Origin of the sequence: Streptomyces sp. NPDC006552, from assembly GCF_040611655.1 — a bacterium.
In the GTDB taxonomy this organism is placed as follows: Bacteria; Actinomycetota; Actinomycetes; order Streptomycetales; family Streptomycetaceae; genus Streptomyces.
On sequence record NZ_JBEXOS010000001.1, the window covers coordinates 227500 to 279371 of the forward strand.

50 protein-coding genes and 1 pseudogene (1 of these 51 running past the window's edge) are annotated in these 51872 nt (G+C 71.6%); 30 read left to right on the forward strand and 21 right to left on the reverse strand.

Going from position 1 to position 51872, the window contains the following annotated elements; genetic code table 11:
- Both ABZY33_RS00985 and ABZY33_RS00990 read right to left on the reverse strand, forming a co-directional pair.
- Positions 1-144 carry the beginning of a DHA2 family efflux MFS transporter permease subunit gene (locus ABZY33_RS00985; protein ID WP_356489282.1) on the reverse strand. Its footprint begins 1422 nt before the window's first position, so the window shows 144 of its 1566 coding nt (coding positions 1-144); it begins with the start codon at positions 142-144; its stop codon lies beyond the left edge, outside the window.
- A 123-nt stretch (positions 145-267) separates the two neighbouring features.
- Positions 268-960, reverse strand: a complete 693-nt coding sequence (locus ABZY33_RS00990; RefSeq protein WP_356489283.1) for a hemolysin III family protein — start codon at positions 958-960, stop codon at positions 268-270.
- Between the two features lie 290 nt (positions 961-1250).
- Here ABZY33_RS00990 and ABZY33_RS00995 point away from each other — a divergent pair, with 290 nt between their 5' ends.
- Positions 1251-3137, forward strand: a complete 1887-nt coding sequence (locus tag ABZY33_RS00995) for a phosphoenolpyruvate carboxykinase (GTP) (RefSeq protein ID WP_356489284.1) — start codon at positions 1251-1253, stop codon at positions 3135-3137.
- 75 nt (positions 3138-3212) lie between these two features.
- Here ABZY33_RS00995 and ABZY33_RS01000 read toward each other — a convergent pair whose 3' ends face one another.
- The gene (locus ABZY33_RS01000; RefSeq protein WP_356489285.1) at positions 3213-3617 is read right to left on the reverse strand and encodes a hypothetical protein; all 405 of its coding nucleotides are present in this window, start codon (positions 3615-3617) and stop codon (positions 3213-3215) included.
- 89 nt (positions 3618-3706) lie between these two features.
- Positions 3707-4918 (reverse strand): pyridoxal phosphate-dependent aminotransferase, encoded by a 1212-nt coding sequence (locus tag ABZY33_RS01005; RefSeq protein ID WP_356489286.1) that lies wholly within the window; start codon positions 4916-4918, stop codon positions 3707-3709.
- Between the two features lie 111 nt (positions 4919-5029).
- Between ABZY33_RS01005 and ABZY33_RS01010 the strand changes: the two genes are divergently transcribed.
- On the forward strand, positions 5030-5659 hold the full coding sequence (locus ABZY33_RS01010; protein WP_356489350.1) for an alpha-ketoglutarate-dependent dioxygenase AlkB: 630 nt from the start codon (positions 5030-5032) through the stop codon (positions 5657-5659).
- 3 nt (positions 5660-5662) lie between these two features.
- Here the strand turns inward: ABZY33_RS01010 and ABZY33_RS01015 are convergent, their stop codons facing one another.
- Both ABZY33_RS01015 and ABZY33_RS01020 read right to left on the reverse strand, forming a co-directional pair.
- Positions 5663-7267, reverse strand: a complete 1605-nt coding sequence (locus ABZY33_RS01015) for a D-aminoacylase (RefSeq protein ID WP_356489287.1) — start codon at positions 7265-7267, stop codon at positions 5663-5665.
- Positions 7268-7555: 288 nt separating this feature from the next.
- Positions 7556-8866, reverse strand: a complete 1311-nt coding sequence (locus tag ABZY33_RS01020) for an amino acid deaminase (protein ID WP_356489288.1) — start codon at positions 8864-8866, stop codon at positions 7556-7558.
- A gap of 133 nt (positions 8867-8999) precedes the next feature.
- Here ABZY33_RS01020 and ABZY33_RS01025 point away from each other — a divergent pair, with 133 nt between their 5' ends.
- The 4 genes from ABZY33_RS01025 to ABZY33_RS01040 all read left to right on the forward strand — a co-directional run bounded on the left by ABZY33_RS01025 (position 9000) and on the right by ABZY33_RS01040 (position 12893).
- On the forward strand, positions 9000-10064 hold the full coding sequence (locus ABZY33_RS01025; RefSeq protein ID WP_356489289.1) for a sugar kinase: 1065 nt from the start codon (positions 9000-9002) through the stop codon (positions 10062-10064).
- Positions 10061-10867 carry an IclR family transcriptional regulator gene (locus tag ABZY33_RS01030; RefSeq protein ID WP_356489290.1) on the forward strand — a complete coding sequence of 269 codons (807 nt, stop codon included), beginning with the start codon at positions 10061-10063 and terminating at the stop codon, positions 10865-10867. Before ABZY33_RS01025 ends, ABZY33_RS01030 begins: the two co-directional genes overlap by 4 nt.
- On the forward strand, positions 10864-11274 hold the full coding sequence (locus tag ABZY33_RS01035) for a RidA family protein (protein WP_356489291.1): 411 nt from the start codon (positions 10864-10866) through the stop codon (positions 11272-11274). Before ABZY33_RS01030 ends, ABZY33_RS01035 begins: the two co-directional genes overlap by 4 nt.
- Positions 11275-11405: 131 nt before the next feature.
- Complete coding sequence (locus tag ABZY33_RS01040; protein ID WP_356489292.1) at positions 11406-12893, forward strand: gluconate:H+ symporter; 1488 nt, start codon at positions 11406-11408, stop codon at positions 12891-12893.
- A 60-nt stretch (positions 12894-12953) separates the two neighbouring features.
- Here the strand turns inward: ABZY33_RS01040 and ABZY33_RS01045 are convergent, their stop codons facing one another.
- Genes ABZY33_RS01045 through ABZY33_RS01055 form a run of 3 tightly spaced genes read right to left on the reverse strand, consistent with a single transcriptional unit; the run spans position 12954 to position 15040 of the window.
- Positions 12954-13325: a hypothetical protein gene (locus ABZY33_RS01045; protein WP_356489293.1), complete on the reverse strand. Its 372-nt coding sequence runs from the start codon at positions 13323-13325 to the stop codon at positions 12954-12956.
- A gap of 7 nt (positions 13326-13332) precedes the next feature.
- Positions 13333-14595 (reverse strand): amidase domain-containing protein, encoded by a 1263-nt coding sequence (locus tag ABZY33_RS01050; protein WP_356489294.1) that lies wholly within the window; start codon positions 14593-14595, stop codon positions 13333-13335.
- Position 14596: 1 nt separating this feature from the next.
- A complete protein-coding gene (locus tag ABZY33_RS01055; RefSeq protein WP_356489295.1) occupies positions 14597-15040 on the reverse strand; it encodes a hypothetical protein in 444 nt (147 codons plus the stop codon).
- A gap of 143 nt (positions 15041-15183) precedes the next feature.
- Here ABZY33_RS01055 and ABZY33_RS01060 point away from each other — a divergent pair, with 143 nt between their 5' ends.
- Both ABZY33_RS01060 and ABZY33_RS01065 read left to right on the forward strand, forming a co-directional pair.
- The gene (locus ABZY33_RS01060; protein WP_356489296.1) at positions 15184-15699 is read left to right on the forward strand and encodes a hypothetical protein; all 516 of its coding nucleotides are present in this window, start codon (positions 15184-15186) and stop codon (positions 15697-15699) included.
- A gap of 98 nt (positions 15700-15797) precedes the next feature.
- Positions 15798-17138 carry an Nramp family divalent metal transporter gene (locus ABZY33_RS01065; protein WP_356489297.1) on the forward strand — a complete coding sequence of 447 codons (1341 nt, stop codon included), beginning with the start codon at positions 15798-15800 and terminating at the stop codon, positions 17136-17138.
- Between the two features lie 15 nt (positions 17139-17153).
- Here the strand turns inward: ABZY33_RS01065 and ABZY33_RS01070 are convergent, their stop codons facing one another.
- Complete coding sequence (locus tag ABZY33_RS01070) at positions 17154-18416, reverse strand: DUF1266 domain-containing protein (RefSeq protein ID WP_356489298.1); 1263 nt, start codon at positions 18414-18416, stop codon at positions 17154-17156.
- 71 nt (positions 18417-18487) lie between these two features.
- Positions 18488-19498, reverse strand: a complete 1011-nt coding sequence (locus tag ABZY33_RS01075) for a chitinase (RefSeq protein WP_356489299.1) — start codon at positions 19496-19498, stop codon at positions 18488-18490.
- A 316-nt stretch (positions 19499-19814) separates the two neighbouring features.
- Between ABZY33_RS01075 and ABZY33_RS01080 the strand changes: the two genes are divergently transcribed.
- From ABZY33_RS01080 to ABZY33_RS01130, 11 genes are all read left to right on the forward strand, one after another.
- Positions 19815-20759 carry a hypothetical protein gene (locus ABZY33_RS01080; protein ID WP_356489300.1) on the forward strand — a complete coding sequence of 315 codons (945 nt, stop codon included), beginning with the start codon at positions 19815-19817 and terminating at the stop codon, positions 20757-20759.
- A gap of 51 nt (positions 20760-20810) precedes the next feature.
- On the forward strand, positions 20811-21530 hold the full coding sequence (gene cpaB, locus ABZY33_RS01085) for a Flp pilus assembly protein CpaB (protein WP_356489301.1): 720 nt from the start codon (positions 20811-20813) through the stop codon (positions 21528-21530).
- Positions 21531-21660: 130 nt separating this feature from the next.
- Positions 21661-23253, forward strand: a complete 1593-nt coding sequence (locus tag ABZY33_RS01090) for an AAA family ATPase (RefSeq protein ID WP_356489302.1) — start codon at positions 21661-21663, stop codon at positions 23251-23253.
- A 179-nt stretch (positions 23254-23432) separates the two neighbouring features.
- On the forward strand, positions 23433-23768 hold the full coding sequence (locus ABZY33_RS01095) for a TadE/TadG family type IV pilus assembly protein (RefSeq protein ID WP_356489303.1): 336 nt from the start codon (positions 23433-23435) through the stop codon (positions 23766-23768).
- A gap of 2 nt (positions 23769-23770) precedes the next feature.
- Positions 23771-25144, forward strand: coding sequence for a CpaF family protein (locus tag ABZY33_RS01100; protein WP_356489304.1), 1374 nt, complete (start codon positions 23771-23773; stop codon positions 25142-25144).
- A 25-nt stretch (positions 25145-25169) separates the two neighbouring features.
- Complete coding sequence (locus ABZY33_RS01105; RefSeq protein WP_356489305.1) at positions 25170-26117, forward strand: type II secretion system F family protein; 948 nt, start codon at positions 25170-25172, stop codon at positions 26115-26117.
- A 3-nt stretch (positions 26118-26120) separates the two neighbouring features.
- The gene (locus tag ABZY33_RS01110; protein ID WP_356489306.1) at positions 26121-27023 is read left to right on the forward strand and encodes a DUF5936 domain-containing protein; all 903 of its coding nucleotides are present in this window, start codon (positions 26121-26123) and stop codon (positions 27021-27023) included.
- A gap of 293 nt (positions 27024-27316) precedes the next feature.
- Positions 27317-27520, forward strand: coding sequence for a hypothetical protein (locus ABZY33_RS01115; protein WP_356489351.1), 204 nt, complete (start codon positions 27317-27319; stop codon positions 27518-27520).
- A 35-nt stretch (positions 27521-27555) separates the two neighbouring features.
- Positions 27556-28125 (forward strand): pilus assembly protein TadG-related protein, encoded by a 570-nt coding sequence (locus ABZY33_RS01120; RefSeq protein WP_356489352.1) that lies wholly within the window; start codon positions 27556-27558, stop codon positions 28123-28125.
- Positions 28126-28157: 32 nt separating this feature from the next.
- Positions 28158-28748 (forward strand): hypothetical protein, encoded by a 591-nt coding sequence (locus tag ABZY33_RS01125; protein ID WP_356489307.1) that lies wholly within the window; start codon positions 28158-28160, stop codon positions 28746-28748.
- 2 nt (positions 28749-28750) lie between these two features.
- Positions 28751-29374: an OmpA family protein gene (locus ABZY33_RS01130; RefSeq protein ID WP_356489308.1), complete on the forward strand. Its 624-nt coding sequence runs from the start codon at positions 28751-28753 to the stop codon at positions 29372-29374.
- Between the two features lie 68 nt (positions 29375-29442).
- Here the strand turns inward: ABZY33_RS01130 and ABZY33_RS01135 are convergent.
- Positions 29443-29607: pseudogene (locus tag ABZY33_RS01135) on the reverse strand (ATP-binding protein); the annotation flags it as partial.
- Positions 29608-29742: 135 nt separating this feature from the next.
- Here ABZY33_RS01135 and ABZY33_RS01140 point away from each other — a divergent pair.
- The 4 genes from ABZY33_RS01140 (at position 29743) to ABZY33_RS01155 (ending at position 32879) form a co-directional block, all read left to right on the forward strand.
- Positions 29743-30210: a hypothetical protein gene (locus ABZY33_RS01140; protein WP_356489309.1), complete on the forward strand. Its 468-nt coding sequence runs from the start codon at positions 29743-29745 to the stop codon at positions 30208-30210.
- A gap of 70 nt (positions 30211-30280) precedes the next feature.
- Positions 30281-31879: a WXG100 family type VII secretion target gene (locus ABZY33_RS01145; RefSeq protein ID WP_356489310.1), complete on the forward strand. Its 1599-nt coding sequence runs from the start codon at positions 30281-30283 to the stop codon at positions 31877-31879.
- A 5-nt stretch (positions 31880-31884) separates the two neighbouring features.
- Positions 31885-32442, forward strand: coding sequence for a protease inhibitor I42 family protein (locus ABZY33_RS01150; protein WP_356489311.1), 558 nt, complete (start codon positions 31885-31887; stop codon positions 32440-32442).
- 17 nt (positions 32443-32459) lie between these two features.
- On the forward strand, positions 32460-32879 hold the full coding sequence (locus ABZY33_RS01155; protein WP_356489312.1) for a hypothetical protein: 420 nt from the start codon (positions 32460-32462) through the stop codon (positions 32877-32879).
- On the opposite strand, the gene ABZY33_RS01160 is transcribed toward ABZY33_RS01155, so the two are convergent.
- Positions 32855-34177 carry a cytochrome P450 gene (locus ABZY33_RS01160; RefSeq protein ID WP_356489313.1) on the reverse strand — a complete coding sequence of 441 codons (1323 nt, stop codon included), beginning with the start codon at positions 34175-34177 and terminating at the stop codon, positions 32855-32857. The two genes, ABZY33_RS01155 and ABZY33_RS01160, sit on opposite strands and share 25 nt — an antisense overlap.
- Before the next feature lie 230 nt (positions 34178-34407).
- Here ABZY33_RS01160 and ABZY33_RS01165 point away from each other — a divergent pair, with 230 nt between their 5' ends.
- Positions 34408-35196, forward strand: a complete 789-nt coding sequence (locus tag ABZY33_RS01165; protein ID WP_356489314.1) for a class I SAM-dependent methyltransferase — start codon at positions 34408-34410, stop codon at positions 35194-35196.
- Positions 35197-35708: 512 nt separating this feature from the next.
- Here ABZY33_RS01165 and mgrA read toward each other — a convergent pair.
- Positions 35709-36746, reverse strand: a complete 1038-nt coding sequence (mgrA, locus tag ABZY33_RS01170) for an L-glyceraldehyde 3-phosphate reductase (protein ID WP_356489315.1) — start codon at positions 36744-36746, stop codon at positions 35709-35711.
- Between the two features lie 153 nt (positions 36747-36899).
- Here mgrA and ABZY33_RS01175 point away from each other — a divergent pair, with 153 nt between their 5' ends.
- The 4 genes from ABZY33_RS01175 to ABZY33_RS01190 all read left to right on the forward strand — a co-directional run bounded on the left by ABZY33_RS01175 (position 36900) and on the right by ABZY33_RS01190 (position 41954).
- A complete protein-coding gene (locus ABZY33_RS01175) occupies positions 36900-37673 on the forward strand; it encodes an isoprenyl transferase (protein ID WP_356489316.1) in 774 nt (257 codons plus the stop codon).
- A gap of 335 nt (positions 37674-38008) precedes the next feature.
- The gene (locus ABZY33_RS01180; protein WP_356489317.1) at positions 38009-39331 is read left to right on the forward strand and encodes a PhoH family protein; all 1323 of its coding nucleotides are present in this window, start codon (positions 38009-38011) and stop codon (positions 39329-39331) included.
- 389 nt (positions 39332-39720) lie between these two features.
- Positions 39721-40452 carry a lytic transglycosylase domain-containing protein gene (locus ABZY33_RS01185; RefSeq protein ID WP_356489318.1) on the forward strand — a complete coding sequence of 244 codons (732 nt, stop codon included), beginning with the start codon at positions 39721-39723 and terminating at the stop codon, positions 40450-40452.
- Positions 40453-40583: 131 nt separating this feature from the next.
- Positions 40584-41954, forward strand: a complete 1371-nt coding sequence (locus tag ABZY33_RS01190; RefSeq protein ID WP_356489319.1) for an AI-2E family transporter — start codon at positions 40584-40586, stop codon at positions 41952-41954.
- Between the two features lie 116 nt (positions 41955-42070).
- Here ABZY33_RS01190 and ABZY33_RS01195 read toward each other — a convergent pair whose 3' ends face one another.
- Positions 42071-42601, reverse strand: coding sequence for an alkyl hydroperoxide reductase (locus ABZY33_RS01195; RefSeq protein WP_356489320.1), 531 nt, complete (start codon positions 42599-42601; stop codon positions 42071-42073).
- 22 nt (positions 42602-42623) lie between these two features.
- Positions 42624-43178 (reverse strand): peroxiredoxin, encoded by a 555-nt coding sequence (locus tag ABZY33_RS01200; RefSeq protein WP_356489321.1) that lies wholly within the window; start codon positions 43176-43178, stop codon positions 42624-42626.
- Positions 43179-43310: 132 nt separating this feature from the next.
- Between ABZY33_RS01200 and ABZY33_RS01205 the strand changes: the two genes are divergently transcribed.
- Complete coding sequence (locus tag ABZY33_RS01205; RefSeq protein WP_356489322.1) at positions 43311-44285, forward strand: hydrogen peroxide-inducible genes activator; 975 nt, start codon at positions 43311-43313, stop codon at positions 44283-44285.
- Positions 44286-44422: 137 nt separating this feature from the next.
- On the opposite strand, the gene ABZY33_RS01210 is transcribed toward ABZY33_RS01205, so the two are convergent.
- The 5 genes from ABZY33_RS01210 to ABZY33_RS01230 all read right to left on the reverse strand — a co-directional run bounded on the left by ABZY33_RS01210 (position 44423) and on the right by ABZY33_RS01230 (position 49253).
- Positions 44423-46807 carry an FtsX-like permease family protein gene (locus ABZY33_RS01210; RefSeq protein ID WP_356489323.1) on the reverse strand — a complete coding sequence of 795 codons (2385 nt, stop codon included), beginning with the start codon at positions 46805-46807 and terminating at the stop codon, positions 44423-44425.
- The gene (locus tag ABZY33_RS01215) at positions 46804-47490 is read right to left on the reverse strand and encodes an ABC transporter ATP-binding protein (RefSeq protein WP_356489324.1); all 687 of its coding nucleotides are present in this window, start codon (positions 47488-47490) and stop codon (positions 46804-46806) included. Before ABZY33_RS01215 ends, ABZY33_RS01210 begins: the two co-directional genes overlap by 4 nt.
- Entirely contained in the window at positions 47487-48014 is a 528-nt protein-coding gene (locus ABZY33_RS01220) for a PadR family transcriptional regulator (RefSeq protein WP_356489325.1), read from the reverse strand. The genes ABZY33_RS01215 and ABZY33_RS01220 overlap by 4 nt, the downstream gene beginning before the upstream one ends.
- A gap of 64 nt (positions 48015-48078) precedes the next feature.
- Positions 48079-48321: a hypothetical protein gene (locus ABZY33_RS01225; RefSeq protein ID WP_356489326.1), complete on the reverse strand. Its 243-nt coding sequence runs from the start codon at positions 48319-48321 to the stop codon at positions 48079-48081.
- Positions 48318-49253, reverse strand: coding sequence for an SPFH domain-containing protein (locus tag ABZY33_RS01230; protein WP_356489327.1), 936 nt, complete (start codon positions 49251-49253; stop codon positions 48318-48320). Before ABZY33_RS01230 ends, ABZY33_RS01225 begins: the two co-directional genes overlap by 4 nt.
- Positions 49254-49522: 269 nt before the next feature.
- Between ABZY33_RS01230 and ABZY33_RS01235 the strand changes: the two genes are divergently transcribed.
- A complete protein-coding gene (locus tag ABZY33_RS01235) occupies positions 49523-51763 on the forward strand; it encodes a transglycosylase domain-containing protein (protein WP_356489328.1) in 2241 nt (746 codons plus the stop codon).
- Positions 51764-51872: the final 109 nt, after the last annotated feature.

Below are 51872 nucleotides of genomic sequence, written 5' to 3' on the forward strand. Positions count from 1 at the left end.
CAGCTGTCCGGTGATCGTCGGGAGCGCCACGTTCAGGATCGTCATGTCGAAACCGAGGACGAGCATGCTCGCGACCAGGGCGCCGAGGGCCCACCAGCGCCGGGGGTCGAGGCGCGGTTCCACTTGCTGAGTGACAGTAGCCATGAAATGAGAGTAGCTGTCAGTTGGTGGTTCGTGTCAATCCACATCTCCTGTCAGGTTGGGGAAACGCAGAACTGGCCGCGGCTCCGGGAGCCGCGGCCAGTGATGGGGGAGAGGAGGAGGGTGTCAGCCGTGCTGGTAGGCCACCAGCGAGATGGCGATGTAGTGCGCGATGAACGCCGCGAGGGTGAGCGAGTGGAAGACCTCGTGGAAGCCGAAGTAGCGGGGGGAGGGGTTCGGCTTCTTGATGCCGTAGATGATCCCGCCCGCGCTGTAGAGCAATCCGCCGACGACGACCAGGACGAGCACGGCGACGCCGCCCGCGCGCATGAAGTCGGGCAGGAAGAAGACCGCCGCCCAGCCCATCGCGATGTAGCAGGGGGTGTAGAGCCAGCGTGGGGCGCCGACCCAGAAGACGCGGAACGCGATGCCCGCCGCCGCCGCCACCCAGATGCCCCACAGCAGCGTCTCGCCCGTGGACGCGGGCAGCAGCAGCATCGCCAGCGGCGTGTATGTACCCGCGATGATCAGGAAGATGTTGGCGTGGTCGAGGCGGCGCAGGACGCCGTCCGCGCGCGGCCCCCAGGTGCCGCGGTGGTACAGCGCGCTCACGCCGAACAGCAGGCAGGCCGTCAGGACGAAGACGCCGCAGGCGATGCGGCCTCGCGAGGAGTCGGCCAGCGCTGTCAGGAAGATGCCGGCGATCAGTACCGCGGGGAACATGCCCGCGTGCAGCCAGCCGCGCAGTCGTGGCTTCAGCGAAGAAGGCTCTGTGAGGGGGACTCCGTGCTGTTCTGCGGCGACGCTCATGGCCTTCATCGTACCTACGCGACCGTAGGCGGTGGAGAGGGAGCGCGTCGGATCCCGCCGGGGTGGCCCGAAGTCGTGATCCATAAGCCCGCGGGACCGAGTGGCAATGCTCACGTCGCTCAAGTGTGAGGCCCCCTGGACAGATGGGCGAAACGGTCGGATGATCAAATGAGTGCGGTCGGCACCGGATGAGCGCTCACCGGCTCCAGTCCCCTGGAGCCCGGTGGAACGGGAGGCGCAGCGTCCGGGTCGCAGCCCCCACGGGGCACCCAACACAACACCCTCATTTAGGAGCGATCGTGGCGCGCGACATCGCGGCTCCCCTCTCCCGGACCGACACGGCCCCCGTCCCCACCCTTTCGACCCTTTCGACCCTTCCGGCCCTTCCGACCGAGCACAAGGAACTGATCTCGTGGGTCAACGAGATCGCCGAACTGACCCAGCCGGACAGCGTCGTGTGGTGCGACGGCTCCGAGGCCGAGTACGAGCGGCTGGCCGAGGAACTGGTCGCCAAGGGGACGTTCAGGAAGCTCGACCCGGTCAAGCGCCCCAACTCCTACTACGCCGCCTCCGACCCCACCGATGTCGCGCGGGTCGAGGACCGGACGTTCATCTGCTCCGAGAAGGAAGCGGACGCGGGCCCGACCAACCACTGGAAGGCCCCCGCCGAGATGCGGGAGATCTTCCGGGGCAACGAGGGCAACGGCGGGCTCTTCCGCGGCAGCATGAAGGGCCGGACGATGTACGTCGTCCCCTTCTGCATGGGCCCGCTGGGCTCGCCGCTCTCCGCGATCGGCGTCGAGATCACCGATTCGGCCTACGTCGCCGTCTCCATGCGCACCATGACCCGGATGGGGCAGCCGGTCCTGGACGAGCTCGGCACCGACGGCTTCTTCGTCAAGGCCGTCCACACCCTCGGCGCGCCCCTGGAGCCGGGCGAGGCGGACGTGCCGTGGCCGTGCAACTCCACGAAGTACATCTCGCACTTCCCCGAGGACCGCGAGATCTGGTCCTACGGCTCCGGCTACGGCGGCAACGCCCTGCTGGGCAAGAAGTGCTACGCGCTGCGTATCGCCTCGGTGATGGCGCGCGACGAGGGCTGGCTCGCCGAGCACATGCTCGTCCTCAAGCTGACCCCGCCGCGCGGGGAGTCGAAATACGTCGCCGCCGCGTTCCCGTCCGCGTGCGGCAAGACCAACCTCGCCATGCTGGAGCCCACGATCCCCGGCTGGACGGTCGAGACGATCGGCGACGACATCGCCTGGATGCGGTTCGGCGAGGACGGCCGGCTCTACGCGATCAACCCGGAAGCCGGGTTCTTCGGGGTGGCGCCCGGCACCGGTGAGCACACCAACGCCAACGCGATGAAGACGCTGTGGGGCAACTCCGTCTTCACCAACGTCGCGCTGACCGACGACAACGACGTCTGGTGGGAGGGGATGACGGAGGAGACCCCGGCCCACCTCACCGACTGGAAGGGCAACGACTGGACGCCCGAGTCCGGCGTCCCGGCCGCGCACCCCAACGCCCGCTTCACCACCCCGGCCGCGCAGTGCCCGATCATCGCGCCCGAGTGGGAGGACCCCAAGGGCGTGCCGATCTCGGCGATCCTCTTCGGCGGCCGCCGCGCGAGCGCGGTGCCGCTGGTGACGGAGTCCTTCGACTGGAACCACGGCGTCTTCCTCGGCGCCAACGTGGCCTCGGAGAAGACCGCCGCCGCCGAGGGCAAGGTCGGTGAGCTGCGCCGCGACCCGTTCGCCATGCTGCCGTTCTGCGGCTACAACATGGGCGACTACATGGCCCACTGGGTGAAGGTCGCGCAGGACAAGGACGCCGCCAAGCTCCCGAAGATCTACTACGTCAACTGGTTCCGCAAGGACGCGGACGGGCGCTTCGTGTGGCCCGGCTTCGGTGAGAACAGCCGTGTCCTGAAGTGGATCGTGGACCGCCTCGACGGCCGGGCGGAAGGTGTCGAGACCCCGATCGGCATCCTTCCGGCCAAGGGCTCCCTGGACACGGACGGCCTCGATCTGGCCGACGCGGACCTGGAGTTCCTGCTCACCGTCGACAAGGAGGTCTGGCGCGAGGAGGCTGCGCTGATTCCGGAGCACCTCAACACCTTCGGCGATCACACGCCGGCGGAGTTGTGGGACGAGTACCGGAAGCTGGTACAGCGCCTCGGCTAGGCCGGACCTGACTGAGCCCCCGCACAACGACGTGCGGGGGCTCAGTCACGCCCCGCCCGCGGCCCCAGGCCCGGTTCAGGCGGCTACCAAGCGGCCGGCGCTCGCGTGGTACTCCATGCGCTGCGCGGCCAGAATCGCCGCACTGGTGTCGGCCCGGGACGCCGCGACCACCAGCGCCCGCCCGGCAAGGGCATGCGCCCGCTGGTGCAGAGCGGCGACATGCGGCTCGTGCACGGCGGCGGCGACGGAGGAACGGGCCGGCTGCCCGCCCCGGAGCCGCTCGACCTGCGCGGCCAGCGCACGCGCGGCGGCGTCCAGCTCCGCGTCCCCGGCGGCGAGCCGGATCTCGTCGGTCAGGGCGAGCAGCGCGGACAGATGCCCGGCGAGCTGGATGTCCAGCTCCTCCTCGCGGGTGCGGTGCGGGAAGTCGCTGTCGGCCACCATCGTGTGGACCGACTTGGTGCGGATCGGCTCGTACATGGGAGGCCTCCAGGCAGCCGTGCAGGCGGTTACTTGGTCTCCATCGTACCTTAGAACGTGTCTAAGTTAGAATCTGTCCAAAGTTGGCCTCACGCCTGCGCGTACCCGTCCAGGAAGTTCCCGATCCTGGTCATCGCCTCGGTCAGCTGCCGGGTCGAGGGCAGGGTCACCACGCGGAAGTGGTCGGGCTCGGGCCAGTTGAACCCGGTGCCCTGCACCACCATGATCTTCTCGGCGCGCAGCAGGTCGAGCACCATCTGCCGGTCGTCCTTGATCTTGAAGACCTTGGGGTCGAGGCGGGGGAAGAGGTAGAGCGCGCCCTTGGGCCGCACGCAGGTGACGCCCGGGATCCGCGTGAGCAGGTCGTAGGCGACGTCGCTCTGTTCCTTCAGGCGCCCGCCGGGCAGCACCAGGTCCTTGATCGTCTGGCGGCCGCTGAGCGCCGCGACGACCCCGTGCTGGCCCGGCATGTTCGCGCACAGGCGCATGTTGGCGAGGATCGTCAGCCCCTCGATGTACGACGCCGCGTGCGCGCGCGGGCCGGAGATCGCCATCCAGCCGACGCGGTAGCCGGCCACCCGGTACGCCTTCGACATGCCGTTGAAGGTGAGGGTGAGCAGGTCCGGGGCGACGGCGGCCGTCGGGGTGTGCGTCGCGTCGTCGTAGAGGATCTTGTCGTAGATCTCGTCGGAGCAGACGAGGAGGTTGTGGCGGCGGGCGATGTCGGTGAGGCCGCGCAGCATCTCGTCGGTGTAGACGGCGCCCGTCGGGTTGTTCGGGTTGATGATGACGATCGCCTTGGTGCGGTCGGTCACCTTGCGCTCGATGTCGGCGAGGTCCGGCATCCAGTCGGCCTGCTCGTCGCAGCGGTAGTGCACGGCGGTGCCGCCGGAGAGCGAGACGGCGGCGGTCCACAGCGGGTAGTCGGGGGCGGGGACAAGCACCTCGTCGCCGTCGTCGAGCAGCCCCTGCATCGCCATCACGATCAGCTCGGAGACGCCGTTGCCGATGTAGACGTGCTCGACGTCGGTCTCCACGCCCAGCGTCTGGTAGTGCATCATCACCGCGCGGCGGGCGGCGAGCAGCCCCTTGGCGTCGCCGTAGCCGTGCGCGTCGCCGAGGTTGCGGAGGATGTCCTCCAGGATCTCCGGCGGGCACTCGAAGCCGAACGCCGCCGGGTTGCCCGTGTTCAGCTTCAGGATCCGGTGGCCCGCCGCTTCCAGCCGCATCGCCTCCTCGAGCACCGGACCCCGGATCTCGTAGCAGACGTTGGCGAGCTTGGTCGACTGGATGAGCTGCATGGTCCGACTTTACGGCCGTGCTCCCGGGCGGCGCGGCCCGCGCGGGTGAGATGAGCCACTCCGTACCGTCGGCCTGTTGTGTTCGAGCGTTTGTTCTATTCGTTGGGTACGCTGGGGAGCATGCTTCAGGGATCGCTCTTCGACCAGGCCGAGGAGACCGCGCTCGGCGCCCTCGCCGGGGTGCGGCGCACCGTGCTCGGGGCCGGGGCCTGGATCGACGTCCTGCCGGGCTGGCTGAGCGGCGCCGACACCCTGTTCGAACACCTCGCCGCGACCGTCCCCTGGAAGGCGGAGCGGCGGCAGATGTACGAGCGGGTCGTCGACGTGCCGCGCCTGCTGAAGTTCTACGGCGCCGCCGCCGAACTGCCGCACCCCGTGCTCGGCGCCGCCCGCACCGCGCTGTCCGCCCACTACGCCGAGGAGCTGGGGGAGCCCTTCACCACGGCGGGGCTCTGCTTCTACCGGGACGGGCGGGACAGCGTCGCCTGGCACGGGGACCGGATCGGGCGCGGCGACCGCGAGGACACCATGGTCGCCATCCTGTCCGTCGGAGCGCCGCGCGATCTGCTGCTGCGGCCCCTCGGCGGCGGGGCCCCGGCCGTGCGCAGGCCGCTCGGCCACGGCGACCTCATCGTGATGGGCGGCTCCTGCCAGCGGACCTGGGAGCACGCGATCCCCAAGTCCGCGCGGGCGACCGGACCCCGGATCAGCGTCCAGTTCCGGCCGCACGGCGTGCGCTGAGCCTCAGGCCGTCCGGCGGACCGACCGGCCCGCGAGGACGTCCGTGCGGCGCCCGTCCTCGATCACGAAACGGCCGTCGATCAGGACGTGCGGAATGCCCACGGGCAGCGTCCGCGGCGCCTCGAACGACGAACCCGCCGCCACCGTCTGCGGGTCGAACAGGGCCAGGTCGGCCCGGTAGCCCTCGCGGACCAGGCCGCGGTCGGGCAGCCGCAGCCGCGCGGCCGGGCGGGACGTGAGGTGCGCGACGGTCTCCTCCAGGGACATGACGCCCAGGTCGCGGGCGTAGTGCCCGAGGTAGTGCGGGAACGTGCCGTACGCCCGCGGGTGCGGCTTGGCGCCCTGGAGGATGCCGTCGCTGCCGCCGGTGTGCACCGGGTGCTGCATGATCGCCCGCACGTTCTCCTCGTGCCCGACGTGCTGGAGGATCGTGGTCCCCATCTTGTCCTCGATCAGCAGGCGGCGGGCGGTGACCCAGGCGGCCTCGCCGCGCTCGGCGGCGGCCGCCGCGACGGTCCGGCCGACGTAGCCGCCGAGCGCCGGGTCGGCGACGCCCGAGATCTCGATGGTGTCCCACTCCATCGGCACGCCGTGGCAGCCGTCCGAGCCGGTCTCCTCCACGTGGTGGCGGATGCGCTCCGCGGTCGCGTCGTCGAGCAGCCGCGCGAGAGTGGCGTCGGGCCCGCCCTCGTTGGCCCAGCTGGGCAGCATCGCCACGAGCGTGGTCGCGCCCGGGGTGTACGGGTAGGTGTCGAGGCTGATGTCCGCGCCGCCCGCGATCGCGTCGTCGAGCAGGGAGAGCAGGTCGACGCCCTTGCCCTTGTTCACGCCGAAGTTCATCGTGGCGTGCGCGAGGTGCAGCGCGCAGCCGGCGGTACGCGTCAGGTCGACCATCTCCCGGTACGCGTCCAGGGCGCCGGCCCCGTAACTGCGGTGGTGGGGGCAGTAGTAGCCGTCGTAGCCGGCCACCACCCGGCACAGTTCGGTGAGTTCGGCGTCCTTGGCGTACATGCCGGGCGTGTACGTGAGCCCGGACGACATGCCGACGGCGCCCTGCTCCATGCCCTCGGCGACGAGCTGCTTCATCCGCTCCAGCTCGGCGGGGGTGGCGTCGCGGTCCTCCCAGCCGACCGCGTACATCCGGACCGTGCCCTGGGGGACGAGGTAGGCGGCGTTGACCGCGATGCCCCCATCGAGGCGGTCCAGGTACTCGCCGACGGTGCGCCAGTCGAAGTCGACGGAGGTGTCCCCGGGCGCCCCGCCGTTCCAGCCGGTGATGGCGCGGCGGACCTCGGTGAGCGTGCGGTCGTCGACGGGGGCGTAGGACAGGCCGTCCTGGCCGAGGACCTCCAGGGTGACGCCCTGGGCGGCCTTCGCGCTGTGGTCGGGGTCGCGCAGCAGGGCGAGGTCGCTGTGTGCGTGCATGTCGATGAAGCCGGGGGCCAGCGCCAGGCTTGATCCGTCCAGGGTGCGGGCCCCCGTGGGGCGCGGGCCCTGCCCCTCGCGCCTGATCTCCGCGATCCGGCCGTTGTCGATCGCCACGTCGGCGCGGTACGAGGCACCTCCGGTGCCGTCGATGACTCGGGTGTCCTTGATGACCAGGTCCATGGGGGCCTCTCCTGTGCCAGGTGCTGATGCGTTACCGGGTGCCGGTCTCGTCGTGGCTGCTCACGCAGTTCCCCGCGCCCCTGAGGCATGCGGCTCCGCCGCAGCCCCGAGGGGAGATGGCGCACGCAGTGCGCATCTCGGGGGGCGCGGGGAACTGCGCGAGAAGCCCCACCGGGCCCGCAGACGAACAAGGCGCACGCAGTGCGCTTTTCGGGGGCGCGGGGAACTGCGCGACCAGCCCCCACCGGCCCGCGGTGAGCAGCGAACCGGGGGAGCCACGGCGCGTGCCTAGAAGAACGTGCGGACGTAGTCCACGACCGTGCCGTCCGCCTCCACCACCGGGATCAGCTGCCACTTGTCGAAGGAGGTGCAGGGGTGGGAGAGCCCCATCCCGAGCCAGTCACCGACCTGAAGCTCCACCCCCGCATCCAGGCGGAGCCACCCGTGCTGGTCGGACAGGCCCGTCACCGAGACCCCGGCGGCGTCGCGGATCTCACCCGTACGGGCGTCCCGCACGACCTGGGCCTCGGGCAGGTCCAGGTCGTAGGCCGCGTCCCGCTTGCCCGCGTTGGTGAAGGCCTGGCCGGGCGCCGGGTGCGACACGATCTGCGCCCACAGCCGGAACGCGGGGTGCAGCGCCCCCTCCTCCGGGACCCGGTTGAAGGGGGTGAGGTGGCGGTAGTGGCCGTCGTCGTGCGAGACGTACGCGCCGGAGCGCAGCAACTTCAGTACGGGGGAGGAGAGTTCGGGCACCTCCGCGAACACGTCCGCCACCGCGTCGAACCAGGCGGAGCCACCCGCGCTCACCACGATCTCGTCCAGCCCCGCGAAGCGGCCGTCCGCGTCGAAACCGCCGGCCAGCGCCACCAGGCGGCGCAGCCAGGCGCGGACCCGCTCGCCGTCCGCCTCGGGGACCTCGCCCTCGTACCCGGCGACGCCCACGAGCCGCAGCGTCGAGGCGGCGGCCACCGCGTCGGCGACCGCCGCGCACTCCGCCTCCGTACGGGCGCCCGTCCGCGCGCCCTCGCCCGCGCCCAGCTCCACGACCACGTCGACGGCGCGGGAGGCACCCGCCTCGCGCAGGGCCGCGTCCATCAGCTCGACCCCGCGCACGGAGTCCACGTAGCAGATGAACCGGAACTCCTCGTCGGCGTCCAGCTCGGCGGCGAGCCAGCGCAGCGCCGCCGCGTCGACCAGCTCGTTCGCCAGGAAGATCCGGTCGGTGCCGAACTCCCGGGCCACGCGCACCTGGTGGGGCACGGCGAGGGTGATGCCCCACGCGCCGTGCTCGATCTGGCGCCGGAAGAGCTGCGGGGCCATCGACGTCTTGCCGTGCGGCGCGAACGCGAGGCCGTGCCGGGTGGCGTACGTCTCCATCAGGGCGAGGTTGTGTTCCAGGCGCTCCGCGGAGAGGGCGAGGACCGGGGTGGTGAAACCGTCCGTGAAGAGGTTGAGCCGACGCTCCGCCAGCTCGGCGACCGTCAGCCCCCCGGCCTGGGGCGGCAGACCCTTGAAGCGGAAGTCCACGCGCTCCTGCGCGAGCTCCTTGAGACGCGCAAGACGGTCCTTGCGGCGCTCGACGGCGTTGTCGGCGGTCACGGTGCCTCCTCCGGGCGGGCGGTTGCAAAATATGCAACGGCCATTGCGTATGTCGCTTACTGCTGTCTAACATCCGAGCCAACGCCGGGTCAACGGAGCTGTTGGCCCCCACGCCGTGAGGAGACCGACCCCCGTGACCGTCACCGGACCCGCAGCCCCGCACAGCGCATCCGACGTCAGCGCGCCCGACGTCGTCGCGCTCGGCGAGTCCATGGTCACGTTCGTACCCTCCGTCCCGGGACGCCTCGCCGACGTGCCCTCCTTCGAGCGTGGCATCGGCGGCGCCGAGTCCAATCTCGCCTGCGTCCTGGCCGCCGGCGGCCACCGCGCGCGCTGGGTCAGCCGGGTCGGCGCCGACGGCTTCGGCGACCACCTGGTGGCGGCCATCGGCGCGTACGGCGTCGACGTCTCCGGGGTGCGCCGCGACCCGGCCCGCCCCACCGGCATCTACTTCCGCACCGCGGGCGACCGGGCCACCGACGCCCACGAGGTCGCCTACTACCGCGCCGGGTCCGCCGCCTCCGCCATGTCGCCCGCGACCATGGACCTGGACGCGCTGCGCGCCGGCCGCATCCTGCACCTGTCCGGCATCACCGCCGCCCTCTCCGAGGACTGCCTCACCCTTCTCCGTAGGCTCATGCCGGGCACCCCGGGCGGCCCCCTCGTCTCGTTCGACGTCAACCACCGCCCCGGCCTGTGGGCCGAGCCCGGCGCCGCCCGCGTCCTGCTCGACCTCGCCCGCCGCGCCGACCTCGTCTTCGTCGGCGAGGACGAGGCCGAGGACGCCTTCGGGATCACCGGCGGCCCCGACGCCGTCCGCGCCGCCCTGCCGGAGCCCGCCCTGCTCGTCGTGAAGCGGGGCGCCGACGGCGCCGTCGCCTACGACCGCGACGGCGGCCGGCACTTCGCACCCGCCCCGCGCGTCGACGTCGTCGCCGCCGTCGGCGCGGGCGACGCCTTCGCCGCCGGGTTCCTCTCCGCCACCCTGCGCGGCCTGCCCGCCGCCGCCCGGCTGCGCCACGGCCACCTGTGGGCCGCCGCCGCCCTCACCGTCCCCGGCGACCTCGCCGCGCCCCCGCACCGCGCCCACGCCGACCGGCTGGTCGCCCTGGACGGCGCCGCGTGGGGGAGACTGCACCTCGGCCCCGGGTGGACCTCCGCCGCACACGAGGCCGCCGAGGAGGTACGTACGCCATGAGCCAGACCGTCGACCGCGCGCTCAGCATCCTGCCGCTGCTCGCCGAGGGACCCGCCGACCTGGGGCAGGTCGCCGACCGGCTCGGCGTGCACAAGTCCACCGCGCTGCGCCTGCTGCGCACCCTGCACGAGCACGGCCTCGTCCACCGCCAGTCCGACCAGCGCTACCGGCTCGGCGCCCGCCTCTTCGCGCTCGCCCAGGAAGCCGTCGAGAACCTCGACGTCCGCGAGATCGCCCACCCCCACCTCGTCGGCCTCAACGAGAAGTGCGGGCACACCGTCCACCTCGCGGTCTACGAGGAGAGCGAGGTCCTCTACATCGACAAGGTGGAGAGCCGCTACCCCGTGCGCATGTACTCGCGCATCGGCAAGCCGGTCGCCATCACGGTCGCCGCCGTCGCCAAGCTGCTCCTCGCCGACCTCCCCGAGGCCGAGCGCCGCACCGTCGCCGAGCGGCTCGACTACCCCCTGTACACGTCCCGTTCGACCCCCAACGCCGCCGCGTTCCTGCGCGAGCTGGAGAAGGTGGGCGAACAGGGCTGGGCCACCGACCTCGGTGGCCACGAGGAATCCATCAACTGCGTCGGGGCCCCGGTCCGCGGCGCGGACGGCCGCGTCGTCGCCGCCATGTCGGTCTCCGCGCCGAACGTCGTCGTCACCGCCGAGGAACTCCTCACCCTGCTCCCGCTGGTGCGCCGCACGGCGGAAGCCATCAGCCGGGACTACTCGGGCACCGGGCCCGCGACCCCGGGCACCACCGGCACCACCGGTAACACCCCCCAGAAGGAAGCCAGTTCATCATGACCGAGAAGACCGCGCTCACCCCCGCGACGCACACCACCCCGCCCGCGAAGTTCTCGCACGGCGTCAAGAAGGGCAACATCCTCCAGGTCGCCGGGCAGGTCGGTTTCCTCCCCGCCGAGGAGGGCAAGGCCCCCACCCCCGCGGGCCCGACCCTCAGGGAGCAGACCCTCCAGACGTTCGCCAACGTCAAGGCGATCCTCGAAGAGGGCGGCGCCACCTGGGACGACGTCATGATGATGCGCGTCTACCTCACGGACGTCGACCACTTCGCCGAGATGAACAAGATCTACAACGAGTACTTCGAGGAGCAGGGCCTCACCGCCCCCGCCGCCGCGCGCACCACGGTCTACGTCGGTCTCCCGGCGGGCCTGCTCATCGAGATCGACGCGCTCGCCGTCCTCGGCTGAGCCGTACCTTCAGCCGCTGAGCTGAGCACCGTCTCCACCCCTGTACGTCGTCACGGTGCGGCGCATCGACGTGATGCGCCGCACCGCGATCCCCCCTGCCCAGAAACACACATGCCCTTACGAGGACCTCCATGCTCCCCATATCCGCCGCCGCCCCGCTCGCGGCCGCCACCGAGGCACCACCGCACACCGGCGGCATCCTCACGATCATCGACGGCACCGCGGGCCTGCTGACGATCGCCGCGCTCGGCATCGTGCTGCTCCTCTTCCTGATCATCAAGGCGAGACTCCAGCCCTTCGTGGCCCTCCTCGCGGTCTCCATCGCGGTCGGCCTCGGCGCGGGCCTGTCCGTCACCGAACTCTTCGGCACCGTCCAGAAGTCCGACGCGGTCTCCACCATCGAGTCCGGCATGGGCGGCACCCTCGGCCACGTCGCGATCATCATCGGCCTCGGCACCATGCTCGGCGCGGTCCTCGAAGTCTCCGGCGGCGCCGAGGTGCTCGCCTCCCGCCTCCTCAACCTCTTCGGCGAGAAGCGCGCCCCGCTCGCCATGGGCCTGACCGGCCTGATCTTCGGCATCCCCGTCTTCTTCGACGTCGGCATCTTCGTCCTCGCGCCGATCGTCTACGCGGCCGCCAAGCGCGGTGGCAAGTCGATCATCCTGTACTGCATGCCGCTCCTTGCCGGCCTGTCGATGACCCACGCCTTCCTGCCCCCGCACCCCGGCCCCGTCGCCGCTGCGGGCCTGCTCCACGTCGACCTCGGCTGGGTCATCCTCATGGGCATCGTCTGCGGCATCCCCGCCGTGCTCGCCGCCTGGGGCTGGGCCGCGTGGATCGGCAAGCGGATCTTCGTCCCCGTCCCGCAGGACATGGTCGAGGCCGCCGAGGAGGCCAAGGCCTCCCTCCAGGCCGAGCAGCGCGCCTCCGGCGTCACCCCGACCGAGAAGCCGGTCGCGCTCGGCGTCGTCTTCGCCATCATCGGCACCCCGCTGGTCCTGATCCTGCTGGCCACCTTCTCCTCGATCGCCTTCGACCCCTCCACGGGCCGCTCGGTCATCGAGTTCTTCGGCCACCCCTTCGTGGCGCTGACCATCGCGCTGCTCCTCGCCTACTACCTGCTCGGCATCCGGCGCGGCTGGTCCCGCAAGTCCCTGGAGACGGTCTCGACCGCCTCCCTGAAGCCGGTCGGCAACATCCTGCTGGTGGTCGGCGCGGGCGGGATCTTCGGCGCGGTCCTCAAGGCCAGCGGCATCGCGCAGGCCCTCGCCGACACCTTCAACGACGTCGGTCTGCCCGTCATCGTCCTCGCCTACCTGATCTCGCTGGTGCTGCGCGTCGCCCAGGGATCGGCGACCGTGGCCATCGTCACCACGGCCGGCATCGTGGCCCCGCTGCTCTCCGAGGGCGACTACTCGCAGGCGTTCACCGCCCTCGTCATCATGGCGATCTCCGCGGGCTCCATCTTCGCCTCGCACGTCAACGACGGCGGTTTCTGGATGGTCGCCAAGTACTTCGGCATCACCGAGCGCGACACCCTGCGCACCTGGACGATCCTGGAGTCGGTGCTCTCCGTCGCCGGATTCGTGGTCGCCGGCGTGGTCAGCCTCTTCGTCTAGCCGTCCACGGCTGTGTCCGGCCCGGTGCGGGGTGCCTACGGCGCCCCGCACCGGCGCGTCTCAGCGCGCGAGCGCCGCGAGCCCCGAACAGTCGGCGCCGCCGGCCGGGTCGGACCCGTACACCCAGTACAGCGCGGCGAGCTGGGCGAGCAGCAGCAGCGCCGCCACACACACGACCGCCGCCCGTCCCCCCGGCCTGCGCGGGCCGGACCTGGCGGCCAGCACCAGCGCGGCGACGCCGCACAGCGGACCCGCCCACGCGGTGACGTACATCCGCGTGGACGGGCCGAGGTACCGGCAGTTCTGGTAGGTGTCCCCGTCGAAGGAGAAGTGCGCGGCCAGCAGGCCCGCCGAGACCACGGTCAGGACGACGGCCGCGACGAGCGGACCGGTGCGGGCGGGGGTCGTGGTGGTGCGGTTCATCGTCTCCATCACTGCATCAGTACCAGTCGGGGTCGGGCCGGACGATCCGGAGGTTCTGCGCGCCCTCGTGCTTCTCGGTGGCGTTGATCCGCCCCTCCAGGCTGACGTTCTGGTACGAGTCGCTGTGCTGCGTGTACTTGATCTCGCCGTCCGGCATCACCGCGGTGACGATCGCCGCGTGGTGCGTGGTGCCCTGGCCGATCGAGTCGTTCGGGCCGGACTGCTCGTAGTAGATGATGTCGCCGGGCTGCACGTCGGGGCGGGCGATCTCGTGTCCGCCGTGGCGCAGCATGAAGTTCTGGTTGTTCTCGGCGGCCGCCCAGTTGTCGGAGTACGCGAGGCGCTTGTCGACCGCGTCCACGCCCGTCCGGTTGCCGATCATCCAGCCGTCGTCGTCCGTCGTGCCCCACCAGAACGACGTCTTCTCCTTCATCCCCGCCTCGTGCAGCGCGTTCGAGACGAAGTTGGTGCAGTTGTTGCCGAAGTCGGTGGGGTCGGCGGTGTTCCAGTGGTCCAGGGCGTACTGGACCAGCTTCACCCGGTCGTACTTGCCGTTGCCGCGCATCTGGGCGCGCACGTCGTCCGGGACGCCGTCGAGATTCGCGACGAGCACCGGTTCGGCGCGCATCAGGTCCGTGCGCTGCTGCGGCGTCAGCCCGTCCCACCACTGCCGTACGGTCACCGGGTCCTGGCCGACCGGGATGTCCGCGGCGAGCATCTGCATCTGGGCGTGCGAGGCGTCCGTCTGGAACTCGTTGAGCGCCTTGTCCGGGTCGGTGAGCCCGGTCTGCGCCGCGAGCCTGGCCAGCTGCGCCGCAGCCAGGCCGTCGGCGGTGGTCACCTGCGCCACCGCCTGGTCGATCAGGTCCTTCACCTGCGTGCGGTAGGGGCCCATCTCCTCGGCCTCCGTGCGGTTGTGCACGGGCGGGCCGGTGATCGTGCCGTCGGCGCCGATCGTCAGGCCGTAGTGACCGGCGAGTTCGCGGGCCTCGCGCAGGGTGCTCTGGGCGGTCTCGATGGCGGTCGTCACGCCGTCCGTGACCATGTCGACGGCGAGCAGGATGTCGTAGGCGACCTCGAACTGGTTCGCCAGCTTCTCGAACTTGCCCGCCGCGGCCTTGCCGACCTCGTCGGTCCAGTTCTCCGCGAGCGGCTTGACACCGTAGTCCCGCAGGTCCTTGGCGGCGTCCAAGGCGTACTTGGCGAGCGCGTGCCACTCGTCGGAAGCGGACTTCCACTTGGCGGGCGCGGCGCTGTCGACCCCGGCGTAGGAGACCATGTCACACCTGCCCGAGGTCCTGGACGGCCGCGCGCAGCCGGGCCTCGGCCTCCGCGTCCGCCTTGTCGTACCCGTGCGCCGAGTCCTTCAGCTGGGCGCTGAGGTCGCCCATCTGCCGGGCCAGGGAGACGAGTTGGCCTTCCCAGTTCGCGGCGCACAGCTTCAGCTGGGCGGGGCTCAGCCAGCCGTTCCCCGGGTGCGCCGTGGCCACCGCGTCGCTGGCGTCCAGCGAGTGGCTCAGCCGCTTCATGGCCTGGCGGGAGAGCGTCTCGGTGTCGTCCGCCGCCCCGTGCACGCCCTTGGTCCTGATGGCGATGTCCGGGGCGCCGCCCCCGCCGCCACTGGGCGCCAGCTGGTTCAGCCGGGTATGTACCGGTGTGCCCGTGCCGGTGCGCTGCCGTTCCGCCGCCGCGGCCTTGAGCTCTTCCCATTCGTCCCACGCCATGCGTACACCCCCGTGTCGCGTGCTTGTCCGTCGAAAGTAGCAGGGGTGAGTAAGGGGCACGTCAAGCCAATGATCCGAAATCGCAACAGGTCGCGGGGGCCCGGGGGAGGCGCCGCACAGCCTTGTCCGCCATACTTCCGCCCGTGGAGCAGCGTATGGAGAGTCAGAAGGTCACGCCCGTCACCGGTGCCGGTTTCGACCCGGCGTACGTTCCCGGCCTGACGTCTCCCGAGCCGGAGGCGGTCGCCGAGGACGCGGTCACGGATTCCGACGAGGTGGGGAAGGAGGGGACGCGGGACGAGGAGCCCGAGGCGGCGCAGGCCACGCAGGCGGCAGAGGATGCCGGGGCCGCCGACGTCGCGGAGGACGCCGAGGCTGTGGTGAAGGACGGGCCGGTCCTTGCGGCGAAGGACCGCCGCGGGTCCATCACCGTCGACGCCACCGGCGTCCGGTTCACCCTCGACGACCAGGAGGCGGAGTTCACCTGGGACGAGATCAGCGCGGTCGAGTACGGCACGTCCCGCAAGCGCCTCACGGTGACGGTCCACACGCCCAACAGCCGCTGGTACCCGAACGACGTCGAGGCCGCGGACAAGTCCCGCCTCACCGAGTGGACCGAGCAACTGGACAAGGCGCTGGACGCGTACTTCGAGGACTGAGCCGGGGCCGGGGCCCCGGACGTGCGAGCGGCCCGGCCGGGCGACCGTTCCGGCCGGCCCTCTTGCCGCCGGGGCCGCTTTGCGGTCCCTTGGTAGTCATGGCGGACACCACGGGCAGCACAGGCAGCACGGGCACCCCCACCCCCTCCTCCGGCACGGACACCGGCCCCCGGAAGTCCAGTTGGACCTATATCGGCCCCGGCATCGTCGTCGCCGCGACCGGCGTCGGCGCCGGCGACCTCGTCGCGACGCTCGTCGCGGGCAGCAACTTCGGCTACACCCTGCTGTGGGCCGCGGTCCTCGGCTGCCTCGTCAAGATCAGCCTGGCCGAGGCGGCGGGCCGCTGGCACCTGGCCACCGGCCGCACGCTCTTCGACGGCTGGGCGAGCCTGGGCCGCTGGACCACATGGTTCTTCGTCGTCTACGTGGTGATCTGGGGCTTCGTCTACGGCGCGGCGGCGATGTCGTCGAGCGCGCTCCCGCTCCAGGCACTCTTCCCGGACGTCTTCCCGGCGGACTGGTCGATCAAGCCGTGGGCGATCCTGTGCGGGCTGGTCGGCCTGGTCTTCGTCTGGTTCAACAAGTACGACGTCTTCGAGAAGGTCATGACGGTCCTGGTGGGCGTCATGTTCGTCATCACGGTCTACCTGGCCGTGCGCGTCACCCCGAACCTCGGCGACGCCGTCGCGGGCCTGCTCCCGGTCCTGCCCGACGAGAAGGACTCGGTCCTCAACACGCTGGGCCTGATCGGCGGCGTCGGCGGCACCATCACCCTTGCCGCGTACGGCTACTGGGTCAACGCGAAGGGCTGGACCACCACGTCCTGGATGAAGGTGATGCGGCTCGACAACCGGGTCGCCTACCTCACGACGGGCGTGTTCGTGGTGGCGATGCTCTTCGTCGGAGCGGAGCTCCTGCACGCCTCGCACACGGCGATCGCCGGCGGCGACAAGGGCCTGCTGGATCTGACGGAGATCCTGGAGGCGCAGTACGGGGTCGCGACGGCCAAGCTCTTCCTGATCGGCTTCTTCGCGACGTCCTTCACGTCCCTCATCGGCGTCTGGCACGGGGTGAGCCTGATGTTCGCGGACTTCGTGGAGCGCCACCGCTCGGCGCGCGTCACGGGCGAGGAGGTGGCGCGCGGCGACCGCGACCGCGGCTGGCCCTTCCGCATCTACCTGCTCTGGCTGACCTTCCCGCCCATCGTCCTCCTCTTCCAGGGCCAGCCCTTCCGCCTGGTCATCCTCTACGGAGTCCTCGGCGCGGCCTTCATGCCGTTCCTGGCCCTCACCCTGATCTGGCTCCTCAACACGGCCCGCACACCGGCGGACTGGCGCAACGGGTGGCTGTCCAACGGGATGCTCGCGGTGGCCGGGCTGCTCTTCGTGATCCTGTGCGTGCAGCAGATCTGGGATCAGCCGTGGTCGGAGTTCTTCTGAGCCGGCGGCTCCGGGTCACTTGAAGGGGATGTTCCGCCATGGGCTCCCCGGGTCCGCCATCAGGATGTGGTGGGCCGAGACCATCTGCTCGTACCACGTGCCGAACTCCTCGTCGTCGAAATGCAGGCGGCGCCCGAGGGCGTACCCGGCGGAGAAGTCCTGCCAGGAGCGGTAGGAGCGGGTGGCGGCGGCGCTCGCCGCGCGGACCGCGGACTCGGCCTCCTCCAGCGTGCCGAAGCGGGCGGCGAGGCCCCAGCGGGCCATGTTCGGGGCCCGGCCCAGGTCCCAGGCGTCGACGGAGGTGACGTAGCGGCCCTCGGCGAGCAGGCCGTCGGCGCGCATCCGGGCCTCGTAGCGGGCGATGCGGCCGATCAGCCGGTGCACCCCCTCGATCTCCGCGGCGACCTCGCCCGCGGGGCGCGGCTCGACGGTCGTCACGCCGTCCTCGGTGAGGACGGTGCGCGGCTCGGCACGGGCGCGCAGGACCTTGGCGGCGGCCTGCTTCCAGTACGCGGTGTCGACCTGGCCGCCGAAGTCGCGGGCGATGCTGTGCCGCAGGTCGAGCGCGAACTCCCAGACGTCACTGCGCTGTTCGACGGCGAGCAGCTGATGGAGCATGCTCAGCCAGTCCGGCCGGCTGGTCACGCCCCACCAGTCGCGCAGCCGCTCGCGCTCGGTCCGGTAGCCCTCCCCGTGATGGGCCATGGTGTTCCAGAACTCGCCGTTGGTGACCGACAGCAGCGCGCCCAGGGCCAGGCCGTGCGCGACAGGGCCGTGCAGGGCGCCGCCCACGTGCAGGGCGCGCAGGCACATCGTGTAGCGGGGGGTGCCGGCCCGGGCGGCGGCCTGCGTCCAGGCCGTGCTGTGCGGGGGCCGGGGCGCCAGGACCGCCTCGTACGGGGTGCCCGGGCCGACGACCAGGGCCGGCGGGTTCGGGCCCGTGGCCCAGGGAGCGGTGGCCAGCCAGTGGAGGCTCGCCCATTCGAAGCGGTGGTGCGGGTCCGGGACGGGCAGCATCCCGGTCGTGTACAGGTGGAGCCACCGGCCGCCGGTGCGCGGGTCGTGATGGAAGAGGGGGTAGAACGCCTCGTCGTCGGCCTTGTCGGGGCGCAGCTCCACGTACAGCTCGACCGCGGCCAGCGTCTCGTAGTACGCCGCCCAGTCGCCCCGCGCCTTGGCCTCGTACAGGGCGCGTTCCGTCGGCGAGGGCGCCGTCCGGGCGGGATCCTGCGCGGGGACGGGGTCGCCGAAACCGGCGGGCGGCGGGCCGAAGGTCATGGCGGAGAGCCTAGACAGGCGGCGTGCGGGCAGCGCCGCCGGGGGAGCGGCGGCGCTGCCGGTCCGGGGAGTTACAGGCCGTGTACGTGCGCGCCCACCGAGGAGGACCACGCGTTGCCGGACGCGGCGTCCCAGTTCGTGGACCAGGCCATCGCCCCGCGGATGCCGGGGTAGGTCCGCGCGGGCTTGAAGGAGCCGCAGTGCGTGCCCTCGGCCAGGCAGTCGAGGGCGTCGTTCACCACGGACGGGGCCACGTAGCCGCTGCCGGCGGCGCTGCTCGACGCCGGGGTGCCGATGCCGACCTGGGACGGGTCGAGGCCGCCCTCCAGCTGGATGCAGGCGAGCGCGGTGAGGAAGTCCACCGAGCCCTGGCTGTAGACCTTGCCGTCGCAGCCCAGCATCGAACCGCTGTTGTAGTACTGCATGTTGACGACCGTGAGGATGTCCTTCACCGCGAGCGCGGTCTTGAAGTACTCGGCGGACGTCGACTGCATGTCGATGGTCTGCGGCGCCATCGTCAGCACGAAACCGCTGCCCGCCCTGGCCGCGAGCGACTTCAGCGCCTGCGCCATGTACGTCGAGTCGAGACCGTTCTCCAGGTCGATGTCGACGCCGTCGAAGCCGTACTCCTGCATGAGGGCGTAGACCGAGTCCGCGAAGTTCGCCGCCGAGGCGGAGTCGCGCACCGACACCGTGCCGTTCTGGCCGCCGATCGAGATGACCACGGACGTGCCCGCGGCCTGCTTCGCCTTGATGTCCGCCTTGAATGCGTCCTGCGTGTACCCGCCCAGGCCCGCCGAATCGAGCGTGAAGCCGACCGCGCCCGGTGTCGTGGTGGCGTCCGCGAAGGCGACCGCGATGATGTCGTAGGCGGCCGGGACGTCGGCCAGTTCCTGGACGGTGGCGCCGTTGTCGAAGTTCTGCCAGTAGCCGGTCACCGCGTGGGCGGGCACCGCTGGGGCGGCGGCCGCGGTGGGGGCCGCGTCCGCCGTGCCGGCCGTCGCGAGCAGCCCGGTCGTGGCGAGCGCCGCCGCGGTGAACGCGCCTATGAGCGCGCCGAGTCGCGTCATTTCTGCCTCCATGTGGGGGGAAGGCCTCCCGGCACCGGGGTGGGGGAGGTGAGGTGAGGGGGGAAGCAGCTGCTGGGCGACCAAACTGGTCCAGACCAATACCGATGTCAAGGGTTTGCGCCGATGCTTCCGCGCCAACTCCCCCTGCACGCACGCGGGACGGACCGTGAACCCTGCGAAGTGGGGTGTTGCCGGGCGCCCGCGTGGATATGGTGCTCAGGCAGGAACACTGCAGGGCCAGAACGGGTCAGTGCCGTCAGGGGGCCCTGCCCGGACGGCCGTGCCGGGCAGCGTCCGCAGGAGCGCAGAGCTACCGGGGGGTTCACGCGTGCCGACCGCCATCGCCGTGACCGACCCCGACCTGGTGCTCGCGTCGCCGGACCGGCACACGCCGACCGCCGTCGTGCTGCCCGTGGGCGGGGACCCCGGCGCGTACCCGCTGGACCGCGCGCTCACGGACGTCCACACACTGATCGAGCAGCACGGCTATGTGATTGTGCTCTGCCCGCAGTCCGTACCCGACGCGGTCGTGCACCGCCTGTACGCCGTCCGTTCCGTGCTGGAGAGCGACCGCATGGCGATCCTGCGGCCCGCGCTCCCGCCGCTCGGCCTCGCCGTACTCGCCCTGCAGCTGCGCCAGTTGTCGATCTGCGACTTCAGCCCGGGCGTGCTCGCCTCCGCCGGCCGGCTGCTCGCCCACTACGTCCACGCGGGCGCCCTCCTCGGCTCCGTCGCCCGGCTCGACCGCGTCCCGGTCTCGCTGAAGGCCCACGCCAAGTCGTGGTCGCCGGGCACCCAGTTCGCCGTCGTCGCTTCCCCGCAGCCGCAGCTCCTGCGCGTCACCGGCGCCGACTCCCCGCCGCCGAGCGGCCCCTCCTTCGGTACCCGGCTGTACTACGCCGCAGGTCAGCAGGGTACCGACTGGGTCACCGGCGTGCTCGCCCCGGCCTGGCGGGTGTCGGGCGCGAGCGAGACGCAGCTGCCCGCCGAGTCGCCGCGCTGGTGGGCGACGGCCAGGGGCGGCGGCCCGGGCCGGATCGTCGAGTTCGCCGCCGCCATCCCCGACATCTCCGTCCTCTACCAGCTCGTGTCGTCCGTGCGGCGCGAGACGTGCCACTGGTGCGGGCTCGAACTCATCGGCGACCGCTGCGGCTTCTGCGCCGCCCCGCTCGCCGCCGACGCCCCCGCCGGGCGCGCTGGCGCGGCCCGCCCCGCGCTCACCCCGGCCGCCGGGCCGGGCCGGGCCGCACTGCCCCGCGCCCACCACCATTGACCGCCGCCCGCCCCAGCCCCCCGCCCGCCTACCCACGAGGTTCTCCGGTCCATGAATTCACGTCAGCGCCGCGGCGTCGTTCTCCTGGTCGTCTCGGTCCTGTTTGCCCTCGGCGCGTTCGCCGGCGTGCTCTCCGTGATCCGCGACGTGAACGCGAAGGTGGGACCTGAAGTGACCGCCTACCGGCTGAAGCAGGACGTGGCGCCCTACAAGGAGCTGACGGACGACCAGTTCGAGAAGGTGGAGATGCCCAAGCGGTGGCTGTCGAAGACGGCCGTCCGCAACCTCCGCGAGCTGCGCGGCAAGATCGCCGTCACCCAGCTGGAGAAGGGGTCCCTGCTCCAGAGGGACATGATCGTCGCCCGGCCGCGGCTCACGGCCGGACAGCAGGAGATCGCCATCATGATCGACGCGGAGACCGGCGTCGCCGGGAAGATCGACCCGGGCGCGAAGGTGAACATCTACGCCACCTTCAAGGCCGAGAACGACAAACAGCGCGACCGCTCCCAGGTCATCGTGGAGAACGCCGAGGTCATCGACGTGGGCAAGCTGACCCCCATCGACCAGCAGGGCGCGAACGGCTCCGGCAGCACCGCTCGCCGCCAGGGCGAGGCCGTGCCGATCACCTTCGCGCTCGGGGCCGCCGACGCCCAACGGGTCGCCTACGCCGAGTCGTTCGCCACGCACGTACGGCTCGCACTCGTCGCGCCCGGCGACGACGGCAAGATCGCGCCGGGGGACCGGTCCTACACGCTGGACGAGGACAAGTGAGGGGCGCCCGCATGCCGGCAGCAGACCGAGCCCGTCCAGCACCGCACCGAGCCCCGCCGGCGAGCGAGGAGCGAGGCCCGGGCCGCGGCCCCGTGTCCCGTGGGCCGGCGCCCGCGAAGGGAACGCGCCGATGACCACAAGGATCCTCCCCGCCGCAGGAGACCCGGAGGCCGCCCGCGCCCTGGTCACGCTCCTCTCCCAGCTCCCCGACACCGAGCCCGCCCCGCCGGTCGCCGACAGCACCGCCCTGCTCGACACCCTGGCCGGACTCGCCGCCGAGTCGCTCGACGAGCTGCCCGAGGTCGTCCTCGTCCACGAACGCATCGGGCCCGTACCCGCCCTCGACCTGATCCGCGACCTCGTCCTGCGCTTCCCGGCCGTCGGCGTCGTCCTCGCCACCGCCGACACCAGCCCCGCGCTGCTCACCGCAGCGATGGACAGCGGGGCCCGCGGCATCGTCGCGGTCCCGCTCGGCTACGACGCCCTCGCCGAACGCGTCCACGCGGCCGCCGCCTGGTCCACCGGGATGCGGCGCCACCTCGCCGGCGGAACCGGCGCGGAGCTGACGCCCGCGGGCGGCGGCGGCCGGGTCGTCGCCGTGGCCGGCGCCAAGGGCGGGGTCGGCACCACGCTCGCCGCCGTCCAGCTCGCCCTGGCCGCCGCCGCGTCCGGCCGCTCGGTCGCCCTGCTCGACCTCGACCTCCAGTCCGGGGACGTGGCCTCCTACCTCGACGTCCAGTTCCGCCGCTCGGTCGCCGACCTCGCCGCCATCCGCGACATCACCCCGCGCGTCCTCCAGGACGCCGTCTTCACCCACGAGACCGGCATCGACCTGCTCCTCGCCCCCGCCGACGGCGAACGGGGCGAGGAGATCACCGACCGCGTCGCCCGCCAGGTCGTGCACGCCCTGCGCGCCCGCTACGAGGTCGTGGTCGTCGACTGCGGTACGCAGATGGGCGCGGCCAACGCGGCGGCGATCGAACTCGCCGACCAGACCGTGCTGCTCGTCACCCCGGACGTCGTCGCGGTCCGCGCGGCCAAACGCATGGTCCGCCTCTGGGACCGGCTCCAGATCCGCAAGGCCGAGGAGACCCTCACGGTCGTCAACCGCAACGCGCGCTCCGCCGAGATCCAACCCTCCCTCGTCGAGCGGGTCACCGGCACACGGACGGCCCGCACCTCCGTCCCGGCCGCCTACAAGGAACTCCAGGCCGCGGTCGACGCCGGCCGGATGCAGGACCTCGACAACCGCTCCACCGTCAAACAGGCCCTGTGGGCCCTGGCCGGCGAACTCGGCCTGGTCGCCGCCCCCGCCCCCGACCCGGGCGGCCGCCGGTCGCGGCGCCGCGGCGACAAGGGAGCGGTCACGCTGGAATTCGCGGCGATGTTCCCGCTGGTGCTCGTCGTGATGGCGCTGATGTGGCAGTGCGTGCTGTACGGCTACACGTACTCGCTCGCCGGGAACGCGGCGGACGAGGCGGCGCGGGCGGCCACGTCCGCGTACGCCTCCGGCGGGGACGGGCAGGGCGCTTGTACGTCGGCGGGCAAGTCCCACCTGCCGACGGCCTGGCAGGACGCGCAGATCTCCTGCCCCGAGTCGGGCGGCCCGGTGCTCAAGGCGACGGTGACGGTGGACGTCCCCCTGTTCTTCCCCGGGGTGGACCCCGGCTGGAGCGTCACGGGCGAGGCGGGCGCGGCAACCGAGAAAGCGGCCGATCAATGAAGCGCCCCGCTGGGGCGCGGGGAACTGCGCGCCCGGCCACGACGAGCGGGTCACCCGGCGACGAACCCTCGGGCGTCGCCCCGTCAGGGGCGCGGGGAACTGCGCGAGCAACCACGACGCGCCCGCACCCGACAACGCACCCACCCCTGGCCAGACGCCACCCGCGAGGCGACAGAGGCGTGTCCATCCTGGAGTTCGCCGGCTTCCTCCCCTTCCTCCTCGTCATCGGCATGGCCGCGATCCAGCTCGGCCTGGTCGGCTACGGCGCGAACCAGGCGGGCAGCGCCGCCCGCGCCGCGGCCCGCGCGGAGTCCCTGACCCCGGGCACGGCCGCGGCCGCGGCAACCGCCTCCACGAGCGCCTGGCTCCAGCCCAGCCTGGGCGGGTGCGGCGGCGACGCCACCATCACCTGCACCGTCACCGTGCACGTGGACGCGATCATCCCCCTCTTCGACGGCTGGGACCTCCACCGCACCGCCACGATGCCCAACGACAAGTACGACGACGGGAGCTGACGATGAGCCTACGATCCCGGGTCGTCGCCACCCGCGGCACACCGGAGGGCGCCGGCACGCCCCCGGACCGCGACGAGGGGCTGATCGCCGTCTACCGCGCCAAGCTCCTGGAGGAGATCGATCTCGCGGAGATGTCCACGCTCCAGGCCGCGGACCGCCGCGTCCGCCTGGAGCGCGTCCTCGGCCACATCATCAGCCGCGAGGGCCCGGTCCTCTCCGCCACCGAGCGGACCCAGCTGATCCGCCGCGTCGTCGACGAGGCCCTCGGCCTCGGCATCCTCGAACCGCTCCTCGCGGACGCCTCCGTCACCGAGATCATGGTGAACGGCCCCGACGCGATCTTCGTGGAGCGGGCGGGCCGCGTGGAGCAGCTCCCCCTCCGCTTCGCCTCCGCCGAACAGCTGATGCAGACCATCGAGCGCATCGTCTCCACCGTCAACCGCCGCGTCGACGAGTCGAACCCGATGGTCGACGCCCGCCTGCCCACCGGCGAACGCGTCAACGTGATCATCCCGCCCCTCTCCCTGACCGGCGCCACGCTCACCATCCGCCGCTTCCCGCGCGCGTACAGCCTCACCGAACTCCTCGGCCTCGGGTCGCTCGACGAGCACATGCTGCTGCTCCTCGCCGCCTTCGTCCGCGCCCGCTGCAACGTCATCGTCAGCGGCGGGACGGGCTCCGGCAAGACGACCCTCCTCAACGCCCTCTCCGCGCTCATCCCCGCCCACGAGCGCATCATCACCATCGAGGACTCCGCCGAACTCCAGCTCCAGCAGGACCACGTGATCCGCCTGGAGTCACGGCCCCCGAACGTCGAGGGCAAGGGCCAGGTCACCATCCGCGACCTCGTCCGCAACAGCCTGCGCATGCGCCCCGACCGCATCATCGTCGGCGAGGTCCGCGGCGGCGAGACGCTCGACATGCTCCAGGCCATGTCCACCGGCCACGACGGCTCCCTCGCCACCGTCCACGCCAACACCGCCGAGGACGCGCTCACCCGGCTGCAGACCCTCGGCTCCATGTCCGAGGTCGACGTCCCCTTCGAGGCGCTGCGCGACCAGATCAATTCGGCCGTCGACGTCCTCGTCCAGCTCACCCGGCACGCCGACGGCTCCCGCCGGGTCAGCGAGATCGCGCTGCTCGTCTCGCACGGCCGTGAACAGTTCACGATCGCGACGGTGACCCGCTTCGTCGCCCAGCCCTACGTGTCGGGCGCCACCGACCTCGAACGGCGCCGGGTCCACGGCTACTACGAGCACCTGCCACTGCCCCGCCGCGTCGCGGACCGGCTCTACGTGGCGGGGGAGGCGGTCCCGCCGGCGTTCGGGGTCGTGGAGTCCGTCGACGTACGCCACACGAGAGAGGCCACGGGATGACATCCGTCCGCTTGCGGGGTGCGGCATGACGCACCCCGCGCTGATCGCCCTCGGCGCCACCCTGGTGACCTGCGCACTCGCCGTCGCGGGGGTCCATGTCTACGCCTCCGGGCGGGCCCAGCGGCAGGCCCTGGTCGACCGGCTCGACGGCTACCAGGGGGGCGGCCGCGCCGGCGGGCCCGGCGGCGCGCGCCGCTTCGGCACGGTCGACCGCCGGCTGCGCCGCACGCGCCTGGGCCGCGCCGTGCACCTGCGGCTCTCCGCCACCGGCCTGGCCCTGACGGCGGGCGAGTTCTCCGTCTACGTGGCCGCGGCCGGCGCCGCCCTGTGGGTGCTCGCGGCGACGACGCTGGCGCCGTTCTTCGGCCCGATCGCCGGCGCGGTCGCCGTCTGGGCGGCGGTCATCTTCCTCAACTGGCAGCGGCAGAAGCGCATCGAGGCGTTCATCAACCAACTCCCCGACGTGGCACGGCTCCTGGCCAACGCCACCGCCGCGGGACTCGCCCTGCGCACCTCCCTGGCGATGGCGGCCGAGGAACTGGAGGCCCCCGCGGGCGAGGAGCTGAGCCGCGTCGCCGACCAGCTGGCCCTCGGCCGCTCGGTCGACGACGCCCTCGACGAACTGGCCGCCCGCCTCCCCTCCCGCGAGCTGATCGTCCTCGTCACCACCCTGGTCCTGGCCAACAAGGCGGGCGGCACGGTCGTCTCCTCCCTGCGCAACCTCACGCAGACCCTGGAGGACCGCAAGGAGACCCGGCGCGAGATCCGTACGATGCTCTCCGAGGTGAACGCGACGGCCTTCACGGTCCCGCTCCTCGGCCTCGGCTCCCTGCTGCTGATCAACTCCTCGAACGAGGGCGCCCTCGCCAAAGTGACCGGCTCCCCCCTCGGCCAGACCCTCATCCTCATCTCCCTGGGGCTGTACGCCATCGGCTTCTTCGTCATCCGCCGCCTGGGAAAGATCGAGGTCTGAGCGATGCCGACACCGCTCGCCGGCCTGCTCCTCGCCCTGGTGACGGGCGCGGCCGTGCTCGGGATCTTCACGGGCGTACGCATGTACCGCGCCGAGGCCAAGGTCCCCAGCGACCTCGCCCTCGCCCTCGAAGTGGGCGCCACCCGCGTCTCCACGGCCGGCTCGGCCGTCGACCGCCTGGGCATGCGCTTCGCGCCGCTGGTGCTGCGCCTGATGGGCCCGCGCCGCGTGGACGCCAAGCGCCGCAAGATAGACATGGCGGGAAACCCCGGCGGCCTCACGATCGACCGCTACGGCGCGCGCCGGGCCGTCTACGGCCTCTTCGGCATCGTCATGGCCCTGGTCTTCCTCTCCAACGGCAGCCCGCTCCTCGCCCTGCTCACCCTCGCCTTCGGCGCGCTGGCCGCCGACGCCCTGATCTGGCAGGCCGTACGCGAACGCAAGGAGGTCATCGACCGCACCCTGCCCGACTTCCTCGACGTCCTCGCGGTCGTCGTCTCCGCGGGCCTCGGCTTCCGCCAGGCGCTGGACCGCGTGGCCGAGAAGTACGAGGGGCCGTGGGCCGACGAGCTGCGTATCACCCTGCGCCAGATGGACATGGGCGTCCCGCGCCGCCAGGCCTTCGACGAACTGCGCCGGCGCAACGCCTCCGAGCAGGTCGCCCAGTTCGTCTCCGCGCTGCAACAGGGCGAGGAACTCGGCTCGCCCATCGCCGACACCCTCATCCAGCTGGCCACGGACATGCGCCGCACCGACGCCCAGAACTCCCGCCGCCGCGCCGCGAAGACCATCCCGAAGGCAACGATGGTGACCCTGGTCTTCATGCTCCCCGCGACCATGATCCTGATCGCGACGGGCATGTTCCTCGGCTCCGGCACCGACTTCGGTTCGGTACTGGGACGTTGAAAGCCTCCTCTGTCCCGGCGGAACTGGCTACAGTGGCGGGAAGCAAAGGTTGGCACGTGCGAACTCCGTTTCCGGGTACGCCAGTTGGCCCGGACCGGGGAACCGGCGAGAGGGCGACGAGGGGAGCTGACCCGCGATGACACCCCGGCAACCACCCGGACAACTTCCGGTCAAGCCCGGCCTCTTATCCGACGAAACCAGGTGCGCAGGGTCGCTCTTCGCGTACGTTGCGTGTGGTGTTCTGGTTGCCTCGCAGGACGTGGCGGAAGGGGGTTCCCGTGATCAAGGACCGAGTGCTCGGGGCGTGGGAGACGTGGACGAGTGCACTGACCGACCGCCTGCGCGGGACGCGACGGGACGCGGGCGCGGGGTTCGTGGAGTATGCGGGGCTGATGATCCTGATCGCCGGGATCTTCACCCTGATCGACCAGTTGGGGCTGGACGGGCTGATCTCAGGCGCCATCGGCGACGCGGTGGACCGGGTCATCGGCGGCTGACAGCAGCGGCGCTGCGCAGCGATCGTGGCTCGACGCTGCCCCTCTACATCTGGCTGACGGGGATCCTGCTCTTCGCCGCGTTCGCCTTCTTCGCCTTCGCCCAGGCGGCGTCGGCGCGCAACGGCGCACAGTCGGCGGCGGACGCGGCCGCGCTGGCGGCTGCGCAGTCGGCCCGTGACGAGCTGATGGACGGACTGGGCCGGGCCGTGGGACACGACGACGGCTGGCTGGACTGGCTGGACGGCCGGCAGTTCGAGGGTGCGGACGCGCAGGCCGCGGCCGCACAGCTGGCCGCCGAGAACGACGCAGAGGTGGTCGGCGGACCCGACGACACCGAGGTCAATGGCTTCCCGGGTTACCGGGTCGAGGTGCGGACGCGTTACACGGTGGGCGACACGATCATCCCCGGCACCGAGAACGACAAGGCGAGAGCCCACGCGACGGCGGTGATCGAACCCCGCTGCGACCTGCCTTCGGATGCGGACGGGACGAAGCCCGTCCAGCTCAGGTGTGGCGACCGGCAGATCGATATCGACCCCGACGATTTCGACCTGACCGACCTCCCCGACGCGTCGCTCCTGTTCTCTGTCCACCTGGCCGACTGAAGAGTGATCGACGAGAGAGGGAAGCCGCAGCGATGAGTTTTCGGCGTACAACGACGACCCGCCGGGCGCTGGCCGCCGCGGCGTTCACGACCGGACTGGTGCTCGCCGTGGGCGGCTGCGGCGGAGGCGGGGACGAGGGTGACGGTAAACCGAAGGACTCCACGACATCCGCGTCGGCCGGCAAGGGGGACAGCCCCGAGCCGTCCCGGTCCGCGGACCCGGGAGGCGAGGCCCTCGCCGAGTCGAAGGACGGCGATGTGACCGTCTCCATCCTCACGGCGACCCGGGACGAGGGCGGTTTCGTCAGCGTGACCGGGACGGTCCGCAATGACGGGAGCGGGTCGTGGATGGCCGCGAACTGGCAGAGCGACGAGCGCGAACTAGCGGTGAACGGCGGCTCGATGTCCGGAGCCAGTCTGGTGGACCAGCAAGGCAAGAAGAAGTACCTGGTCCTGCGCGACACCACGGGCCGCTGCCTGTGCACGAAGTTCAGCCGGCTCAGGTCGGGCGAGACCGCCACCTGGTACGCCCAGTTCCCGGCCCCGCCGGACGGCACCGACTCCCTCTCGTTCCAGGTCGGCGCCATGCCCCCCGCCTCGATCGAGCTCACCGAGGGCGAGTGACGATGCCGCGACGACCTCTGACCGCAGCGGCGATGTGCACGGCGGCCGCGGCCGTCCTCCTGTCGGCCGGCCCGGCCCAAGCGGACGGCCCCACCCCCTCCGCGCCCCCCGGCTCGACCACCAGCTCCCCGCCCCCGCGGGTCGACGCCAACAGCCCCGGCCTCAAACTCGCCGACGGCGCGACCCTCGCCCCCGCCAAGGTGCTGGACATCAAGTCCGTCGTGGAGGACCTCTCCGGTGACGAGCGCCGCTCCGACACGAACGAGGACATCACCTTCGCGCTCCAGGCCGAGGTCCTCTTCGCCAAGGACAGCGCCAGACTCAACCCGGACGCCCACTCCCGCATCCAGGCCATCGCCGACGAGATCAACACCCAGAAGGCCGGCGCCGTGCGGGTGTTCGGCTTCACCGACAACCTGGGCTCGTACGCCCACGGCCTCACCCTCTCCAAGAAGCGCGCGGAAGCCGTCCACGACGAACTGAGTACCGCGCTCGGCGCGAAGGCCGGGAACCTCACGTTCCAGGTCCGTGGCTACAGCGAGGACTACCCGATCGCGGACAACGCCACGGAAACGGGCCGCAAGAAGAACCGCCGGGTGGAGGTGTCGTTCCCGAAGGGCGACTGAGGGAAAGCCGGCCGAGCGGGCGTTCATGTGATCGGCGCGGGCGGGATTTTCGTCGACCCCTCGGAATGAGCGGGTCCCGCCGGGTGTTGGACGGCATTGGAGACCAACTCGGTCGCGAGAAGCTCGGCCAGTCCGGTGAGGGCGACGAGCCCGTGGACATGCAGAGCGAGCCGCAATGTGCGCCGAGCGACGGTGACGGCCCGCGGGTCATGGGGGTCCGATCCGGCCGCCAAGCCGGAGGATCGCGGCGGCTTGTGCGCATGGTGTGACGGAAGTTGTCGACAGGGTGCCTTTAGGCGATCATTACGCGCATCAACGTAGCCAACCTGTCGTTCTGTCAGGTGCGTTGACTGCCTCGGGGGAGCGCCATGGGGACACGTGACGGGTATCTCGTCAAACACGCCGGCATGAAGAGCCAGGCGGAGGAGCTGGACGGCGCGGGCGAGGACGCCGGTGCCGTCCGGCAAGTACTCGCCGCCACGCCCTGCTACGCGCAGGAGACGCTCGGCGGCTCCGACTCCGGCCCCGCCTTCACCGCGTACACCACGGCGTGGACCGCCGAGGCCCGCACCCTGGAGGACGCGCTGCACGAACTCGCGGGCAAGGTGCGCGCGTCCAAGGGCGCCTACGCGGGCTCCGACGGGCTCGTGCGCACCAACGCCGAGCGCGTCTCCGTCGGCGACGCCGTCGGCACCAACCCCGCCCACGGCACGTTCGGCGGCGCCGCGGTCGGCACCGGGCCGGTCCGCGCGGACCGGCCCGCCGCCCTGGGCACCGCCCCGATCGGCACCAACCCCGTCCAGGGCGACCGCCCCTCGGCCCTGACCGACTACTGACCGGCGCCCGGGCGCCCGCCACGCACCCGCGACGTCACCGTCGCCGACCACCCCGAGGGGCCGATCCACCGTGACCGAATCCACCACCGACCGCCGCAAGCGCCTCGACGGGCTGCGCGGCTCCGTCTCCGGCGCCGGCAGCAAGAACGACCTGATCGACGCGATCGACGACGCGCTCGGCGTCGCCGCGCCCGAGGGCGACCCGGCCACGATCGAGTCGCTCGGCAAGCGCTACCGCGGCCAGGCCGACGACGCCATGAAGGTCCACGACCGCTCCGACGCCGTCTCCCGCAAGGGGCTGCCGAACGTCTGGGTCGGGGACACCTCGGTGCTCGCCGCCACCGCCGTGGACGCCGCCACCCGCGCCGCCGAACAGATGGCCGACGCCCTGCGCGGCGGCGGCAACGCCCTCATCACGCTCGCCGACGCCCTCGAAGCCGCGCAGACCCTGGACGGCACGGGCCGCACCAAACTGCGCGACGCCCGCGGCCAGCTCGGCGACAAGGACGGCTTCTTCGACACCTGGCACGAGGACGACGGGGAGGAGGCGGCGCGCAAGAAGGCCCGCGCGCTCGCCACCACCGGCGTCGACGAGCTGTACGACGCCGCGGTCGCCGCCGACGACGCGGCCCGGGCCGCGGCCCGCGACCTCAACAAGTACGCGGCCGAGGCCCGCGCCGGGAAGATGGACACCGACGAACTCTCCGCCGTGGACCGGCTCGCGCTCGCCGACACGAGCAACGTCAGCGGCGACCCGGAGTGGAACGAGATCCTCAGCGCCAACGACCTGGAGCGCTCCGGGCAGGCCATGGAGAACCTCTCGCCCGCCGAACGGGCCCGCATGGAGCGGCTGTTGGCGCAGGCCTCCTCCCCGCAGGAGAAGGCGTACCTGATGAAGGCCCTCGCCTCGGGGCACTCCGTGGACGACGTGGAGACCTTCGGCGGGAAGATCCACGGCAAGGACCCGATGTGGCTCCAGGAGCACCTGGCGCCGGTCACCACCGAGACCGACAGCATGGACGACGAGGGACGCAACGCCGACGGGTCCAACAAGAACACCGACCGGCAGGACTTCGCCGGACAGGGCTGGACCCAGGGCGGCGACGGCCAGGAAGGCTCGTGCGTCGCGTCCTCGACCGTCACCGCCCGCGCCATGGTCGACCCGGTCTACGCCCTCGGACTCACCGGCGGCCCCAGCGGGCAGGAGAACGACGCGGCGGCCTTCCGCGAGCGGCTCGTCGACGAGCAGCACCGGGTGCACGAGGAGGGCGACGGCGACCACACGCACTTCTGGACGGACGTCCCCGACGGCATGGACAACGACGGCAAGACCGAGGTCGTGAACAAGGAGATCAGCCCGCACACCGGCAGCGGCTACGACTTCAAGGAGGTCAAGAGCGCCGACGACCGGCGCGACGTGCTGCCGGACATCGAGCGCTCGGTGGCCGAGGGCAAGCCGGTCCCCGTCGGCATCGAGGGCTATGACGACGGCGACCGTTCCGGGCACGCGGTGATGATCGTCGGCCAGGAGGGCGACATGCTCCAGGTCTACAACCCCTGGGGCACGACCACCTGGATCAGCGAGGACGACTTCGTCAACGGAGGCATGGCCAAGGCCAGCGACAACGACCTGCCCGACGCCTATGCCGTCCACGTACCCGAGGACTGATCCCGATGATCCCCATGAAGCCCTTCAAGCCCTTGAAGCCGACCCTGCGCGCCGCGGCGCTCGCCGCCCTGCTCGGCCTCGCGCTCACCGCCTGCGGCGACTCCGGCGGCGGCACCGCCTTCGGCCCCGAGGACCGGGACGTGAAGGTCACGGCGGGGGAGGCGTTCTCCCTCACCGTCCCGGCCAACCCGTCCTTCAACCAGGCCTGGTACCTGATGGATCCCGCCCCGGACACGAGCGTCCTGAAGTACCGCGGGGAGCGCCGCGACACCGACGGCAGCCCCCTGGACGGCGGCGCCGACGGCACCCAGTCCTTCGACTTCACGGCCCGCGCCAAGGGCCGCACGACGGTACGGCTCCTGTACTGCCCGACGAGCACCTGCCACGGGCCCACCGAGGGCACCCCGTACCCCACGCCCACCCCGACGACGACGGCCGGCACGTCCGATCCCACCGCCGCGCCGTCCCCGGCGCCCTCCGCGTCCCTCTCCCCGTACCCCACGGCCGCCGGTGCCCCGGGCGCCCGGGCCGCCTTCTACGTGTTCAGCGTCACGGTCCGCTGACCGGAACCGAGGTCCCCATGCCCCCCGCCACGCCCGCCCCCCGCACCGACGACCAGCTCCTGGCGGCGACCGACGTCGCCGCGCTGCTGAGGTACGGCCTCAACCCCGAGACCCGCGCGGCCTTCCGCCCGGCGCTGTCCGGCGACGGCGCCATCGCCGCGGCCATCACCCTGGACCGGCTCGGCGTCCTGCCGCGCTCGCTCTCCTTCGTCGCCAAGACCGTGCGGGCCGGCGGCGTCCGCTACGCCGCCGCTCTCCCCGAGCCGCTGCCCGCCCCGGCCGCGGCCGCGGTGCTGCGCGGCTGGCTGGAGACGGCGGCGCAGGCCACCGGCGCGGACCCGGACGGCGAGACGCTCACCGCCCGCTGGCTGGACGCCGTAGCCGAACTCATCGGTCTGCGCCGCGAGACGCGTCAGGCGTCCGGGCCGCCCAGGTAGACCGGCAGCGCGTCCACCCCGTAGACGATCGACAGTTTGCGGAACTCCAGCTCCGCGGCCGGCACCGCGAGGCGCAGGCCGGGGAAGCCGCGCACCAGTTGCGGGAAGGCCGCCCGCAACTCCATCTTGCCGAGCTCCGCCCCGATGCAGCGGTGGATGCCGTAGCCGAACGCGAGGTGCGAGGCGGCCGGCGGGCGCGCGGGCAGGAAGGCGTCCATGTCGTCGCCGGCCCCGCCCAGGCGCGGATCGCGGTCGGCCGCGCTCAGCGAGACGATGACGATGTCGCCGCCGCGGACGGGGACCCCGCCGACCGTCGTGTCCTCGCGGGCGAAGCGCGGGAACGCGGTCTGGACGACGGTGAGATGGCGCAGGAGTTCGTCGACGAAGGGCGCCGCGACCGCCGCCGGGTCCGCGGCGTCGCGCAACGCGTCGAAGTGGGCCCGGTCCTGGAGCATGATCAGCGTGCCGAGGGCGATCATGCTGGCGGTGGTCTCCAGACCGCCGGTCAGCACGCCGTCGGCGAGCCCCGTCAACTCCTCGTCCGTGATGGCCTCGCCGTGCTCGCGCACCAGCATGCCGAGCAGGCCCTCGCCGGGATCGCGGCGCTGCGCGGCGACGACCCCGCGCAGGTAGTCCAGGGACTGCGAGACCGCGCCGAACGAGGCGCCCGCCCCGCCCAGCACGTCGAACCGGGCGACCGAGAACCGCTGGAAGGCGTCGCGCTCCTCGTAGGGGACACCGAGCAACTCGCATATCACCAGGGCCGGTACCGGCATCGCGAAGTGCTCGACGAAGTCGACCGACCCGTCCGGCGACTCCTGCGCCGCCTTCTCCAGGTGGCGCAGCTGCTCCTCGACGATGGCGTGGATGCGCGGGGTCAGCCGGGCGAGGCGGCGCATCGTGAACTCGGGGGTGAGCAGCCGGCGCAGCCGCGTGTGGTCCGGCGGATCGCAGAAGCCGAGGCCGCCCGGGTTCTGGTCGGCGCCCGCGCCGCCCACCCCGACCAGGTGCCGGAAGTCGTTGCTGAACGCCTTGGCGTCGCCCAGGACCTCCTTCGCCTCGTCGTAGCCGGAGACGAGCCACACCGTCATGCCGGGGATCGGCAGTCTGCTGACGGGTTCGCGCTCGCGCAGCGCACCGATCTCGGGGACCGGGTCGAGCCCCTCGCGGCGCAGCGGCAGCAGCGCTCCGTCGGGCAGTTTCGCCAGCACGGACAGATCGAGGCCGGTCCCCTTCCTCCGTAGCCGGGAGAAGTAGAGGCGGGTCAGCCAGGTCGCTATCGCGGAACGTACGGACATGTGCTCGCATCTCTGCGGTGGGACGGACGGGCCCGCGGGTACGGGGACGGTACGTGGGGGGCCGCGGTTCTGACGGGTGCGGGGGTCCGCCAAGGGTACGTGCGTTCACCGGGCCCCCCGGAAGAGGGGCTGCCCCCGTACCGCCCCTGGTGCCATCCCCACCACGCCGGTCAACGGTGCCCCGGACAAATGGAGATGAAGAAGACTCCGTGCTCCGGGATCATGGGGGCATGAGCGAGGACGCGCAGACACCGCACCGCCGCCCCTTCGACGAGCTGGTCGCGCAGGCCGTCGCCGCGCCCACCGAGGGCTGGGACTTCTCCTGGTTCGCGGGGCGGGCCACCGAGGAGCGCCCGTCATGGGGGTACGCCCGGGCCATGGCGGAGCGGCTGGCCGGCGCCGGGGCCGCCCTCGACCTGCAGACCGGCGGCGGCGAGGTCCTGGCCCAGGCGCCCGTGCTGCCGGGGCTGACCGCCGCGACCGAGGGGTGGCCGCCGAACGTGGAGAAGGCGACGCGGCGGCTCGCCCCCCGCGGCGTGGTCGTCGTCGCCTCCCCCGAGGACGCCCCGCTGCCCTTCGCCGGCGCCGCCTTCGACCTGGTCACCAGCCGCCACCCGGTCAGGGCCCCGTTCGCCGAGATCGCCCGTGTGCTGCGCCCCGGCGGCACGTACTTCGCCCAGCACGTCGGCCCCAGCAGCGTGTTCGAGGTCGTCGAGTACTTCCTCGGCCCGCAGCCGCCGGAGGTCCGCCGGGCCCGGGACCCGCACACGGAGGCGGCGCAGGCGCGGGCCGCGGGCCTGGAGGTCATCGACCTGCGCGCGGAGCGGCTGCGTATGGAGTTCTACGACATCGGGGCCGTCGTCCACTTCCTGCGCAAGGTCGTCTGGATGGTCCCGGGCTTCACGGCCGAGGCCTACCGGCCCCAACTCCTCGCCCTGCACGAGCGGATCGAGCGGGAGGGCCCCTTCGTCGCCCACAGCACCCGGCACCTGATCGAGGCCCGCAAACGGCCCGCGTAGCGCGTCGGCGAGGGCGGGGCAACCGATTCCGCATCGTTACCGGCGCACACTCGATCCGCACGTCCGCCTCACGTAAGTTCATACCAACGGCAATTCGCGTGAGCAAAGCTGCGCGGCGGGACCGCGCGGTGGAGGGGGCCGCGCGGTACCGCCTGCCGTCGTGCCGGCCGCGCCGTCCCGCGTCCGGCCCGCAGCGCGGCCGGGAATGCGCCATATCCGCGGCCGCGGACGCCGCCGCCCCGGCGCACGTCAACCACGCGCCTGACACGGGAGAGGGACGCCGGACCCACGGCGACCGCCCGTGACGACGGTGGCCGCGGTGCCACAGAGGCGCCTGAGCCCCGAGCGCGGCGGCCGGAAACGCCCCGCGGGCCGCAGCCGGGCGACTGCGGAGAGTAGTGGGGGCACGCCGATGCGCGCGACTTCACTTACGAAGGGTTATGGTGGAAACCCCCCCTCGGGCCGGTCCGTATCCCCCCCCCCACGGACCGGCCCGTTTTTTTCTGCCCGGATCAGCTCCGGCCGGCCCAGATGTTGGTGCCGGGGGTGGAGACGGCGAACGAGTCGATTTCGGTCAGCTCCTCGTCCGTCAGCTTCGGCCCCGCGAGCGCCGCCACGTTCTCCTCCAGCTGCTTGACGCTGGAGGCGCCGATCAGCGCCGACGTCATCCGCTCGTCCCGCAGCACCCAGGCGAGCGCGAGCTGCGCGAGGGACTGGCCGCGGCGCTGCGCGATGTCGTTCAGGCCGTTGAGCCGCCGCACGACCTCGTCGCTGAGCAGATCCGGGTCGAGCGACTTGCCCTGCGTGGCCCGCGACCCCTCCGGGATGCCCGTCAGGTACTTGCCGGTGAGCAGGCCCTGCGCGAGCGGCACGAAGGAGATGCAGCCCATCCCGGCCGCCTCCAGGGTGTCGAGCAGCCGGTCGTCCTCGGTCCAGCGGTTGATCATCGAGTAGGACGGCTGGTGGATCAGGGCCGGCACGCCCATCTCCTTGAGCAGCCGCGCGGCCTCGGCCGTCTGCTCGCTGGTGTAGGAGGAGACGCCGACGTACAGCGCCTTGCCCTGCTGTACCGCGGAGGCGAGCGCGCCCATCGTCTCCTCGAGCGGGGTGTCCGGGTCGAAGCGGTGCGAGTAGAAGATGTCGACGTAGTCGAGGCCCATCCGCTTCAGCGACGCGTCGAGCGAGGAGAGCAGGTACTTGCGGCTGCCCCACTCGCCGTACGGGCCGGGGTGCATGAGGTAGCCCGCCTTGGTCGAGATGACCAGCTCGTCCCGGTACGGGGCGAAGTCCTGGGCGAACATCTTGCCGAAGTTCAGCTCGGCGGAGCCGGCCGGCGGCCCGTAGTTGTTGGCCAGGTCGAAGTGGGTGACGCCCAGATCGAAGGCGCGGCGCAGGATCGCGCGCTGCGAGTCGAGCGTGCGGTCGTCGCCGAAGTTGTGCCACAGGCCCAGCGAGATCGCGGGCAGCTTCAGACCGCTGCGGCCCGTACGCCGGTACTCCATGGACGCGTACCGGTCGCCGGCGGCGGCATAGGGAGAGGTGTCGTTCATGGAGACGAAACTACGTCAGTCGGCTGAACTCCCCTAGTGAGTACCTGACGCAGGGTGCCCGCAGGCGACCCGGGCGCGGCGGAAGGGGCACGGACACAGAGGTAGGCTTTCGCCTTCGGGGACCGCCGTCGGCACGGAGAGGCTGAGAACACCGTGAACCTGCGCGACAGGCTGCGCGGCCTGCTGGTCGGGCTGTACGCACGCCGGGTGGAGGGCCACCTGGACCACGCCCAGGTGCCCAAGCACATCGGGGTCATCATGGATGGCAACCGGCGCTGGGCGAAGGCCGCCGGCTCCACCGCCGCCCAGGGCCACCAGGCGGGCGCCGTCAAGATCGAGGAGTTCCTCGGCTGGTGCAGTGAGACGGACGTCGAGGTCGTCACCCTGTGGCTGCTGTCGACGGACAACTTCGACCGGCCCCAGGAGGAACTGGTCCCGCTGCTCGCCATCATCGAGGGCGTCGTGCGCTCCCTGGCCACCGACGGCCGCTGGCGCGTGCACCACGTCGGCGCCGCCGACATCCTCCCCTCCGGCATGCGGACGGCGCTCAAGGAGGCCGAGGAGGCCACCGCCGACCGGCCCGGGATACTGGTCAACGTCGCGATCGGCTACGGCGGCCGCCAGGAGATCGCCGACGCCGTCCGCTCGATGCTCCTGGACGCCGCCGACAAGGGCACCACCCTGGAGCAGGTCGCCGACGACGTCACCATCGACCTGATCGGCAAGCACCTCTACACCAGCGCCCAGCCCGACCCCGACCTCGTCATCCGCACCAGCGGCGAGCAGCGCCTGTCCGGGTTCATGCTGTGGCAGACGGCGCACTCGGAGTACTACTTCTGCGACGTCTTCTGGCCCGCCTTCCGCAAGGTCGACTTCCTGCGGGCGATGCGCGACTACGCCGCCCGGCACCGCCGCTTCGGCGGCTGACCCGCCGCACCGCGGACCCGGAGTCCGAAGGGGTCATCAGGAGTTAACGTACGCGCCGCCGTGTGCCGTGGCATGGCCGCGCGTGTTCGAGGGAATAGACCTTCCAGGTCGGTGTCCGAACCACGGACGCCGGTTCTCAGCGGACGGCACGGGGCCGTCCGCCCGGGAGGCCCTTTGCACCAGGTGGACCGTACGCAGTCCGGTACGGGCGTCGACTTGGAGGGCCGGCTCTCGGCCCGCGCGCGGGGGTCGACGACCGGCAGTTCATGCCCGCCCTTCCGGCCCTGCATTCCCTCCGTCGCTCCCCGACCTCTTCCGAGGGGGTACGTCCTTCCGTGGTGACCAGCAACAAGCGCCACAAGCCAGACCGGCGCACCTATGTTCTCGACACCAGCGTCCTGCTGGCCGATCCGAACGCCATGACCCGGTTCGACGAACACGAAGTGGTCCTTCCTGTCGTCGTGGTCACGGAGTTGGAGGCCAAACGGCACCATCCGGAGCTGGGGTACTTCGCCCGGCAGGCGCTGCGCCTGCTGGACGACTACCGCATCCGCTTCGGGCGGCTCGACGCCCCGATCCCCACCGGGGACCTGGGCGGCACGCTCCGCGTCGAGCTCAACCACTCCGACCCCAGCGTCCTGCCCTCGGGCTACCGCCTCGGGGACAACGACTCCCGCATCCTCGCGGTCGCCCGCAACCTGCAGGCCGAGGGGTTCGACGTCACGGTCGTGTCGAAGGATCTGCCGCTCAGGATCAAGGCGTCCTCGGTCGGTCTCCTCGCCGAGGAGTACCGCGCCGAACTCGCCATCACGGACTCCGGCTTCACCGGGATGTCCGACCTGACCCTGCCCGCGGAACAGGTCGACCTGCTCTTCGAGGAGGACACGCTCTACGTCCCCGAGGCCGCCGGCCTTCCCGTGCACACCGGGCTCACGATCCACTCCGAGCGCGGCAAGGCCCTCGGCCGGGTCACGCCGGAGGGCAACGTCCGCCTGGTGCGCGGCGACCGGGAGGCGTTCGGCCTCAAGGGGCGCAGCGCCGAGCAGCGGATCGCGCTCGATCTGCTCCTCGACCCGGACATCGGCATCGTCTCCATGGGCGGCCGGGCGGGCACCGGAAAGTCCGCCCTCGCCCTCTGCGCGGGTCTGGAGGCCGTCCTCGAGCGGCGCCAGCACAAGAAGGTGATGGTCTTCCGGCCGCTGTACGCGGTCGGCGGGCAGGAACTCGGCTATCTGCCGGGCTCCGAGGCCGAGAAGATGGGGCCGTGGGCGCAGGCCGTCTTCGACACCCTCTCGGCGGTCACCTCGCGCGAGGTCATCGAGGAGGTCACCTCCCGCGGCATGCTGGAGGTGCTGCCGCTCACCCACATCCGCGGCCGCTCGCTGCACGACGCGTTCGTGATCGTGGACGAGGCCCAGTCCCTGGAGCGCAACGTCCTGTTGACCGTGCTCTCCCGGATCGGGGCGAACTCGCGGGTGGTCCTCACCCATGACGTCGCCCAGCGCGACAACCTCCGGGTCGGCCGCTACGACGGTGTCGTCGCGGTCGTCGAGAAGCTGAAGGGACATCCGCTCTTCGCGCACGTCACCCTCACCCGCTCGGAGCGCTCGCAGATCGCGGCGCTGGTGACCGAAATGCTGGAGGACGGCCAGATCTAGGGCAGTTGGCCCCACTTGGCGCCGTCCGGAGAAGCCAGAGAGCTTATCCGGGCGGCGCCTTGGTGCGCCCGCATTTCCGAAATTCCTGTGGAGCAAACGGGGTGTGACCTTTCACACCCGGCACAGAATTGCCTTGCGGCATCCGCATACGGCAGAGTCTCGGTTCCGTCAGGCCCCGCATACGACACATGCGTACCCCCAGCGGTACAGAGCCACCGCAGCCGCGGCTGCACCCGAACTTCATAGCGAACGTCGTATGCCGCCCGAGCACCACGCGGCGCTCCCCGAGCGGGAGTTGCCCACCGGGCCCGTGCCTCCCGTGACCCGTCAGTTGGGAGGCCAGTGTCGGGGGCACGATTGCGTCCGCGAGGGTCACACTCCAGCGGGCGATGCTGGAAGGAAACCGTGTGAGCCGGATCTCGGTCCGGGGATTCGCAGTGGCTTCGGCCACCGCGGTCACCACCGTAGGCGCCGTCGTGGGTGTTGCCTCGGGCAGCACCGCTCAGCCCTCGAACGAGGCGGCTGAGGCCACGGCCGGCGACGCGACCCTCCTCGCGGACATCCCGGCGGGTCAGCAGGCGCAGGTGCAGACCGCGTCCCTGACTCAGCAGGCGCAGACGCAGGCCATCGCGGCCGACAACGCGGCGCAGAAGACGGCGGAGGAGACGGCCCGCAAGCAGGCCGCCGAGGACGCCATCGCCAAGCAGAAGGACGCGCAGGCCGCCAAGGAGAAGGCGGAGAAGGAGGCGAAGGAGCGCGCGGAGGCCAAGAAGGTCGCCAGCCGCTCGGCCACCCGTGACGCGTCCGCCTTCTCGGTCCAGTCGTCCTACTCCACCGGCCAGATCCAGGCGATGGCACGGCAGATGGTGCCGGCCGGCCAGTTCCAGTGCTTCAGCAACATCGTGAACCACGAGTCCAGCTGGAACTACCGCGCCTCCAACGCCTCGTCCGGCGCGTACGGTCTCTTCCAGGCACTGCCCGCCTCCAAGTACTCCTCGGCGGGCGCCGACTGGCAGACCAACCCGGCCACGCAGATCAAGTGGGGCCTGAACTACATGAACGGGCGCTACGGCAGCCCGTGCGAGGCCTGGTCCTTCTGGCAGGCCAACCACTGGTACTGAGCAGCCCGCCGCTCATCCTGGCGAAGCCCCTCCCCGTGCGACGGAGAGGGGCTTTCGCCGTCCCCCGTTGTACCGTCGTCTTCCGGCGGGCCCGGGGGAGTGGGGGAAGCGCGCGGGGGAAGGAACGGATCATGGAGCGTGTGCCAGGCTGGCTCGGCAGAGTCGGTGCGGGAATCAGCAGAGTGGGCGAGCGCCTTGACGAGCGCCGGGCCGAGGCGGAGCGAGCGGTGAGCGAGAAGACAGCCACCGAGGAGGCGGCGCACGAGCAGGTGCCGCCGCCGCCCGCGTACGCGCCCGCCGTGTCGGCCCGTCCCGAACCGGCCGTGGCCGTGCCCTGGGGGCTGCGGGTCGCGGCGGAGGCCGCCTGGCGGCTGCTGGTGCTGGCCGGCACCGTCTGGATCCTGATGAAGGTCATCGCCTCGGTGCAGCTGGTGGTGTTCGCGTTCGTCGCGGCACTGCTCATCACCGCGCTGCTCCAGCCGACGGTGGCCCGGCTGCGCCGCCGCGGCGTGCCCAGGGGACTGGCCACCGCGCTCACCGCGATCCTCGGCTTCGTCATCATGGGGCTGGTCGGCTGGTTCGTGGTCTGGCAGGTCCAGGAGAACATCGACAACCTCTCCAGCCAGGTCCAGGACGGCATCGACGAGCTGCGCAAGTGGCTGCTGAACAGTCCGTTCCATGTGACCGAGGACCAGATCAACGACATCGCCAAGTCGCTGCGGGACGCGATCGGCGCGAACACCGACGAGATAACCTCGGCGGGCCTGGAGGGCGTCACCGTCATCGTCGAGGCGATGACCGGCATCCTGCTCGCGATGTTCTCGACGCTGTTCCTGCTCTACGACGGCAAGCGGATCTGGGAGTGGACGCTCAAGCTGTTCCCGGCGCAGGCGCGGCCCGGGATCGCCGGGGCGGGGCCGCGGGCCTGGCGCACGCTGACGGCGTACGTCCGGGGCACGGTCATAGTCGCGCTGATCGACGCCATCTTCATCGGCCTCGGCATCTTCTTCCTGGGCGTGCCGATGGCGGTGCCGCTCGCCGTCTTCATCTTCCTGTTCGCGTTCGTCCCGCTGGTGGGCGCCGTCGTCTCCGGCGCGCTCGCGGTGGTCGTGGCGCTGGTGACCCAGGGCGTGTTCACCGCGGTGATGGTGCTCGTGGTCGTCCTCGCCGTGCAGCAGATCGAGGGCCACATCCTCCAGCCGTTCATCCTCGGCCGCGCGGTGCGGGTGCACCCGCTGGCCGTGGTCCTGTCCGTGGCGGCCGGCGGGATGGTCTCCGGGATCGGCGGCGCGGTGGTGGCGGTGCCGCTGGTGGCGGTGACGAACACGGTGGTCGTCTATCTGCGCTCGTGGTCCCAGGAATCGGCGATGAAACAGCTGCCCGCACCGCACGGAGCGACAGCGGTGGAACTGGCTCCGGTGGACCCCCCGGAACCGGACAAATCAAGCCCCGACGCCAAGCCGAGCGCGTCCGGCGCCAACTCAAGCCCCTCCGACGACTGAGGAGCGAGTCCCAGAACCAAGCCCCTGGAGCGGGGCCCGGGGCGGAGCCCCGTGACGGGAACACGAGTGCGGGGCCGGATATCGATCCGGCCCCGCACTCGTACCGCACAGCCGCACTACGCGAGCGCAGCCTCCGCGTCCAGGGTCACCGCGACGGCCTGAAGAACCGACGCGATCTTGAACGCCTCCTGCACGACCTCACGCGAGACATCCGCCTTGCGCAGCACCTGCTCGTGCGAGTCCAGGCACATCCCGCAGCCGTTGATCGCGGAGACCGCGAACGACCACAGCTCGAAGTCGACCTTGTCGACGCCGGGGTTGCCGATGACGTTCATCCGCAGGCCCGCGCGCATCGTCCCGTACTCGGAGTCCGAGAGCAGGTGACGCGTGCGGTAGAAGACGTTGTTCATCGACATGATGGCGGCGGCCGACTTGGCGGCCGTGTACGCCTCCGGCGACAGGTTCGCCTTCGCCTCGGGCTCCAGCTCGCGCAGGACGCGCGGGGAGCGGGCGGCGATGGCGCAGGCCAGGACCGTGCCCCACAGCTGCTGCGGCGGGAGGTCCGAGTTGCCGATGACCGAGCCCAGGTTGAGCTTCAGGTCCTTGGCGTAGTCCGGTATGGCGGACTTCAGTTCGTCGAGAGCCATGTCAGTACCCCTGTCCCTTCCGTCACTCGCCCGAGAGCAGCGCGACCGGGTCGAGGGTCTCGTCGCCCTTGCTCCAGTTGCACGGGCAGAGCTCGTCCGTCTGGAGCGCGTCGAGGACCCGCAGGACCTCCTTGGGGTTACGGCCCACGGAACCGGCGGTCACCATCGTGAACTGGATCTCGTTGTTCTGGTCGACGATGAAGACGGCGCGCTGGGCGAAGCCGTCCTCGCCCTCGATGCCGAGGTCGCGCATGAGCTCGTGCTTGGAATCGGCCAGCATCGGGAAGGGCAGGTCGGTCAGGTCCGGGTGGTCCTTGCGCCAGGCGTGGTGCACGAACTCGGAGTCACCGGAGAAGCCGAGGACCTGCGCGTCGCGGTCGGCGAACTCCTCGTTCAGCTTGCCGAAGGCGGCGATCTCGGTGGGGCACACGAAGGTGAAGTCCTTGGGCCACGCGAAGACGATCTTCCACTTGCCCTCGTAGGTCTTGTGGTTGATCTGCTCGAACTCCGCGCCCTTCTCCAGGGAGACACAGGCGGTCAGGTCGAACTCGGGGAACTTGTCACCGACAGTGAGCACACGCACTCCTTGCAGCGAGAAACATCCCTTTTGAGGATGTTTCCATGGGTTGGACTGCTTCAGATCGTGGCACAGAGTGCATTGATTACGGAAATAGCTAGACTCGGTCGTGTTGATCGGAGGTGGCTATCAGTGGCCGTACAGAACGGAAAGCCGGCGGGCGGGCGCAAGCGGCAGCCCAGCCTGGCGCAGCTGCGGGCGTTCGCCGCGGTCGCGGAGCACCTGCACTTCCGGGACGCGGCGGCCGCGATCGGGATGAGCCAGCCCGCCCTGTCCGGCGCGGTCTCCGCGCTGGAGGAGACGCTCGGGGTGGCCCTTGTCGAGCGTACGACGCGCAAGGTACTGCTCTCGCCGGCCGGTGAGCGGATCGCGGTGCGGGCCCGGGCGGTGCTCGACGAGGTCGGCGCGCTCCTGGAGGAGGCCGAGGCGGTGCGGGCGCCGTTCACCGGCGCCCTGCGGCTCGGGGTGATCCCCACCGTCGCGCCGTATCTGCTGCCGACCGTGCTGCGCCTGGTCCACGAGGCGTACCCGGAGCTGGATCTCCAGGTGCACGAGGAGCAGACCGCCTCGCTCATCGAGGGGCTGACGGCCGGGCGGCTCGACCTGCTGCTGCTCGCCGTGCCGCTCGGCGTGCCGGGCGTCACCGAACTCCCGCTCTTCGACGAGGACTTCGTGCTCGTCACACCGCTGGATCACTGGCTCGGCGGGCGCGAGGGAATCCCGCGCGAGGCGCTGCGCGAGCTGAATCTGCTGCTCCTCGACGAGGGGCACTGCCTGCGCGACCAGGCGCTGGACATCTGCCGGGAGGCGGGCCGCGGCGACGCGCCGGTCACCACGACCGCCGCCGGCCTCGCCACGCTCGTCCAGCTCGTGGCCGGCGGCCTCGGGGTGACGCTGCTGCCCCGCACGGCCGTCGCGGTCGAGACCAGCCGCAGCAGCCAGCTGCTGACCGGGTACTTCGCCGAGCCCGCGCCCACGCGGCGGGTCGCGCTCGCCATGCGGACGGGTGCCGCGCGGGCGGCGGAGTACGAGGAGCTGGCCGGGGCTCTGCGGATGGCGCTGCGGGGTCTGCCGGTCAAGATAAGCCCCTCCGGAACCTCCGGATAAGCCCCTCCGGCGGCCCAGATCAAGCCCCTCCGGCGATTGTGGAGCGGGGCCCGGGGCGGAGCCCCGTGACCTTCGCACCGACGCCGGGACGAGGGCCGCGGGGCAGCGCCCGTGACGTTCGCACCGACGCTGGGCGCTTACTCGGTCCGCAAACCGTCCGCCCGCATCAGGCGCCACAGCGGCGGCAGGCTCAGCAGGGTCACGGCCGCGATCGCCGCCGCGCCCACGCCGGCCAGCGGCAGGAACAGCAGCCAGTCCGTGACCGGCTTGCCGACCAGACGCAGCATCAGCCACCCGAGGACCAGGCCGCCGCCGACCGCGACCGCCATCCCGAGGACGACCGGGATCGCCGTCTGCCACAGCACCGACCAGGCGAGCGTCGAGCGGCGCGTGCCGTAGGCGACCAGGACCGACAACAGGCGCTTGCGGTCCCGCAGCTGCTCGATCTGCGAGACCAGCATGGACGCCGCGATCAGCGCCATCGTCACGGCGGCCGCGCTGAACAGCGCCCGGCGGATGCTCGCGTACTCCTCGTCGCGCGCCGTCGCCTGGAAGGTCCACACCCGCATGCCGGGGTCGAGCCGGAACGCGGTGTTGCGCACGTACTCGGCCGCGTCCGTGACCGTGGGGTCCACCTGGATCTGCGCGGAGGTCGAGGCGTTCTTCACCGTCCGGACGTCCAGGGCGGCCGGGGTGGCCAGGATGCCGCCGAAGCGGTTGCCCGCCGGGTCGCGCCGGGACTCCACCAGACGGGCGTCCGCGGGCAGCGTCCACCGGTCGGACGGCTCGTCGCCGAGGACGAGACGGGCGCCGGGCCTGGCGGTGCGGGCCAGCTCCCGGTCGTCCTCGGGGTACGCGGACCCCTTGACCCGGAAGGTGTCGCCGTCCTGGCAGGACGGCAGCTTCGCCAGCTCCCGCAGGCTGGAGCAGGCGCCGACGGAGACCGACACGGTGTGGGCGTCGGTGTCGTCGTCGTGCGGCTTGGGACCCGAGGGGTTGGCCCAGGTGCCCACGGTGCCGATGACCGACCGGACCCCCTTGGTGGCCCGGAAGTCCCGCACCATCCGCGCGGCCAGTTCTCCGTCGCCCACACTGGTGTTCACGCCGATCTGGGCCCGCTTCGGGTCCTGCCCGGTCGTCTCGGTGAAGTCGTCGTTGATGCCGACGGTGAACATCTGCAGGGCGATGCCGCCCGCCACGGCGATGGTGATGCCGGCGACCGCCCGGCTCGCGCCGTTGCTGGTCAGCTGGAGCCTGCGCACCGCCAGTTGCCACGGCACCGAACCGCCGCGCAGCCGGTTCACGACCGCTTCCACCACCCAGGGCATCACCAGCACCAGACCGAGCAGCATCAGCGTGATGCCCGTCGAGATCCGGATGATGCCGAGCGTGCTCCCGGTCTGCCCCGACCCCGACACGAGCAGGAGCAGCGCGCCGAAGACCGGCACGGGCAGCCGCCAGGCCAGCCGCCGGCCCCGGGTGCGGCCGCTGCGGACGACGCCCAGCGGCTCGATCGTCACCGAGCGCAGCGCGAGGACCGTCACGGCGACCGCGGCGAGCGGGACCGCCAGCAGGATCAGGACGGCGAGCGCGGGCACCGGCGTCACGTCCTGCGGGAACGTCGAGAGCCGCCAGAGGCTCACCATGCCCAGCACCTGCCGCGCGGCCAGGAAGAGGAGCCCGCCGCACACGAGGCCGAGCAGCGTGCCGAACAGCGCCTCGCCCGCCGCCGTCCGGCGCGTCATCCGCACGTCCGCCCCGACGAGGCGGAGCGCGGCCAGCCGCCGGTCACGCCGTTCGCCGCCGAACCGGACGGCCGTCGCGATGAAGATGGCGACCGGCACGAGCAGCACGACGCACGCGAGGACGATGAAGACGATGAGTATCGGGTCGAGCGGCTGGCTCGGGTACGTCATCCCGAAGTGGTCGATGCGGGAGGCACCCCGGCCGGCGTCCAGACGGTCGTCGCCGATGTACAGGTACTGCTCGAAGGGGTCGCTGAGGCCCGGCTCGTGGATCGTGCCGATGACGCGGTAGGGGTAGCGCTCCTTGAGCAGCTTGTTGCCGGGGTCGTCCAGCGCCGTCCGCAGAGCGGGCGAGACCACCATCTCGCCGGCTCCGGGCAGCCGGTCGACGCCGGGCGGCAGCGGCGCGTGCGCGCCCTCGGGCCGCACCAGGTACCCGCCCACCGAACTGGACCGGAAGGTGGACGACGCGTCCTGCACCAGCATGGTGCGCTCACCGCGCTCGAGCTGCCCGTCCCGCCCGACGCCCAGCTGGCGCGCGTCGGCGCGCACGTCCCGCTGGTGCATCAGCGTCGGCACGGACGCCGCCCCGAGCAGCAGGGCCACCCCGAGGCCGACGCCGAGCGCGGTCAGCAGCGTACGGATCCAGCCCTCACGGCCGCCCGACGCGGCGAAGCGGATGCCGAGCCCGAGGTCGCGCAGCCAGCCGCCACGGCCGGGCGGGCCTGCGGGCGAAGGAGCGGCCGCGGCGCTCTTGCGGTCGTCGAGGAGGGTCATCCGGCGAACTCCATGTCCCGTGACTTGCCGTCCCGTACGACGATCTCGCGGTCCGAGTACGCGGCGACCCGCGTCTCGTGCGTGACCAGGACGACGGCGGTGTTCGAGCCGCGGGCCGCGTCCGTGAGCAGCTCCATGACGCGCTCGCCGTTGAGCGAGTCCAGGGCGCCGGTCGGCTCGTCGGCGAAGAGCACGCGCGGGTTCGTGACCAGGGAGCGGGCCACCGCGACGCGCTGGCCCTGCCCGCCGGAGATCTCGCCGGGCCGCTGGCCGGCGATGCCGTCGACCTCCAGGCGCTCCAGCCAGGTCGTCGCCCGGCGCGCGGCCTCCTTGCGCTTGACGCCGGTCAGCCGCAGCGGCAGCGCCACGTTCTCGACGCAGGTCAGCTCGGGGACCAGCTGGCCGAACTGGAAGACGAAGCCGAACTCGGTGCGGCGCAGGGCGCTGCGCTCGGCGTCCGACAGGGCCGTCAGGTCGCGGCCGTCGTAGCTGATCGAACCGGAGTCCGGGGTGACGATGCCGGCGAGGCAGTGCAGCAGCGTCGACTTGCCCGAGCCCGAGGGGCCCATGACGGCGACGATCTCGCCGGGGTGGATGGTGAACGAGGCGCCGTCCAGGGCGGGCGTGGGCCCGTACGCCTTGTGCAGGTCGTGGGCGGTGAGCAGGGATCCGGCGGGAGTCATGAAGGGCGCACCTCCGCGGCGAGCTTGTCGAGACGCGCGGCGGTCAGTTCCAGCCAGCGCAGGTCGGCTTCCAGGTGGAAGAGGGCGTGGTCGCAGATCAGCTGGTCGGCGAGGTCGCCCTTGCGCTTGCGGTCCGTGAGGATGCGCATCAGACGCAGGTGCTCGGCGCGCTGGCTGTCGAGGATCCCGGCCGCGTTCCGCTCGGTGAGCAGGGCGAGGACGACCTTGGTGTAGAGCGTCGACTGGAGGTACGGCTCCGGCTTCTCCGGCGTGGCGAGCCACCGCTGTACGTCCGTGACGCCGGCCTCGGTGATCGCGTACCGCTTGCGCTCGGGGCCGCCGCCGGGTTCGAGCCCGTCGACCTCGACGAGGCCGTTCTTCAGCAGGCGGGACATGGTCGAGTAGACCTGCCCGTAGTGCAGCGGCTTGTCGTGCCCGAACGTCTCGTCGAATGTGCGTTTGAGGTCGTAGCCGTGGCGCGGACCGGACTCCAGAAGCCCCAGGAGGGTGTGACCGATGGACATGGGTGGGACTGTACACGGTGTGTATACCCGGTGTGTATACCGGCCCGGGTGGGGCCAGCCCCACTCAGCGGTCGGCCGCCGGCGGACCCTCGTCACCCGAGCTCGTCGGCGGCCGACCCCGCCGCGGCAGCGGACCCGCCGACCTGGGAAGCCGCCCTGCCTCGGCCAGAGCCCGCCGCAACACGAACTCGATCTGCGCGTTCGCGGAGCGCAACTCGTCCCCGGCCCACCGCGCGAGCGCCTCGTACACGGCGGGATCCAACCGCAGCAGCACCTGTTTACGCGCCGGAGGCGGTGGCGGGGTCACTGGTAGAGCGTCCCCGTGTTGACGACCGGCTGCGCGGCGCGGTCCCCGCAGAGCACGACCAGCAGGTTGCTGACCATCGCGGCCTTGCGCTCCTCGTCGAGCGCCACGAAGTCCTGCTCGCTGATCCGGGCGATGGCGTCCTCGACCATCCCCACCGCGCCGTCGACGATGAGCCGGCGGGCGGCGACCACGGCGCCGGCCTGCTGGCGCTGGAGCATCGCCGAGGCGATCTCGGGCGCGTAGGCGAGGTGCGTGAAGCGGGACTCGATGATCTGCACGCCCGCGGCCTCGACCCGCGCGTGCAGCTCGACGGCGAGCTTCTCGGTGATCTCCTCGGCGTTGCCGCGCAGCGAGAGCCCGCCCTCGTCGTGCGCGTCGTAGGGGTACTCGATGGCGATGTGCCGCACGGCCGCCTCGGTCTGCGTGGAGACGAACTCCAGGAAGTCGTCGACCTCGAAGGTGGCCTGCGCGGTGTCCTCGACCTTCCAGACGACGACCGCGGCCAGCTCGATCGGGTTGCCGTAGGCGTCGTTGACCTTGAGGACGGCCGTCTCGTGGTTGCGTACCCGCGTGGAGATCTTGGTGCGCGAGGTGAGCGGGTTGACCCAGCGCAGCCCGTCCTCGCGGATCGTGCCCCGGTAGCGGCCGAAGAGCTGGACCACGCGGGCCTGGCCGGGCGCCACCATGTTCAGGCCGCCCATGGCGAAGAGCGAGGCGATCCCGGTCAGGATGCCGACGGTGACGAGGATCGCCTGCACGGCGCCGCTCGTCGAGGTGAGCGTGGCGCCCAGGACGACCAGACCCACGCCGGCGATCAGCCCGAGCAGCCCGAGCAGCAGGGCGAGCCCGCCGCCGATGCTGTGCGCCGTGAACTCGCGCACACGCGCTTTGGGCATCGTCGGTACGTCTGGTGTGGCGTCGGTCTCGGACATGGCGGTCCCCGTCTCTGTGAGCTGGAGGTTCGTGGCCGGCGCGCCCCGAATCCTGTCTAGCAAAGTGATATCACTTTAACGCATACGGCAACCATCGACACCCCTGGATCGTCGGTTCCCATGGGGCAGGTGCTGATTGTCACGTCCGGAAATGACCGGAAGGGCACGGTTTTGCCTTAAGTCGCGGTGTTAGCTTCATGAGCTGATTCGGCACGGAAGTGCACGGAGACGAGTCCTGGTCACGAACGAGAAGCGGAGCAACTGAGGTCATGGGCCGAGCGGATGCGAGAAATGCGCGCAAGCGCGCGGCGCGGCCGTCGGGCATACGCCGCTTCTTCGGCTGGAAGAAGCTCCTCGGAGCGTTCTTCGGGCTGATCCTGCTGATCATGGGCGCGTTCGTCGTGCTCTACATGGTGATCGACGTGCCCGAGGGCAACGAGGACGCCAGGCGGCAGAGCAACGTCTACAAGTACAGCGACGGCACCACCATGGCCCGCACCGGCGAGGTCAACCGGGAGATCGTCGACCTGTCCGAGGTGCCCAAGGGCGTCCAGCACACCTTCGTCGCGGCCGAGAACAAGTCGTTCTACAAGGACAAGGGCGTCGACCTGAAGGGCACCGCGCGCGGCGTCCTCAACACGGTCACCGGCAAGGGCAAGCAGGGTGGCTCGACCATCACCCAGCAGTACGTGAAGAACTACTACCTCACGCAGGACCAGACCGTCACGCGCAAGCTGAAGGAACTGGTCATCTCGCTCAAGGTCGACCGCAAGAAGTCCAAGGACGAGATCCTCGCCGGGTACATCAACACCAGCTTCTACGGCCGCGGCGCCTGGGGCATCCAGGCCGCGGCGCAGGCGTACTACCACGTCGACGCCTCGAAGCTGACCGTGGAGCAGGGCGCCTACCTCGCCGCGCTGCTCCAGGCCCCGAACCAGTACGACTGGGCCATCGCCTCCGACACCGGCAAGGACCTGGCCAAGCAGCGCTGGAACTACGTCCTGGACAACATGGTCGACATGCACTGGATCGGCGCGAGCGAGCGCCGGGGCATGACGTTCCCCGTGCCGAAGGAGCCCAAGGCCGCCGCCGGGCTCCAGGGCCAGGAGGGGTACCTGTACACGGCCGCCAGGGCCGAGGTGATGAAGGAGCTGGACCTCACCGACGCCGAGTTCGACGCGGGCGGCTACACCATCACCCTGAACATCGACCGCAAGAAGCAGAAGCAGCTGGAGAAGTCGGTCGAGCAGCAGCTGACCGACCACCTGAAGGCGGGCCGCAAGGCCGACGACCGGGTGCAGGCGGGCGCGGTCTCCGTCAGCCCGAAGACCGGCAAGATCCTCGCGATGTACGGCGGCGCCGGCATCGAGAAGCACTGGCGCAACAACGCCACGCGCACCGACTACCAGCCCGCCTCCACGTTCAAGCCGGTCATCCTCGCGGCCGCCCTGGAGAACAACGCGAAGACGCAGACCGGTCAGTCGATCCGCGCCGACACGATCTACGACGGCACGAGCCGGCGGCCGGTGGTCGCGGACGGCAAGAAGGTCGGCTTCGCGCCGCCGAACGAGGACCGGCGCAGCTACGGCCCGGTCTCCGTGCAGACCGCGACGAACAAGTCCATCAACTCCGTCTTCGCCCAGATGGGCGCCGACGTCGGCATGGAACAGGTCATGGAGACCGCCGCGAAGCTCGGCATGGACGACGCCGACCTCAAGCCGTACTACGCCCAGACCCTCGGCACCATGGGCGCGAGCCCGCTGGAGATGGCCGGTGTCTACGCGACCCTCGACAACCACGGCAAGCAGGTCACCCCGCAGATCGTGAAGGCGGTGTCCAAGCAGGGCGACTCCGTCCCCCTGGACGACGCGATCGGGGAGCAGGTCATCGGCCGGGCCGCCGCCGACTCGGTCACCTCGGTGCTGACCGGCGTGGTCGACGACGGCACGGCGAAGGTCTCGGTCCGCGACAACCCCTCGCGCGACGGCCGCAAGGTCGCCGGCAAGACCGGTACGTCCGACCACAACCGCTCGGCCTGGTTCACCGGCTACACCCCGGACCTGGTCACCTCGGTGGGCCTGTTCGGCGAGGGCGCCCAGGGCACCGCGGAGCAGAACCAGCAGGTCTCCATGGAAGGGGCCGGCGGGCTGCCCCGCGTCGACGGCGGCAGCTTCCCCGCCCGGATCTGGGCCGGCTACACCTTCAACGTGTCCAGCACGACCGCCAAGTTCGACCTGGACACCGACATGGGCGCCGCCGTCCAGCCCACCAGGACGGCCCCGGCCACGCCGACGACGCCGCCGCCGTCCTCGACCCCTCCGAGCCACACGCCGACCACGACGCCCCCGCCCTCGACCCCGACGAGTCCCTCCGAGACGCCGACCACCGAGCCGCCGACCGACGAGCCCTCGGACACCTCGGCGCCGCCCACCGACTCGGGCTCACCCACCGGGGACTTCCCGGAGAACCCGATGGAGGGCCTCGACCACGGCAGAGGCGACGAGGGCTGACGCACCGCGCACGACAGAGGGGGGGGGCGGGGCCCCCCCCGGGCGGGGCCCCCCCCGCCGGGGGGGGGGGGGGGGGCGGGCGGGCCCCCCCCCCCCCCCCCCCCCCGAC

Excerpts from the sequence above, each read along its gene's own strand:
- ABZY33_RS01055 (WP_356489295.1), bottom strand. The coding sequence starts at position 15,040 with ATGGCGTGGGACGAATGGGAAGAGCTCAAGGCCGCGGCGGCGGAACGG.
- ABZY33_RS00990 (WP_356489283.1), bottom strand. The coding sequence starts at position 960 with ATGAAGGCCATGAGCGTCGCCGCAGAACAGCACGGAGTCCCCCTCACA.
- ABZY33_RS01195 (WP_356489320.1), bottom strand. The coding sequence starts at position 42,601 with ATGGCTCTCGACGAACTGAAGTCCGCCATACCGGACTACGCCAAGGAC.
- ABZY33_RS01015 (WP_356489287.1), bottom strand. The coding sequence starts at position 7,267 with ATGGACCTGGTCATCAAGGACACCCGAGTCATCGACGGCACCGGAGGT.
- ABZY33_RS01235 (WP_356489328.1), top strand. The coding sequence starts at position 49,523 with ATGGGCCGAGCGGATGCGAGAAATGCGCGCAAGCGCGCGGCGCGGCCG.
- ABZY33_RS01050 (WP_356489294.1), bottom strand. The coding sequence starts at position 14,595 with ATGGTCTCCTACGCCGGGGTCGACAGCGCCGCGCCCGCCAAGTGGAAG.
- ABZY33_RS01215 (WP_356489324.1), bottom strand. The coding sequence starts at position 47,490 with ATGACTCCCGCCGGATCCCTGCTCACCGCCCACGACCTGCACAAGGCG.
- ABZY33_RS01070 (WP_356489298.1), bottom strand. The coding sequence starts at position 18,416 with ATGACCTTCGGCCCGCCGCCCGCCGGTTTCGGCGACCCCGTCCCCGCG.
- ABZY33_RS01000 (WP_356489285.1), bottom strand. The coding sequence starts at position 3,617 with ATGTACGAGCCGATCCGCACCAAGTCGGTCCACACGATGGTGGCCGAC.
- ABZY33_RS01230 (WP_356489327.1), bottom strand. The coding sequence starts at position 49,253 with ATGTCCGAGACCGACGCCACACCAGACGTACCGACGATGCCCAAAGCG.
- ABZY33_RS01160 (WP_356489313.1), bottom strand. The coding sequence starts at position 34,177 with ATGTCCGTACGTTCCGCGATAGCGACCTGGCTGACCCGCCTCTACTTC.
- ABZY33_RS01065 (WP_356489297.1), top strand. The coding sequence starts at position 15,798 with ATGGCGGACACCACGGGCAGCACAGGCAGCACGGGCACCCCCACCCCC.
- ABZY33_RS01040 (WP_356489292.1), top strand. The coding sequence starts at position 11,406 with ATGCTCCCCATATCCGCCGCCGCCCCGCTCGCGGCCGCCACCGAGGCA.
- cpaB (WP_356489301.1), top strand. The coding sequence starts at position 20,811 with ATGAATTCACGTCAGCGCCGCGGCGTCGTTCTCCTGGTCGTCTCGGTC.
- ABZY33_RS01045 (WP_356489293.1), bottom strand. The coding sequence starts at position 13,325 with ATGGAGACGATGAACCGCACCACCACGACCCCCGCCCGCACCGGTCCG.
- ABZY33_RS01125 (WP_356489307.1), top strand. The coding sequence starts at position 28,158 with ATGAGTTTTCGGCGTACAACGACGACCCGCCGGGCGCTGGCCGCCGCG.
- ABZY33_RS01185 (WP_356489318.1), top strand. The coding sequence starts at position 39,721 with ATGCTGGAAGGAAACCGTGTGAGCCGGATCTCGGTCCGGGGATTCGCA.
- ABZY33_RS01100 (WP_356489304.1), top strand. The coding sequence starts at position 23,771 with ATGAGCCTACGATCCCGGGTCGTCGCCACCCGCGGCACACCGGAGGGC.
- ABZY33_RS01220 (WP_356489325.1), bottom strand. The coding sequence starts at position 48,014 with ATGTCCATCGGTCACACCCTCCTGGGGCTTCTGGAGTCCGGTCCGCGC.
- ABZY33_RS01090 (WP_356489302.1), top strand. The coding sequence starts at position 21,661 with ATGACCACAAGGATCCTCCCCGCCGCAGGAGACCCGGAGGCCGCCCGC.
- ABZY33_RS01105 (WP_356489305.1), top strand. The coding sequence starts at position 25,170 with ATGACGCACCCCGCGCTGATCGCCCTCGGCGCCACCCTGGTGACCTGC.
- ABZY33_RS01035 (WP_356489291.1), top strand. The coding sequence starts at position 10,864 with ATGACCGAGAAGACCGCGCTCACCCCCGCGACGCACACCACCCCGCCC.
- ABZY33_RS01165 (WP_356489314.1), top strand. The coding sequence starts at position 34,408 with ATGAGCGAGGACGCGCAGACACCGCACCGCCGCCCCTTCGACGAGCTG.
- ABZY33_RS01210 (WP_356489323.1), bottom strand. The coding sequence starts at position 46,807 with ATGACCCTCCTCGACGACCGCAAGAGCGCCGCGGCCGCTCCTTCGCCC.
- mgrA (WP_356489315.1), bottom strand. The coding sequence starts at position 36,746 with ATGAACGACACCTCTCCCTATGCCGCCGCCGGCGACCGGTACGCGTCC.
- ABZY33_RS01140 (WP_356489309.1), top strand. The coding sequence starts at position 29,743 with ATGGGGACACGTGACGGGTATCTCGTCAAACACGCCGGCATGAAGAGC.
- ABZY33_RS01075 (WP_356489299.1), bottom strand. The coding sequence starts at position 19,498 with ATGGAGGCAGAAATGACGCGACTCGGCGCGCTCATAGGCGCGTTCACC.
- ABZY33_RS01030 (WP_356489290.1), top strand. The coding sequence starts at position 10,061 with ATGAGCCAGACCGTCGACCGCGCGCTCAGCATCCTGCCGCTGCTCGCC.
- ABZY33_RS01155 (WP_356489312.1), top strand. The coding sequence starts at position 32,460 with ATGCCCCCCGCCACGCCCGCCCCCCGCACCGACGACCAGCTCCTGGCG.
- ABZY33_RS01190 (WP_356489319.1), top strand. The coding sequence starts at position 40,584 with ATGGAGCGTGTGCCAGGCTGGCTCGGCAGAGTCGGTGCGGGAATCAGC.
- ABZY33_RS01150 (WP_356489311.1), top strand. The coding sequence starts at position 31,885 with ATGATCCCCATGAAGCCCTTCAAGCCCTTGAAGCCGACCCTGCGCGCC.
- ABZY33_RS01130 (WP_356489308.1), top strand. The coding sequence starts at position 28,751 with ATGCCGCGACGACCTCTGACCGCAGCGGCGATGTGCACGGCGGCCGCG.
- ABZY33_RS01110 (WP_356489306.1), top strand. The coding sequence starts at position 26,121 with ATGCCGACACCGCTCGCCGGCCTGCTCCTCGCCCTGGTGACGGGCGCG.
- ABZY33_RS01005 (WP_356489286.1), bottom strand. The coding sequence starts at position 4,918 with ATGCAGCTCATCCAGTCGACCAAGCTCGCCAACGTCTGCTACGAGATC.